At 64.6% G+C, this 57070-nt stretch carries 55 protein-coding genes (2 of these 55 only partly in view); 24 read left to right on the forward strand and 31 right to left on the reverse strand.

Annotated elements, in window-relative coordinates:
- Positions 1-129 carry the 3' end of an SRPBCC family protein gene (locus ACJEIK_RS28895; RefSeq protein ID WP_061004746.1) on the forward strand. The gene continues 336 nt to the left of window position 1, outside the view, so only the last 129 of its 465 coding nucleotides appear in the window; its start codon lies off the left edge, out of view; it ends in the stop codon at positions 127-129.
- 44 nt (positions 130-173) lie between these two features.
- Here the strand turns inward: ACJEIK_RS28895 and ACJEIK_RS28900 are convergent, their stop codons facing one another.
- Both ACJEIK_RS28900 and ACJEIK_RS28905 read right to left on the reverse strand, forming a co-directional pair.
- Positions 174-800 (reverse strand): TetR/AcrR family transcriptional regulator, encoded by a 627-nt coding sequence (locus ACJEIK_RS28900; protein ID WP_082762174.1) that lies wholly within the window; start codon positions 798-800, stop codon positions 174-176.
- Positions 801-945: 145 nt separating this feature from the next.
- Positions 946-1482, reverse strand: coding sequence for a DinB family protein (locus ACJEIK_RS28905; RefSeq protein ID WP_244602360.1), 537 nt, complete (start codon positions 1480-1482; stop codon positions 946-948).
- Between ACJEIK_RS28905 and ACJEIK_RS28910 the strand changes: the two genes are divergently transcribed.
- The 10 genes from ACJEIK_RS28910 to ACJEIK_RS28955 all read left to right on the forward strand — a co-directional run bounded on the left by ACJEIK_RS28910 (position 1451) and on the right by ACJEIK_RS28955 (position 9415).
- On the forward strand, positions 1451-2053 hold the full coding sequence (locus ACJEIK_RS28910) for an SMP-30/gluconolactonase/LRE family protein (RefSeq protein WP_256370155.1): 603 nt from the start codon (positions 1451-1453) through the stop codon (positions 2051-2053). The two genes, ACJEIK_RS28905 and ACJEIK_RS28910, sit on opposite strands and share 32 nt — an antisense overlap.
- Entirely contained in the window at positions 1938-2414 is a 477-nt protein-coding gene (locus tag ACJEIK_RS28915) for an SMP-30/gluconolactonase/LRE family protein (RefSeq protein ID WP_256370156.1), read from the forward strand. Before ACJEIK_RS28910 ends, ACJEIK_RS28915 begins: the two co-directional genes overlap by 116 nt.
- A 48-nt stretch (positions 2415-2462) precedes the next feature.
- Positions 2463-3176 carry an amino acid permease gene (locus ACJEIK_RS28920; protein ID WP_267886863.1) on the forward strand — a complete coding sequence of 238 codons (714 nt, stop codon included), beginning with the start codon at positions 2463-2465 and terminating at the stop codon, positions 3174-3176.
- Complete coding sequence (locus ACJEIK_RS28925) at positions 3149-3784, forward strand: amino acid permease (RefSeq protein WP_409431775.1); 636 nt, start codon at positions 3149-3151, stop codon at positions 3782-3784. The genes ACJEIK_RS28920 and ACJEIK_RS28925 overlap by 28 nt, the downstream gene beginning before the upstream one ends.
- Before the next feature lie 10 nt (positions 3785-3794).
- The gene (locus tag ACJEIK_RS28930; protein WP_409430786.1) at positions 3795-5294 is read left to right on the forward strand and encodes a serine hydrolase domain-containing protein; all 1500 of its coding nucleotides are present in this window, start codon (positions 3795-3797) and stop codon (positions 5292-5294) included.
- Positions 5295-5303: 9 nt separating this feature from the next.
- Complete coding sequence (locus tag ACJEIK_RS28935; protein WP_061004743.1) at positions 5304-5942, forward strand: DUF1345 domain-containing protein; 639 nt, start codon at positions 5304-5306, stop codon at positions 5940-5942.
- 141 nt (positions 5943-6083) lie between these two features.
- Complete coding sequence (locus tag ACJEIK_RS28940) at positions 6084-6578, forward strand: DinB family protein (RefSeq protein ID WP_409430787.1); 495 nt, start codon at positions 6084-6086, stop codon at positions 6576-6578.
- Positions 6579-6632: 54 nt separating this feature from the next.
- Positions 6633-7724 carry a type III PLP-dependent enzyme gene (locus tag ACJEIK_RS28945; protein ID WP_409430788.1) on the forward strand — a complete coding sequence of 364 codons (1092 nt, stop codon included), beginning with the start codon at positions 6633-6635 and terminating at the stop codon, positions 7722-7724.
- Positions 7705-8907: an adenosylmethionine decarboxylase gene (gene speD, locus ACJEIK_RS28950; RefSeq protein WP_061004737.1), complete on the forward strand. Its 1203-nt coding sequence runs from the start codon at positions 7705-7707 to the stop codon at positions 8905-8907. Before ACJEIK_RS28945 ends, speD begins: the two co-directional genes overlap by 20 nt.
- A 25-nt stretch (positions 8908-8932) precedes the next feature.
- Positions 8933-9415 (forward strand): M15 family metallopeptidase, encoded by a 483-nt coding sequence (locus tag ACJEIK_RS28955; RefSeq protein ID WP_082762169.1) that lies wholly within the window; start codon positions 8933-8935, stop codon positions 9413-9415.
- On the opposite strand, the gene ACJEIK_RS28960 is transcribed toward ACJEIK_RS28955, so the two are convergent.
- Positions 9416-10162 (reverse strand): isocitrate lyase/phosphoenolpyruvate mutase family protein, encoded by a 747-nt coding sequence (locus ACJEIK_RS28960; RefSeq protein WP_409430789.1) that lies wholly within the window; start codon positions 10160-10162, stop codon positions 9416-9418. It abuts the gene before it with no gap.
- Between the two features lie 65 nt (positions 10163-10227).
- On the opposite strand from ACJEIK_RS28960, the gene ACJEIK_RS28965 reads away from it, so the two are divergent.
- From ACJEIK_RS28965 to ACJEIK_RS28975, 3 genes are all read left to right on the forward strand, one after another.
- Positions 10228-10926 (forward strand): ArsR/SmtB family transcription factor, encoded by a 699-nt coding sequence (locus ACJEIK_RS28965; RefSeq protein ID WP_135357418.1) that lies wholly within the window; start codon positions 10228-10230, stop codon positions 10924-10926.
- Positions 10927-11004: 78 nt separating this feature from the next.
- Positions 11005-11802, forward strand: coding sequence for a DUF1906 domain-containing protein (locus ACJEIK_RS28970; protein WP_135357419.1), 798 nt, complete (start codon positions 11005-11007; stop codon positions 11800-11802).
- Between the two features lie 10 nt (positions 11803-11812).
- Entirely contained in the window at positions 11813-12403 is a 591-nt protein-coding gene (locus tag ACJEIK_RS28975; RefSeq protein ID WP_061004729.1) for a hypothetical protein, read from the forward strand.
- 5 nt (positions 12404-12408) lie between these two features.
- Here ACJEIK_RS28975 and abc-f read toward each other — a convergent pair whose 3' ends face one another.
- Positions 12409-14055 carry a ribosomal protection-like ABC-F family protein gene (gene abc-f, locus ACJEIK_RS28980; RefSeq protein ID WP_133428036.1) on the reverse strand — a complete coding sequence of 549 codons (1647 nt, stop codon included), beginning with the start codon at positions 14053-14055 and terminating at the stop codon, positions 12409-12411.
- 48 nt (positions 14056-14103) lie between these two features.
- Positions 14104-14541: a hypothetical protein gene (locus ACJEIK_RS28985; RefSeq protein ID WP_133428035.1), complete on the reverse strand. Its 438-nt coding sequence runs from the start codon at positions 14539-14541 to the stop codon at positions 14104-14106.
- A gap of 183 nt (positions 14542-14724) precedes the next feature.
- Between ACJEIK_RS28985 and ACJEIK_RS28990 the strand changes: the two genes are divergently transcribed.
- Entirely contained in the window at positions 14725-15231 is a 507-nt protein-coding gene (locus tag ACJEIK_RS28990; RefSeq protein ID WP_133428065.1) for a hypothetical protein, read from the forward strand.
- A gap of 16 nt (positions 15232-15247) precedes the next feature.
- Here the strand turns inward: ACJEIK_RS28990 and ACJEIK_RS28995 are convergent, their stop codons facing one another.
- The 3 genes from ACJEIK_RS28995 to ACJEIK_RS29005 form a co-directional block, all read right to left on the reverse strand.
- Complete coding sequence (locus ACJEIK_RS28995; RefSeq protein ID WP_133428034.1) at positions 15248-16084, reverse strand: class I SAM-dependent methyltransferase; 837 nt, start codon at positions 16082-16084, stop codon at positions 15248-15250.
- A gap of 77 nt (positions 16085-16161) precedes the next feature.
- Entirely contained in the window at positions 16162-16635 is a 474-nt protein-coding gene (locus ACJEIK_RS29000) for an SRPBCC family protein (RefSeq protein ID WP_409430790.1), read from the reverse strand.
- Positions 16632-16988: a helix-turn-helix transcriptional regulator gene (locus ACJEIK_RS29005; RefSeq protein ID WP_133428033.1), complete on the reverse strand. Its 357-nt coding sequence runs from the start codon at positions 16986-16988 to the stop codon at positions 16632-16634. The genes ACJEIK_RS29000 and ACJEIK_RS29005 overlap by 4 nt, the downstream gene beginning before the upstream one ends.
- 271 nt (positions 16989-17259) lie before the next feature.
- Here ACJEIK_RS29005 and ACJEIK_RS29010 point away from each other — a divergent pair, with 271 nt between their 5' ends.
- Both ACJEIK_RS29010 and ACJEIK_RS29015 read left to right on the forward strand, forming a co-directional pair.
- Positions 17260-18579, forward strand: coding sequence for a hypothetical protein (locus tag ACJEIK_RS29010; RefSeq protein ID WP_409430791.1), 1320 nt, complete (start codon positions 17260-17262; stop codon positions 18577-18579).
- The gene (locus ACJEIK_RS29015) at positions 18576-19547 is read left to right on the forward strand and encodes an Abi-alpha family protein (RefSeq protein ID WP_082762167.1); all 972 of its coding nucleotides are present in this window, start codon (positions 18576-18578) and stop codon (positions 19545-19547) included. The genes ACJEIK_RS29010 and ACJEIK_RS29015 overlap by 4 nt, the downstream gene beginning before the upstream one ends.
- 15 nt (positions 19548-19562) lie before the next feature.
- Here ACJEIK_RS29015 and ACJEIK_RS29020 read toward each other — a convergent pair whose 3' ends face one another.
- Together ACJEIK_RS29020 and ACJEIK_RS29025 are read right to left on the reverse strand one after the other, a co-directional pair.
- Positions 19563-20528, reverse strand: coding sequence for an MBL fold metallo-hydrolase (locus tag ACJEIK_RS29020; protein WP_133428031.1), 966 nt, complete (start codon positions 20526-20528; stop codon positions 19563-19565).
- A complete protein-coding gene (locus tag ACJEIK_RS29025) occupies positions 20525-21091 on the reverse strand; it encodes a carboxymuconolactone decarboxylase family protein (RefSeq protein WP_133428030.1) in 567 nt (188 codons plus the stop codon). Before ACJEIK_RS29025 ends, ACJEIK_RS29020 begins: the two co-directional genes overlap by 4 nt.
- A 164-nt stretch (positions 21092-21255) precedes the next feature.
- Between ACJEIK_RS29025 and ACJEIK_RS29030 the strand changes: the two genes are divergently transcribed.
- Positions 21256-21807 carry a TetR/AcrR family transcriptional regulator gene (locus ACJEIK_RS29030; protein WP_061004753.1) on the forward strand — a complete coding sequence of 184 codons (552 nt, stop codon included), beginning with the start codon at positions 21256-21258 and terminating at the stop codon, positions 21805-21807.
- Positions 21808-21843: 36 nt separating this feature from the next.
- Complete coding sequence (locus ACJEIK_RS29035; protein ID WP_409430792.1) at positions 21844-22710, forward strand: arylamine N-acetyltransferase family protein; 867 nt, start codon at positions 21844-21846, stop codon at positions 22708-22710.
- Between the two features lie 176 nt (positions 22711-22886).
- Here ACJEIK_RS29035 and ACJEIK_RS29040 read toward each other — a convergent pair whose 3' ends face one another.
- Positions 22887-23402 (reverse strand): helix-turn-helix domain-containing protein, encoded by a 516-nt coding sequence (locus ACJEIK_RS29040; RefSeq protein ID WP_133428029.1) that lies wholly within the window; start codon positions 23400-23402, stop codon positions 22887-22889.
- A gap of 56 nt (positions 23403-23458) precedes the next feature.
- On the opposite strand from ACJEIK_RS29040, the gene ACJEIK_RS29045 reads away from it, so the two are divergent.
- On the forward strand, positions 23459-24685 hold the full coding sequence (locus tag ACJEIK_RS29045; RefSeq protein WP_409430793.1) for a benzoate/H(+) symporter BenE family transporter: 1227 nt from the start codon (positions 23459-23461) through the stop codon (positions 24683-24685).
- On the opposite strand, the gene ACJEIK_RS29050 is transcribed toward ACJEIK_RS29045, so the two are convergent.
- The 13 genes from ACJEIK_RS29050 to ACJEIK_RS29110 form a co-directional block, all read right to left on the reverse strand.
- The gene (locus tag ACJEIK_RS29050; protein ID WP_133428028.1) at positions 24660-25133 is read right to left on the reverse strand and encodes a hypothetical protein; all 474 of its coding nucleotides are present in this window, start codon (positions 25131-25133) and stop codon (positions 24660-24662) included. The two genes, ACJEIK_RS29045 and ACJEIK_RS29050, sit on opposite strands and share 26 nt — an antisense overlap.
- 192 nt (positions 25134-25325) lie before the next feature.
- Positions 25326-26282 carry a glycoside hydrolase gene (locus ACJEIK_RS29055; protein WP_409430794.1) on the reverse strand — a complete coding sequence of 319 codons (957 nt, stop codon included), beginning with the start codon at positions 26280-26282 and terminating at the stop codon, positions 25326-25328.
- Between the two features lie 324 nt (positions 26283-26606).
- On the reverse strand, positions 26607-28961 hold the full coding sequence (locus ACJEIK_RS29060; RefSeq protein WP_244602363.1) for a S8 family peptidase: 2355 nt from the start codon (positions 28959-28961) through the stop codon (positions 26607-26609).
- 155 nt (positions 28962-29116) lie between these two features.
- Positions 29117-30094, reverse strand: coding sequence for an AAA family ATPase (locus ACJEIK_RS29065; RefSeq protein ID WP_135357431.1), 978 nt, complete (start codon positions 30092-30094; stop codon positions 29117-29119).
- 344 nt (positions 30095-30438) lie between these two features.
- Positions 30439-32727, reverse strand: coding sequence for an AAA family ATPase (locus ACJEIK_RS29070; protein ID WP_167838078.1), 2289 nt, complete (start codon positions 32725-32727; stop codon positions 30439-30441).
- A 150-nt stretch (positions 32728-32877) separates the two neighbouring features.
- Entirely contained in the window at positions 32878-35997 is a 3120-nt protein-coding gene (locus ACJEIK_RS29075) for a type I restriction endonuclease subunit R (RefSeq protein ID WP_409430795.1), read from the reverse strand.
- Between the two features lie 2 nt (positions 35998-35999).
- Entirely contained in the window at positions 36000-37244 is a 1245-nt protein-coding gene (locus tag ACJEIK_RS29080) for a restriction endonuclease subunit S (protein WP_135357434.1), read from the reverse strand.
- Positions 37241-38977: an N-6 DNA methylase gene (locus ACJEIK_RS29085; RefSeq protein WP_409430796.1), complete on the reverse strand. Its 1737-nt coding sequence runs from the start codon at positions 38975-38977 to the stop codon at positions 37241-37243. The genes ACJEIK_RS29080 and ACJEIK_RS29085 overlap by 4 nt, the downstream gene beginning before the upstream one ends.
- A 76-nt stretch (positions 38978-39053) precedes the next feature.
- Positions 39054-41141 (reverse strand): N-6 DNA methylase, encoded by a 2088-nt coding sequence (locus ACJEIK_RS29090; RefSeq protein WP_135357884.1) that lies wholly within the window; start codon positions 41139-41141, stop codon positions 39054-39056.
- Positions 41141-41656: an NYN domain-containing protein gene (locus tag ACJEIK_RS29095; protein ID WP_135357883.1), complete on the reverse strand. Its 516-nt coding sequence runs from the start codon at positions 41654-41656 to the stop codon at positions 41141-41143. Before ACJEIK_RS29095 ends, ACJEIK_RS29090 begins: the two co-directional genes overlap by 1 nt.
- A 396-nt stretch (positions 41657-42052) precedes the next feature.
- Positions 42053-42334 (reverse strand): hypothetical protein, encoded by a 282-nt coding sequence (locus ACJEIK_RS29100; RefSeq protein WP_135357882.1) that lies wholly within the window; start codon positions 42332-42334, stop codon positions 42053-42055.
- The gene (locus tag ACJEIK_RS29105) at positions 42334-43326 is read right to left on the reverse strand and encodes a caspase domain-containing protein (protein WP_135357881.1); all 993 of its coding nucleotides are present in this window, start codon (positions 43324-43326) and stop codon (positions 42334-42336) included. Before ACJEIK_RS29105 ends, ACJEIK_RS29100 begins: the two co-directional genes overlap by 1 nt.
- Positions 43326-43532 (reverse strand): hypothetical protein, encoded by a 207-nt coding sequence (locus ACJEIK_RS29110; RefSeq protein WP_409430797.1) that lies wholly within the window; start codon positions 43530-43532, stop codon positions 43326-43328. Before ACJEIK_RS29110 ends, ACJEIK_RS29105 begins: the two co-directional genes overlap by 1 nt.
- A 151-nt stretch (positions 43533-43683) precedes the next feature.
- Here ACJEIK_RS29110 and ACJEIK_RS29115 point away from each other — a divergent pair, with 151 nt between their 5' ends.
- The 3 genes from ACJEIK_RS29115 to ACJEIK_RS29125 all read left to right on the forward strand — a co-directional run bounded on the left by ACJEIK_RS29115 (position 43684) and on the right by ACJEIK_RS29125 (position 46668).
- The gene (locus tag ACJEIK_RS29115; protein WP_061000565.1) at positions 43684-44274 is read left to right on the forward strand and encodes a hypothetical protein; all 591 of its coding nucleotides are present in this window, start codon (positions 43684-43686) and stop codon (positions 44272-44274) included.
- A gap of 118 nt (positions 44275-44392) precedes the next feature.
- On the forward strand, positions 44393-45856 hold the full coding sequence (locus ACJEIK_RS29120) for a DDE-type integrase/transposase/recombinase (protein WP_071289796.1): 1464 nt from the start codon (positions 44393-44395) through the stop codon (positions 45854-45856).
- A 38-nt stretch (positions 45857-45894) separates the two neighbouring features.
- Complete coding sequence (locus tag ACJEIK_RS29125) at positions 45895-46668, forward strand: ExeA family protein (RefSeq protein ID WP_226522213.1); 774 nt, start codon at positions 45895-45897, stop codon at positions 46666-46668.
- 800 nt (positions 46669-47468) lie between these two features.
- Here the strand turns inward: ACJEIK_RS29125 and ACJEIK_RS29130 are convergent.
- On the reverse strand, positions 47469-48176 hold the full coding sequence (locus ACJEIK_RS29130; protein WP_131808659.1) for a hypothetical protein: 708 nt from the start codon (positions 48174-48176) through the stop codon (positions 47469-47471).
- A gap of 66 nt (positions 48177-48242) precedes the next feature.
- Between ACJEIK_RS29130 and ACJEIK_RS29135 the strand changes: the two genes are divergently transcribed.
- Entirely contained in the window at positions 48243-48710 is a 468-nt protein-coding gene (locus ACJEIK_RS29135; protein ID WP_409430798.1) for a hypothetical protein, read from the forward strand.
- 56 nt (positions 48711-48766) lie between these two features.
- Here the strand turns inward: ACJEIK_RS29135 and ACJEIK_RS29140 are convergent, their stop codons facing one another.
- The 6 genes from ACJEIK_RS29140 to ACJEIK_RS29165 all read right to left on the reverse strand — a co-directional run.
- Positions 48767-49822, reverse strand: coding sequence for a hypothetical protein (locus tag ACJEIK_RS29140; protein ID WP_064857764.1), 1056 nt, complete (start codon positions 49820-49822; stop codon positions 48767-48769).
- 45 nt (positions 49823-49867) lie between these two features.
- Positions 49868-51166, reverse strand: coding sequence for a hypothetical protein (locus tag ACJEIK_RS29145; protein ID WP_064857765.1), 1299 nt, complete (start codon positions 51164-51166; stop codon positions 49868-49870).
- Positions 51163-51441: a hypothetical protein gene (locus tag ACJEIK_RS29150; RefSeq protein WP_064857766.1), complete on the reverse strand. Its 279-nt coding sequence runs from the start codon at positions 51439-51441 to the stop codon at positions 51163-51165. Before ACJEIK_RS29150 ends, ACJEIK_RS29145 begins: the two co-directional genes overlap by 4 nt.
- Before the next feature lie 560 nt (positions 51442-52001).
- Complete coding sequence (locus ACJEIK_RS29155; RefSeq protein WP_409430799.1) at positions 52002-54596, reverse strand: TniQ family protein; 2595 nt, start codon at positions 54594-54596, stop codon at positions 52002-52004.
- 4 nt (positions 54597-54600) lie between these two features.
- The gene (locus ACJEIK_RS29160) at positions 54601-55725 is read right to left on the reverse strand and encodes an AAA family ATPase (protein ID WP_133428372.1); all 1125 of its coding nucleotides are present in this window, start codon (positions 55723-55725) and stop codon (positions 54601-54603) included.
- On the reverse strand, positions 55725-57070 hold the 3' portion of the coding sequence (locus tag ACJEIK_RS29165; protein ID WP_133428373.1) for a Mu transposase C-terminal domain-containing protein. It continues 802 nt past the right edge of the window; the window shows 1346 of its 2148 coding nt (coding positions 803-2148); its start codon lies off the right edge, out of view; the stop codon is at positions 55725-55727. The genes ACJEIK_RS29160 and ACJEIK_RS29165 overlap by 1 nt, the downstream gene beginning before the upstream one ends.

A 57070-nucleotide genomic window follows, 5' to 3' on the forward strand; every position in this document is an offset into this window, starting at 1 on the left:
CCCGAGGGCAGCCCGGCGGCGACGGCCCAGGTCATCGATGCCTACCTGGGTGGGCAGGACGTCTTCACCGCATCCATGCGCGATGGGATGCGGCAAACCCTGCAGGCGATCAAGGCCGCGGCAGAGTAGTCGGCGTACGCCAATTACGTTGGGCGGCGGTATGGTTGCACCGGTCAGCACAGAGTCATGCGCGAGTACAGCGTGACCAGAAAGTCAGCCATCGCCGCTGGCGTGACATCGAGAGTTCCGTCCGCCCAAGAGATCAGCAATTCCGAAGCGGCTCCCGACATGGCGAATGCCTCCATCCGAGCCGACACCGCGCTGCTTTCAAACGAAGGGGCTTCCGGCGCAGACCATTTCAAGAAGTTACCGGCGGCACGGGCGAGGACCTCGTTGCGGTGAACGCTCGCACGGCCACCCGAGCCCAGGCCCTCGATGAAGAGGATGCGGATCATCCGGGGATCGCCGGACAACACATCAACGGTGGTGCGCAGCGCGATCGATACCCTCGCGAAGCAGTCGACCGGCGCATCGACCATCGCAGCGCTCACGCGGGCTTCGATCGCATCGGCAGCCGCCTCGAACACAGCTCTGAACAACGCGTTCAGGTCGGTGAAGCTCTCGTAGAAGTACCGCTCTGTCAGGCCGGCCGCCGCGGCCACATCCTTGACCCGCACCGAGCCTGATGCTGGAGAGCCGAACAAGTTCGTACCGGCGTCGATCAACTTACGGCGCCGCTGGGCGACCCGCTCCTCGCCGGTGACGCCTCCGTACACGCGCCGCGTCCCGGAAACCGGCACCCTGGGCCCCCTTCAGTTCAGTTGCATCGTGCGGTGCCTCCAACGTAACGCGTGTGATCCGTCTCGACCGACGTGGAGGCGTTCCGGCGTTGCATCTTCGGTGACATCACGGCACGGTGACCATCAGCGCCCAGCAACCTCGCCATCACCCTCGAGGAGTGACGTCGTACGCGTGGTGGACGATGTCGTGCAGGTGATAGACCGAAATGGTCGCGACGGTGAATTCGCTTCCGTTACTGCGAAATCCGCGCCGGCCCCACGCGTCCGCCGGCACATCGGCATAGGTGGCGGCAACGACGTTCGCGGCGTCGAACAGCTCGGTGGCCACGACGGCGGGGTCTTGCGACACGTAGTCGTCGGCGATCGCGGTCTCGTCCTGGTCCCAGTTGGGGAACTGCGGATCGTCCTCGGTCAGCATCAGCTGGACGCGGTGCGCGAAGATGCGGTGCACGTCGCGGATGTGGCACCCGTACTCGAGGGTCGACCACACGCCCGGGCGCGGCCGGGTTCGGACGTCGGAGCCCGCGAGTCGGTGTACCCAGTCGGCGGCATCGTCGCGGATCCGGTCGGCGACGTCGGTGGGCTGGACGGATGCCGCATCGAAGCCGCATTCCGGGCAGGCGCTGGACAACACCCACGTCCAGTCCTTGGTGTCAGGCTCGATCGGTTCCGGAGTCGTCACGGCACCAGTCTGGCACTGCCCGCGGTGTCGTGATTCGGAGCGGTCCCCCACTCCACTCGGGATAGCCTCTACGCACTCATCGAGCGAAGGGGATGGTCCGACGACGACGTCAACAGCTGCTGAACCGCTCATCGACGGGTTCGTCTACGGCGAAGGCCCCCGATGGCACGACGGCCGCCTGTGGTTCAGCGACGGGCCGGCCGGGCGGGTCTACTCGGTCGGCGAGACCGGTGACCTCGTCGTGGCGGCCGAGGTCCCCCGCGCCTCCGGACTGGGCTGGCTGCCCGACGGCACACTCGTGGTGTCGGCGCTCTTCGAGGCCAAGATCCACCACGTCGACCCGCAGGGCACCACCGTGGCGACTTTCGATGTCGGCGACCTGGCCTGGTCGACCAACGACCTAGTCGTCAACACGGACGGCCGCGGATACGTCGACCTCTACAAGCAGACCGGCAATGCGTTGGTGGGCGAGATCGGCCTCGTCGACCCCACGGGGACCGTCCGCGTCCGGGCTTGCCGTCCCCAATGGCCTCGGCTTCCTGCCCGACCGCTCGACCCTCATCGTCAGTGAGACGAACGGCTCACGTCTGCTTGCTTTTTCGACCGAACCGGACGGGAGTCTCGGCTCCCCCGCGGTGTTCGCCGATCTCGGCGCCGGTCGCCATCCCGACGGGCTGTGTATCGACGCCGAGGGCGGCGTATGGGTCGGTTGTTACGACAGCGGCGAGTTCCTGCGCGTCATCGCGGGCGGCACAGTGACGCATCGCATCACCGTCGACCACGGCTGGGCCGTCGCACCGGCATTGGGGGGAGCCGACGGGCGCACGCTGTACCTGATCGTCGACGACACCACGCACGAGGGTCTGATGCGTGGCGAGTCGGCCGGGCGGGTGTTGCAGGCCCGCGTCGACGTGCCCGCGGCACCGCCGTAGCCGCGGCCCCACACCGGCACGCGATCACACCGAATGGAAGGCAACCCGATGGCTCCGAGCACCCGTCCCGCCGAGGGACCGCTGGGCGCCGTGTCCACGACCGACGCTCCGATGCACCGCGAGCTGAAGAATCGGCACCTGCAGATGATCTCGCTCGGTTCGGCGATCGGCACCGGGCTGTTCCTGATCTCCGGTACGTCGGTGCAAACTGCCGGACCGATCGTCCTCGTCGGCTACGCGATCGCCGGCGTCGTCCTCTACGGCGTGATGCGGATGCTCGGCGAGATGGCCGTGGCCCACCCCGTCGCCGGATCCTGGTCGGCGTACGCGCGCGAATACCTCGGCAAACCAGCGGGATTCATCGCCGGCTGGAACTGGTGGTACGTCTGTGTCGTCGTCTGCATGGTGGAGTTGACGGCAGCCTCGGAGTTCATGGCCTTCTGGTTCCCGAACCTGCCGCGCTGGATCACCACCGCGGTGTGCCTGGTGCTCATCACCGCCGCGAACACCTTCAACGTCAAGGCATTCGGCGAGTTCGAGTTCTACTTCACGCTGATCAAGGTGACTGCCGTCATCGCCATGATCGTCATCGGTATCGCGATCATCTTCGGCGCCGGCGACTACAACGTGCACGGCCTGCAAAACCTCTGGGCGCATGGCGGTTTCGCCCCCAAGGGGCCCTGGGCACCGCCGCCGGCGAAGTCGAGGAGCCCGCCCGCAACATTCCCCGCGCCATCAATCAGGTTCTGCTGCGAATCCTGATCTTCTACGTGGGTGCCATCGGCGTCATGCTGATCATCTGGCCGTGGGACCAGGTGGGCACGGAGGGCAGCCCGTTCGTGCTGATGCTCGTCGGCCTCGGGATCGGCGGCGCCGCAACGCTGCTCAACATCGTCGTGCTGACTGCGGCATTGTCCGTCGCGAACGTCATGACCTACAGCAATGCGCGCGTCCTGTACGACCTCGCCGCCAGCGGTCAAGCCCCCAGGTTCCTCGCCCACACCAACGCCCGCGGCGTGCCGGTGCGCGCGCTGCTGCTCAACTCCGGGTTCGTCGCCGTGGCAGTGCTTCTCAACGTCCTGCTTCCCGGCAAGGCACTGGTGATCCTGATTCCCGTCGTGGTCGGGGCCGAGCTGATCACCTGGAGCATCATCGCGTTGAGCCACCTGCGCTTCCGGGCCCGCGAGGGCGCCGGCGTCTTCAAGACACCACTGTCGCCGATCACGAACTATCTGTGCCTCGGGTACTTCGCACTGATCTACTTCCTGATGACCCAGGACCCGGCATCGCACGCCGGTGCGATCGCGCTGCCGCTGTGGTTCTGCGGACTGCTCATCGTCGGGTCCGTGCTGAGCAGAGTCAGGCGCTAACGTCGAAACGGTGAAAGTGTCGGGGTCGCGCGTCGCACGGGTGTCCGCGGTGGTGCTCGCCGTCGCGGCGTGCGGGCGGCCCACACCGCCACCGGTGGCCCCTTCGCCGAGCGCTCAGCCCCCGGCCGCGACGTCCACCGCAGCCACTCCCGTGCCGAGCGTCATTCCGGCCGGTCCCTTCGCCGCGGTATCCCGCCTGGTGAATGACGCCATCGCGGCACATCGGTTGCCCGGCGCGGTGATCGAGGTGGGACATGCCGGCAAGGTCGTCTTCCGGCAGGCCTACGGCGCCCGCAGACTCGGCGACGAACCCGCACTGGACGGGTCCGCGGCGCCGGCCGAACCGATGACCGAAGACACCATCTTCGACCTCGCGTCGTTGTCGAAGAGCATCGCGACGACCGTGGCGCTCCTGCAGTTGTACGAGAAAGGCCTGGTGCAGGTCGACGAACCCATCCAGACCTACTTTCCGGAATTCAATACTGCCAACGACCCACGGCGCGCCCAGGTGACCGTGCGCATGATGCTGACGCACACATCCGGCACCGGTGGCGATCTCAGCCACCAGGGTCCATGGGGTTTGACGAGTGCCGACAAGGCGGAGGGCATCCGTCGCGCGCTCACAGCACCTTTGGAGTTCGGTCCCGGCGAGGGGTTCCACTACTCCGACCTCAACTTCATCGTTCTCGGCGCGCTGGTCGAGAAGATCACCGGCGAGTCGTTGGACGACTACGTGCAGGACAACGTCTTTGCGCCCTTGGGACTTTCGGACACCCGGTACCTTCCTGCCACCAAAGCCTGCGGCCCGCACCAAGTCCGCGGCACGGCAATCGTTTTCGAGGGCGTACCGTCAGGTCCGTGCCCGCCGGGGACCTGGAGCACCGGCCTGCTGGCGCGCGTCGCACCCACTGCCCACGATGACGACACTCCCGGCATCAACCCCGACTTCGACCATCTGATCCGCGGCACCGTGCACGACCCGACGGCCCGGCGGATGGGCGGCACCGGAGGGAGCGCGGGCGTGTTCTCGACGGTCGCGGACATCGGTCGCTACGCGCAGGCGCTTCTCGATCGGCTCGCCGCGCGTCCGAGCCCGTTTCCGTTGGCACAGCCCACGGCGGAATTGATGGCGACGCCGCAACAGCCGGGTCACAACGCCGGGCAGCTGCCCGCGGCCGATGCCGCCAGCCGAGCAGCCATCGAAAATCATCCAAATCCAACGGATCCGCTACTGGCACCGAACTATCCGGCCATCCCGGGCCAGGAACTACGCAGCTTCGGCTGGGACATCGACACCGAGCACTCGCGCCCCCGCGGCATGGTTTTTCCCGTCGGTAGCTTCGGCCACACCGGCTTCACCGGGGTGACGCTGTGGATCGACCCGGGGTCGGACACCTACGTGGCGGTGCTGGCCAACGTGATCCATCAACGCGGCGGCCCGCCCATCGCGCGGCTCAGCGGCGAGATCGCCACGGAAGTCGCGAGGGCACTGCGGCTCTACGGGAGCTGAGGCAGGAGAATGCGTGGGGTGACCTCACTCTCGGGCGCGAACAGGTTCTGGATCAGCTTGACCGCGGGCGTCGGCGTCGGCCTCGCGACCGGAGTCCTGTCGCAGCGTTGGCCCGTCGGGCTGCTGGCAGTCGTCATCGTCACTGCCGCGAGCTACGTCCTGTGGGCGGTCGCAGTGCTGTGGCGGATGGACCCCGAGCGGACGAAGGAGCACGCGGGGGAAGCCGACGTCGACGACGAGATCGGCGATCTGGTCCTGCTCCTCATCTTGACCGCCAGCCTGACGTCCATCGGAATCCTCCTGTTGTCCGCCAACGACGCGGACAAAGCGTCGTACGCGGGCATGTCGCTGGCCGCGATCCTCGCGACGTGGGCGCTGCTGCACACCATGTACACGGCGCGCTACGCCCGCATCTACTACGACGACGGTCCGGGTGGCATCGACTTCAACGACCCCGATGTCGATCCGCAATACAGCGATTTCTTCTATTTCTCGTTCAACCTCGGCATGACCTACCAGGTGTCCGATACCGACGTCACCAGCTCGCGGATGCGAGCAGAGGTCCTGAAACACTGCCTTTTCAGCTACATCTATGGCACCGTGATCATCGCGTGCACGATCAATCTCGTGATCAACCTCGTCGGCTGATACTTCGCTCGCCGACCAGCGCGCAACGGGCTGCACGACGCGGCCGAACCCACATCCGGCGTCCGGTAGGCGTCAGCACCCGTCACGAAACACCGCCGACGGCGACTTCTGAACCGCAACGACAGATCAGGTCGAACAACCATGAACACCAACCGAATTACCCGCGGCACCGAACGGGTGCTCATCGAGAACATGCTCGACCGCAACCGCGAGGCGCTCATCGCAACCGCACGCGGCCTGACGGAAGCCGAGGCACGTCAGCGACTCGTGGCGTCGCTGACGACGCCGATTTCGTTGATCAAGCATGCCGCTGCCGCGGAGCGCATCTGGTTCCAGCGCTTCTGGGCAGGGCTCGACGAGGCCGAATGCGACGGCTATTCCAACCGCGACGAAGGCACCTTCGCAGTCGCCGATGACGAGTCGCTGTCCGATGTGATCGCCGAATTCGAGCGCGCCAGCCAACGGTCCCGGGCGATCGCCGCACGCTTCGCTCTCGACGACACCAAGGACAATCCCCGCGAAGACACGGTGAGCATGCGCTGGACCCTGCTCGCCATGATCGACGAATTCGCCCGACACGCAGGTCACGGAGACATTCTGCGCGAGCAGATCGAACATTCGGCGGGACGATGTTGAGGGGTCGCCGTCATCGCGGCGCGCAGATGCGAACTCTTCAGTACTCTGCCGCGTGTGCCCGGTAGGCCCTACCTGACGATCGACCTCGCGACGGTCCGCGGGAACGTTGCTGAGTTGCGCCGTGCGCTGCCCGACGCCGAGATCCGGTACGCCGTCAAGGCCAACCCGGCCGAGCCCGTGCTCCGGCTACTGGCCGGCCTCCATTGCACGTTCGACGTCGCGTCCGTCGGCGAGGTCGACCTGTGCACCGCGGCCGGCATCGACGGTGCCCTGATGACGTTCGGCAATCCCCTCAAGAAGCCCGCCGAGATCGCGTACGCCTTCGCGCAGGGCGTGCGGCGGTTCACCTTCGACACCGCGGCCGGCCTTGCGGCGATCGCCGAGAACGCGCCGGGGTCGAGCGTCGAATGCCGCATCGCGCCGACGTTCCCGTCATCGGTCACGCCGTTCGGGCACAAGTTCGGGTGCGCGCCGGGCGATGCCGTCGCGTTGCTGACGGAGGCCTCCCGATCGGGGCTGCGGGCGGACGGCGTGGCGTTCCACGTCGGCTCGCAGCAGCTCGATCCCGACGCGTGGGAGGTCGGTATCCGCTGCGCGCGTGACATTTTCGAGGCCGTGCCCGGTCTGACGACACTCAACCTGGGCGGCGGTATCCCGATCTCGTACGACGCGCGCGTACCCGGCCTCGGGGTCGTGGGCGACGCCATCGCCGGCGCCCTCGGACGGCACTTCCCGGCGCTCCCCCGCATCGTCATCGAACCGGGACGCGCCGTCGTGGGGTCGGCGGGCACGCTCTCGTGCGAGGTCGTGGCAGTGCGGACCGGTACCGACGGCCGCCGCTGGGTATACCTGGACATCGGGCGCTACGGCGGGCTGGCCGAAACCGAGAACGAATACATCCGCTACCGGCTGCGCACCGGCCGCGACGGTGATCCCGTCGACGACGCCGTGGTCGCCGGCCCGACGTGCGACGGCGACGACGTGCTGTACCGGCGCTATCCCCTGCCGGTGACGCTGCGCCCGGGCGATCCGGTCGAGATCGAGTCGGCCGGCGCGTACACGACGAGTTACTCGTCGACGTTCAATGGATTTTCCTGTCTGGCAACGGAGTTCGTGGAGGTCACTGATGCAGTCACAACCGGGTAGCAGCTTCGCGGGCTGTCACGTCCTGGCCGAGTTCACCGGTGTCGACCGGGACCTGGCCAACGATCGTGTGCGGCTGCGTCACCTCCTGCGCAACGCGGTCGAGCGCGCCGGAGCCACGGTGTGCGACATGGTGGACAAGCGCTTCGAGCCGCACGGCGTGACGGTGCTGGCGCTGCTGGCCGAGTCGCACGCGTCGATCCACAGCTATCCCGAGCGCGGCGCGATGTTTGTCGACGTCTTCACCTGCGGGGAGTCGGCCGATGCCGAGGAGGCCGTCCGTCTGCTGCGGCAGGCCGTGGGCGCGGCAGATGCCCACGTCCACACCGTGTTTCGTGGCGCCGGAAAGCAGATCGTCGAGCCGATGGCGCCCGGCCTCACCCGCACCTGGGAACTCACCGATGTGCTGTGCGACGTCCACACCGAGTTTCAGCATCTGGTGATCGGCCGCACCGAGCAGGGCATCTCGCTGTTCAGCGACTCGGACCGGCAGAGCACCGAATTCAGCCAACTCGTCTACCACGAGGCCTTGATGGTGCCGGCGATGCTGCTTGCCGAGACGATCGATCGGGTGCTCATAATCGGCTCCGGCGAGGGCGTGGCCAGCCAGATGGCCGTCGCCGCCGGCGCCACGCGCGTCGACCACGTCGACATCGACCGGGAGGCCGTCCGGCTCTGCGCCGAACACCTGCCCTACGGCTACACGCCGGATGAATTGGCAAGGGCGGAAGCCGGACTCGGCCCCGTCACGGTGCACTACACCGACGGCTACGAGTTCGTGGCCGGCTACTCCGGCCCCAGGTACGACGTCGTCGTCATCGACCTTCCCGACGAACGTTCCGATGCCGCCCAGCACAACCGCCTCTATGGTGCCGATTTCATGAAGCTGTGCGGTGACATCGGCGTCATCGTCGCCGGCCAGGCGGGTTGTCCCACGCTCTGGCGCAACGAGACACTGATCCGGTCGTGGGAGCGGTTCGGCGAAACCTTCGGCACCGTGGTCTATTTCGGCAGCGATGAGCACGAGTGGGCGTTCCTCTCCGGGGCCACGGGCGTGCTCGAGAATCCGCTCGCCACGATGACCGCCCGAATGGAGACGCTGCCGTACCGATGTCAGACGATCGACGCCGCGGCACTGGCAGCAGCCACGACGCCGCCGATGTCGTTGCGAGAGAACACTCGATAGCCGACGCCGAGTAGGGTCGGTGCCCATGCGAATCGTCGGTATCGCCCTGGCCCTGGCAGGTGCAGTCACGTTCCTCGGACCTGTGGCAGCGGCATCGGCCGATGCCGCGAGCCCTTTCGACGTCTCCGATCCCACGGTCGGCCGGCTTGATCCAGCGTTGCTGGCAGCCGTCCAGCAGGCGGCCACCGCCTCAGCCGCCGAAGGGATCCCCATGACGATCACCTCCGGCTGGCGCACTCCCGAGTTCCAGCAGCAACTGCTCGATGACGCGATCCAGACCTACGGCAGTTACAGCGCTGCGCGGCAATATGTTCAGACACCACAGCAGTCCAAACACGTCAGCGGTCAGGCCGTCGATATCGGCGGCAACAGCGCCGACACCTGGCTGATCGCCAACGGCGCCCGGTTCGGTCTGTGCCGGATCTACGCCAACGAACTGTGGCACTTCGAACTGGCCACCGACGCCCATGGGAACTGCCCACCGCTGCTGCCCAACGCCGCCACCTGATCAGTTGATCGTCAGCGTCTGCGCTTCGTCGTAGGAGATGGCAGCGGGCGTCGGCGCCCCCGTCGCGTAGGCCGTCACCGCCGCCGCGGCCTGCGTAATGGCGACGCGGAACGGCAGCGAGCCGGTGCTCACGCGGCGGACGCCGAGTTCGCCGAGCCGGTGGAACGGGAGCTGGGCGAGCAGATTGAGCGGAGTTTGGCCGAGCGCGGCGACGAGCCGCTCGATCTCGTGTTCGTCGCCAAGGCCGGGCACGAAGACACCGTCCGCACCGGCGTCGACGTACGCCAACGCGCGCCGGGTGGTCTCGTCCGTGGGCAGGTGCAGCCAGTACGTATCGACGCGGGCATTGACGAAAATTTCCGGCGCCGCGGCCTTGAACGCCGCGATCAGTGCGCACTGCGCGTCGAGCGCGGCGAGATGGTCGCCGCGGCCGTCCTCGATGTTGACCCCTGCGATACCGATGGCGGTCAACTCGGCGGCCAATTCGGCCGGATCCATGCCGAACCCGGCCTCGATGTCGACCGTCACCGGAACCGGGAGGCGAACCAATGTGCTTGCCAGAGCCAGGGTTTCCGCTCCGGTGACGCCGGCTGCGTCAGGGAGTCCGTGGGCAGCGGCGACGCCGAGACTCGTCGTCCCGACGGCGCGGAAGCCGGCACGGACAAACGCCGCGGCCGAGGCGAAGTCCCAGGCGTTCGGCAGCAAGAGCGGTTCGCCGGCGTGGTGCAGGCGTGCGAACGTGTCCATGGGTGCATCGTGACCGCGCGATGGTTCGGTGGCCACCGAACCATCGCCGTCGCACACTGGATTGCATGACAGCCGAAAGCCTCGCCGCCGTCGCGTCCGCCATGGCCGACACCACGCGCGCCCGCATGCTGATCGCGCTGATGGACGGACGGGCCTGGACGGCAAAGGAATTGGCGACGCATGCCGGTGTCGCCGCCTCGACCGCCACCGAGCACATCAACCGGTTGGTGTCGGTCGGTCTGCTCAACGAACGCCGGCAAGGACGCCATCGCTACGTCGAGCTGGTGGACGCCGACGTCGCCGAGGTGCTCGAATCGCTCGCGGTGCTGGGTGAGCAACCGTCCACACCGCCCCGCGGTATGCGCGAAGCGGTGATCAACAGTGCACTGGCACGCGGGCGTACCTGCTACGACCACTTCGCCGGACGGCTCGGTGTCACCATCACCGAGGCACTGCTCCGACGGGGGCTGCTGGACGAGTCGTTGACGCTCACCAGCGATGGACGGCGCTGGCTGACGGATGCGCTGGGCGCTCCCTTCGAACCGGGGCGCCGTGCCACGACACGCTCTTGCCTGGACTGGACGGAGCGGCGCCGTCATCTGGCGGGCGCGGCGGGCGCGCACATCGCGACCGCGATGTTCGCCAGCGGCTGGGTGCGACGCATCGGCAGCAGCCGAGCGGTGGTCGTGACGCCGGCCGGTGGCGAGGGCCTCGAGCGATTACTCGGAATCGAAGGGGCGGCGCACTTCTCAGCGGCGGGCTAGAAAACAGTCCGGTCACGATCTGGAATCAGCACGTCACGGCCACAACTTTCACATCTGTCGCATTGTTAACATCTCGAAATGCAGGACTTCCCGGAGACCACCGGCCTTCGGCGCCCGTTCTCGCGTCGTGACGCGCTGCGCTATGCCGGCGCAGCGGCGGGCCTGGCCGGGCTGAGTGCGGCAGGTCTCGGCCTGCCGACGGCTGCGGCCGCCGCGCCTACGCTGATCGACTTCGCCATGAAGCAGATTCCGGCGCAAGACATTCGGGCCGCCGGGCACGCCGGCGTCGTCAACTACGTCTCGACGTCGCGCCCCGGCTCGACGATGGGCGCCAAGCCGATCACGCTGCCCTATGCCCGGTCACTGGCCGCGGCCGGACTCGCGATCGTGAGCAACTACCAGTACGGCAAGCCCGGCGGGACCGCGCCGTCCGATTTCACGCGCGGCTATGCGGGCGGCGTCGCCGATGCGCGCACCGCCTGGCAGCTGCACACCGCGGCGGGCGGCGGCCAGAGCGCACCGATCTTCTTCTCCGTCGACGACGACATCAACCGCGAAACGTGGAACAACGTTGCGCTGCCCTGGTTTCGCGGCATCAACTCGGTACTCGGCCCGCAGCGCACCGGCGTCTACGGCGGCATCAACACCTGCCAGTGGGCCACAGCCGACGGCGTGATCGGGCGCTCGACCACGCCCGGGAAGGTGTGGGCCTGGCAGACCCGGTCCTGGTCGGGCGGCAAGATCTATCCGGCTGCCGTGATGTACCAACGGATCGTGAGTACCGCGTCGAACCCGGGCCCGGTGGTCGGTGGTCTCGAGGTCGACGTCAGCGACGCCCTGGCCTCCGACGTCGGGCAGTGGAACATGCACCCGTGAAAACGCGGGCGTGAACACGGTTCTGGCCATCCATGGCTGGCGCGACCTCGGCGTGATCGTCGGCCTCGCGCTGGTGATCATGATCGGCTCGCTGGTGATCACGCCCCTGCTGGTGCGCCGCGGACTCAAGACACCGGCGGGGCTTCGGCTGATCAACCGGATCAGCGTTCGGGCCGTCCAGCTGGTGAAGCGGCCGATCACCATCATGGTGCTCGACGAGGTCATCGACGTCATCAAGACGGGCCACTACACCCGCAACATCTCCAACGCCATAGAAGAGAACTACGACGAGCTGAAAGCCCTTGCGGCCGACAAGATTCGCACCGACTCGGGCATACCCATCGTCAGCCGAATCCCCGGGTACGACAAGGTCGTCGGACAGGCCAGCGAATCCGTCATGCACGTCCTCATCGCGATGCTCGCCGATCCCCGGATGGACGAGTTCGTCTCGGACCTGCTCCGCAACAATCTGGAACAGATTCAGAGCGCGGTCCGCCGCCGCGAGCACGAGCGCACCGGTTCGTTCCGGCAGGCCGACGCGCCCGCCGCGGCAGCGGTCGCCGACGCCGCCGCGTCCAGACCTCCGTCCGATGACGTTTGACCGGACTACAACTCGGCGACTCGTCCGCCCTCGACAAGCCACGAGCGGTCCAACCGGACGTTCTGCAGCATCCGGCGATCATGGGTCACCAATAGCAGTGCACCGTCGTAGGTTTCGAGCGCCTGCTCGAGCTGCTCGATGGCCGGCAGGTCGAGATGGTTGGTGGGCTCATCGAGAACCAACACGTTCGTCCCCCGCGCCTGCAGGAGCGCCAGGCCGGCGCGGGTTCGCTCGCCGGGCGACAGCTCGTCAACCGTGCGTTCCACGTGGTCGGCACGCAGTCCGAACTTTGCGAGCAGTGTGCGCACGTCCGCGGTCGTCCACGACGGCACGTACTGCTCGAAGCGATCGACGAGCCGGCTGTCGCCGGTGAAATCGGCACGTGCCTGGTCGATTTCGCCGATGGCGACATTTGCGCCGAGACTGGCGCGGCCCTCGTCGGGCTGTTGCCGACCGAGCAGGAGCCGCAGCAGCGTCGACTTCCCCGCCCCGTTGGGGCCCGTGATCCCGATCCGCTCGCCCGCATCGACCTGCAACGACACCGGACCCAGGACGAAGTCACCTTGTCGCACAACGGCATTGTCGAGTGTCGCGACAACTGAACTCGACCGCGGTGCCGCACCGATGGTGAATTGCAGCGTCCATTCCTTACGCGGCTCCTCGACCTCCTCGAGGCGCGCGATCCGGCTCTCCATCTGCCGCACCTTCTGCGCCTGCTTCTCGCTGGACTCGGTTTGTGCCGTGCGCCGGTTCTTGTCGTTGTCGGGTGCCTTGCGCATCGCATTGCGTACACCCTGACTCGACCACTCCCGCTGCGTGCGTGCGCGGGCCACGAGATCGGCCTTCTTCTCGGCGAACTCGTCGTACTGTTCGCGACGGTGCCGCCGCGCGACCTCACGTTCTTCCAGATAACTCTCGTAGCCACCGCCGTAGACGGTGGTCCGGTTCTGCGCCAGGTCGAGTTCGACAACGCGGGTCACGGTGCGGGCCAGGAATTCTCGATCATGGCTGACGAGAACCACGCCGCCACGGAGGTTGCCGACGATCTCCTCCAAGCGGGCAAGTCCGTCCAGGTCGAGATCGTTGGTGGGTTCATCGAGCAGCACGATGTCGAAGCGCGACAGCATCAGCGCCGCCAGGCCGACCCGCGCTGCCTGCCCACCCGACAGCGCGGTCATCAGCGTCGATTCCGGCCGCACCGCGTCGGAATCGAGTCCCAGGTCGGCCAACACCGCCGGCAGCCGTTCGTCGAGATCCGCCGCGCCGGTCACGAGCCAGTGATCCAGTGCGGCGGAGTAGGCGTCGGCGTCCGCCGTCTCATCGGCCAGCGCCTCGGCCGCGGCGTCCATGGCCCGCGTCGCGGCGGCACATCCCGTGCGACGCGCGACGTACGCGGCCACCGTCTCCCCCGGTACCCGCTCGTGCTCCTGCGGCAACCAACCGACGAACGCGTCGGCCGGCGCAAGACTCACGGTCCCGTCAAGCGGTGCGAGTTCGCCCGCCAGGATCCGCAGCAGCGTGCTCTTGCCCGCGCCATTGGAGCCGACCACACCGATCACATCGCCGGGTGCCACCGTCACATCGAGCCGCTCGAAGAGCGTGCGGTGGGCGAATCCGCCGGCGAGGTTGGTCGTGACGAGCGTGGCGGTCATGGCCCAATCGTCGCATCACCGCCGCAGCCCGAGCCTGCGTGGCGGCGCCTACGCCGTGATGCGCATTTCCTCGCCCGGGTGCGAACTCAGGGTGACGACGACGGTGCCACTGCCCGTCGCGAAGTTTCTGTTCGCGTAGCCGATGAACCCGTAGTGCCCGTCGATCGTCGAGACCGCGGAGATGTCGCCCTGCCCGGAGGCGCCGGTGTCGAGATTGCGCCACTTGGCCGTCACCGTCAGGGCGCAGGAACCGTCGTAGATGCCGGCGTCGTAGCGGATCGACACCCCGACACCGTGCCCGACGTCCGCGCCGATCTGCACCGGCGTCGCCTGCGCGTCGGCGCTGACGGTGCCGCCGCATGTCGGCGACGCGACCACGGGAACCGCGCCGAGTTGCCCGAACGCATCGGCATGCGCCACGGGCGCCGGCAACCACGGCGCACAGAGTGCGACGACGAGCGCTCCAGCAGCGCGCGATGAGGTCATGCCAGTGCTATCGGTGATGGCCGGGACAGCGTTAGCGCGGCGGAGGGCATATTTTCCGCCGCCTCGGCGTTATCAATGTTTGTCTCAATTGTCACATGGGTACCGTTGATAACAGCATCCCCACTGTGGGTGCTTCGGTCGACAGAGAGTCCATACCTAGAAAGAGCCGAATGGGTTATCGCTATGAATACCGTTTTGTACTTCAGCACCAACGGCCCGGTTTATGAAACCCGCGCCTACACGCCGGCGGACATCACTGATCTGATTCACGGTCAACGGCTTCAATGCCTGACCAGTACAGACCGCCAGTTCGACTTCTGGTTCAGCCCGACATCACGCCGGTGCCAGCGCCGCATCAATCGCAAGGCAACCGAACTGTTGCTGGCGACAACGACTTTCACGGCGAAGACGGTCCCCCTGCTGCGTGGGTCCATTGTCCTGGCCAGCCATGACGCCGACGGCGATCTCGACGGGCTGAGCTGGCTGCAGCTGGACCAGCTGTCCGGGTTGAATCGCACGCTCACCGCCCGCGACGAGCGAATCCTGAACCGCCGCATCATGCGCGAAGAGCGCCGCCTGCGGGGCGAGACGGCGGCCGCCAAAGCGCGTCGCGCAGCCGCCGCCACGCCGGCAACCGCGAAGGCAGGAACAGGCTTGCGCTGGTCCGGTTTGGCAGCGCCGGCTCAGTAACAGCCGGGCGGATGCCTCAGCGCTTTCGCGCGGTGATGAGCAGGTACTCCCAATCCATCACCGCAGTGGTGTCGCCGCGGTTGAATTTTCGGGTCAGGGCAACGAGTTCGCCGTCGAGCGCAGCCGTGCGCTCGGGATCGTCGGCCACATTGCGGTAGACCGCGATCGTCGGCCCGTACCGGACCTTGAAGTAGTCGAGAAAGTCTTCGGGCCTGGCGAATTGGTCGATGGTGACGATCCGCCGACGGACGTCGAGGTCCGTCACCCGGTCGCCGAACAACGCGCACACATGGTCTTCGTTGCCCCACAACGGTGGCGGCTGCGCGCCGGGAGGTGGCGGTGGCGCGTAGGGCTTCATGGTGGCGAACAGTTGGCCGATGAAGCCTTCCGGCGTCCAGTTGAGCAGGCCGATGGTGCCGCCGGGGCGACACACGCGGACCAGTTCATCTGCGCCGGCCTGATGGTGCGGAGCGAACATCACGCCGAGACAGGACATGACGACGTCAAACTCGTTGTCGCTGAACGGAAGAGCCTCGGCATCGGCCTGCTGCCAGGACAACGCCAGACCGTCGCGCTCGGCGGATTCCCGTCCGGCGTCCAGCAATTCGGGCGTCAGGTCGGAGGCGACGACGTCGGCACCCGCGCGGGCGGCGGGAATGGCGGCGTTGCCGGATCCCGCGGCGACGTCCAGCACGCGGTCACCCTGCCCGATGTCACAGGCGGCGACGAGCGCCGGGCCGAGGCTGGAAACGACATTGGTCGCCAGGGCCGGGTAGTCCCCCAATGCCCACATGGCACGGTGCCGTTCCTTGAGCGCACGGTCCTCATCGGTCGACGACACTGCATCGGTCATGTCGGCTCCCCTCTCGGTGGCGTGCCGATGACGCTACGAGCATCGCGGCGCCGCCACCGGAGAACGAGCAACGCCGCTCAGAGCTCGCGGACCAGTGCGTCGAGTTTGGCGTAGCCCTGGTCGACGCCCGTCTCCATCCCGGAAGCCAGCCAGGCGTCGCGCCCCTCGAAGCTGTCCACCAACGATTGGCCGTGCAGCCGGGTACGGCCATCACCGAGATCCTCGAACCACAACGTCTCGAGGGACACCGCGTCGGGCATGCCCTCGAAAGTGAAAGTCTGGACGATCTTGTCCTCGGCGACGGTGTGGAAGCACCCACGGAACCCGAACTCCTGGCCATCGCGGGCGGCGATATAGCGCCAGCTGCCGCCGTCGCGCGCGTCCCATTCCACGATCCGGGTGTCCATCCCGTCGGGCCCCACCCAGCGGGCGAACAACTCCGGATCGGTATGCGCCTTCAGCAATTGCGCTGGGGTGGCGTGGAAATCACGGGTGATGCGGATGAGTGGCACGTCCTTGTCGGCTTCGATGACGGCCTGCGCTGTGTTCATGATGCTCTGCCCTTTCGTCGCGGTTTTGATTCGGTGTCGTTCATCTCTGCCAGCACCGCATCCAGGCGCTGGTAACGCTGTTCGGCCTGCCGCTGGTAGCGCTCGATCCACTTGGTCATGAGGTCGAACACCTGCGCTTCCAAGTGCACCGGCCGGGTCTGCGCGGCACGGCCCCGGGTGACCAACCCCGCGTCCTCGAGCACCTTGAGGTGCTTCGAGACCGCCTGCAAGCTGACGTCGTACGGTTCGGCGAGCTCGCTCACCGTCGCATCGGCCGTCGTCAGCCGCGCCACGATGTCTCGGCGGAGCGGATCACTCAGTGCCGCAAATACTTTCGACAGCTGATCGGTCATCTTGCTCCTAAACCATTTGGTTGAATACGAGTGTGCGCGCCGGCGCCGTCGTTGTCAACCCGTTGGTTTAATACGCTGCCGAAGCGGTCCGCCGCGGGTGTGGCCGCACCGACCGATACCGGGCTGAGGCGAAAGCGTGGCCTCAGTAGGGCAACTTGGCGCGACGGCAACGGCTAATGTGCACACGCACAGGTGGCAAACCACCCGTGGTGCGGACCGGCGTGCTCGACGAAAGGCGGTGAGGTCGACGTTCAACGATTTTTGGGCTTGGTTGGTCGATCGCGACTGGACGTTGAGCCAGATCCACACCCCGATGGAGTGGTTCGCATTCCTCAGCATTCCGTTGTTCACCGCGGTGATCGGCTGGCTCATCAACTGGACCGGCCTGATCATGCTGTTCTATCCGGTCAACTTCCACGGGTTCAGAATCCCGGGGATGGCCGAGCTGGCCCGGCTGTTGCCGCACAAGCTGCAGGAGATCCCCGGCATCCTGCAGGGCGGCGTCGGCTGGCAGGGCATCGTGCCGGCCCGCGCGGCCAAGATGGGCTCGATCGCATCCGACAAGGCCATCGCCAAGCTCGGTACGCCCGCGGAGTTCTACCAGCAGCTCGAGCCGGACATGATCGCCGAGCACATCGTCAAGCTCTTCGAAGCCGAGATCCCGCAGCTCGTCGACGAGGTGATGATTGCCAACGACCCCCAGTTCTGGCGCGACCTGCCGACCGTCGGCAAACGCGCGATCGTCGCGCGGGTCCAGTCGCAACTACCGGACGTGGTGCGGTCGATCACCACCGAGATCGGCATCCACATCGACCAGCTGCTCGACCCCAAGATCATGGTCATCGAGCACTTCAGGAAAAACCCCGACCTCGTCATCCGGGTCTTCAAGGACATCGGCCAGCGCGAGCTGAACCTGATGGTCAACTTCGGCTTCATCTTCGGGTTCCTGCTGGGCATTCCCGTCGCGTTCATCGACCACTGGTTCCACACCTGGTGGATGCTGCCGATGCTCGGCGTCATCGTCGGCTGGATCACCAACGCGCTCGGCATGTGGCTCATCTTCGAACCGACCGAGCCGACCCGCTATTTCGGCATCAAGTTCCAGGGCCTGTTCCTGCGGCGGCAAGAGCAGGCCGCCGAGGTGTACGCCGGGATCATCGCCGACGACGTCATCACCCTGGAACGCATCGGCGACTTCCTGATCGACGGTCCGAGTGGCGACCGCACCCGCCAGATGATGGCGGCCGCTCTGGGCCCGGCCATCGACCGGGCAGCCGGCCCCATCCGGGGCGCCGCGCGGGTGGCACTCGGCGCCCAGGCCTACGACTCGATCAAGGCCGGCTTCGCCGCAGAGGCCGTCGGCCGGACGCTGACGCCCTTCAAGGACGAAGAGTTCTCGAAGGCGCAATCAGGGAAAATCCGCACGCTGATCGCACAGCGCACCAAAGAACTTCCGCCGACCGACTTCGTGGAGATGCTGCGTTCGGCAATCAGGGAAGATGAGTGGATGCTCTACGCTCACGGCGCGATCATGGGCGCCGCAGGTGGCTTCCTCCACTACGGGATCTTCTTGGGACTTGGTGTGGCATGAGTGACGACCGACGCCAGGCGCCCAGACGACGCCACGCCCAGTGGGGACCACTCAGCGCCACGTTCTCTCCCTCATCGGAGCCGTCCTCGTCGCTCCTTCCCGCGACCGAGATCGGCGAAGCGCTACCCGGCCTCGTCCGCCTGGCCGCGACGGCCTGGGTGCGCACGGCGGAATGGACCCTGGTTGCCGGGCTCAAGACGGGCCGTCGCGCACTCGAGATAGTCGCTGACCCGGCATCGGCCGCCGACACCGCACGCGAGCTGATCTCCGGCGTTGCCCAGGCCGGCACCGTTTTCGGCGAGGTGGCCAAGGCCGTCTCGAACGGTGTCTCGGTGTCGCAGGCCGTCGTCCAGGTCAGCGCCTCGCTCACCGACACCGCGACGACGACGCACACGGTGTCACACCAGCAGGAAGACGAAGAGCGCCAACGCAAAATGGAGCAGTCATTGCGTGCTCAGGGCCAGGCGCTGCTGACCCGCTCGCGCGACGTGTGGAACACCGAGCGCGGCCACCCCGCGTACGCCCGCATCCTCGAGGAGATGGCACCCGACGAGGCCCGCATCCTGCTGTTGCTCCTGCGCGGCGGCCCGCAGCCGGCGGTCGACGTCCGCACGGGCGGCCCCATCGGCATGGTGTCCTCGCGGCTGGTGGCGCCGGGGCTCAACATGATCGGCCCGCGGGCGGGCCTGCGCTACATGGACAACGTGCCCGCCTACCTCAACAACCTGTTCCGCCTGGGGCTGATCTGGTTCTCGCAGGAGCAACTACGCGACCCGCTCGAATACCAGGTTGTCGAGGCACAACCGGACGTGCTGGCCGCGATGCACTCGGTGCGCGCGCACAAGGTCGTCCGCCGGTCGATCCACCTCACCCCGTTCGGCGTCGACTTCTGCCGCGCCTGCCTGGTGTCCGAGGACGAAGACGTCGCCGCCCTGCCCGAGCATCAGGCGCCGCACGACATCGAGTGAAGGCTCCGGGCGCTCCTAGCCGTGCGCGTGCGCGAGCTGCGCGGCGATGGACTCGATGGCCTGCGTCAGGTCCAGGTACGGGATGTCCGGATCGCGCTCGTGATAGATCGCGGTGACGATGATCGGAAGTGTCGCAGCGGCTTCCGGATAGTTCTGGATATTCATCCGGGCGACCGCCTCCGCCACCGGCACACCTTGGTCGTAGAGACACGTCGCGTCGGTGTGCAGGTTGGACCAGAATCGGATTCCACGGTCGATGGCCGCGTTGATCTCGGGGCCGATCAGGACGGGACCGTGGCCCGCGACGACTTTCCGCGCTCCGAAGGCACGGATGCGCTCGAGCGCCCTGAGCCAATTCGGGATCGAACCCGACCAGGTGACCGCAACGGGGTTGTGCGTCAACAGATCTCCGGCGTACAGCACGCCGAGCTCGGGCAGGTACGCGACGGCGTCGCCCACGGTGTGCGCCGGGCCCAGTTCGTGGAGCTCGACGTCGAGTTTGCCTACACGCAAGGCCTTTTCGCCGTTGAAGGTGGTATCGGCCGCCCGAACCCGCACCTCGGAGAAGTCGAAGGGCCGCCCAAGTGGGGCGAGGGCCTGCAGCGGGCCGCCCGGCTTGGTATCGGTGTTCAGCAACTTCGTCGTGAGGTCGGCATGTTCCTGAGTCATCAGCGCACTGGCGGCTTCGGTGGTGACAATCTCCGTATCTCCGGAGAACAACTGATTGCCGAAGAAATGGTCGCCGTCGGTGTGGGTGTTGAAGACGTACCGCACCGGCGCAGCCTTCGTGAGTTCGTCCATGTACGCGCACATGGCCCGCGCATGTTGCACGTCGTAGAGCGTGTCGATGACCAGCGCTTCGCCGGCACTCACCACCAGGCCGGCATTGGCCAAGCCGAGAGCCTCATTGCCGGAGAGGAAGACATGGGCTCCCCCGCCGAGATCGAATAGGCCTTCCTCGAAAGGGATTTCGTCGGTCATCGTCCGTCCTTCGCTCGTTCGTCGTGCAGCTTGGCCGTGGCGTCAGCCAGAATGTTCGCGGCGTCAGCGCCGTCCACCTCGGGGACGATGCCGAGGGTCTTGATGAACATCGCGGTCATCACGTAGTGCCCGACCAGCAGCGTCATCTCGGCAATCTCGTTGTCGGAGAAGAACTCCCGCATGGGCTCTGGGTTCGCCCCGCCGCCCTTGATCTGCGCCAGCAGGTCGTCGACGAACGCGAGGAGCACATCGACGCAGCGGTCTCCGAACTCTGTGGCTCCTGACACGACGCTGTCGATCATCGGCTCCGAAACCCCGGCAGCCCGCGCCTCGGGCACGTGGTGATGAATCTCGTACGGGGCGTTCGTCACCGCGCCCACTCGCAAGATCACCAGCTCTCGCGTGTCAGCCGACAGTGCGCCCGTGCGGAACGAAAGCCCCAGGGCCAGATACGGCTTCGCGCTGGCCCTGGTCATGACCAAACCCCGCGACAGGTTGGCCGGAAAGAGGTCATAGACCTCGCGTTGTGCGGGATCGAGGTCCTCCACGTTCGGCAGTTTCACGAATCCTCACCTTTGCTTCGACGGGGTGTTTCTTGGCGACGTGCATAAGATACGGAGCGTTTCCTATTCTCAGCCTAGTGGGGCCGGTTAAGATACGCAACGTGCCTAATCGAGAAGCGGTGGCTCCATCCGAGCCGGCGGCACGGCGCCGGGACGACGCGCTGATGTCCGCCATCCGCGACGCCACCTGGGCCGAGCTGACCGACAACGGGTATGCCGGTGTCACGTTCGAAGGCGTCGCCCGCCGCGCGAAGACGGGTAAGCCCGTTCTGTACCGCCGCTATCGTTCTCGTGCACAGATGGTCACCGACGCGCTGCCAACGCTGCGCACCTCGCCGTTCGACGTGACGTCGTCGAAGAACCTTCGTGACGACATCCTCACCTTGGTCAAGGCCCTGGTCGAGCAGTGGCAAGAGATCGGCCTCGACACCTACCGCAACCTCATCGCCGAGGCCGACGAAGCCACCCTCGAGACATTCCAGACCAAGGTGGCCGCACAAACGGATCAAACGATTCGTCGCGCGTTGGATGCCGCCCGCGATCGAGGCGAGATAGGGCCGGCCCGGATTCCCGACCGCGTGGCCATGAGCGTCCTGGCACTGATGCGCAACGAAATGTTATTCGCGCACAACACTATTGAAACCAGCGCCCTCGCCGAGCTGATCGACCTCATCTACCTGCCCGCGGTCGCGGCCGCATCCCGTAACCCCTCGTAAGGGCGGGTCGGCCGGGCCGCTGACTATCGTGGGTCTGTGACCACTTGGCAGGGCGACGGACTCGACCTTGATGCTTACCTCGCGCGCATCGGTTTCGCCGGCGAGCGACTCCCGACGGCACAGACCTTGGCTGCTCTGCATCGAGCCCACACCACCTCCATCCCGTTCGAGAATCTCGAGATCATGCTGGGCCGGCCGATCGTCCTCGATCTGGAAACGTTGCAGAACAAGATGATTCGGGCCCGTCGTGGTGGCTACTGCTACGAGCATGCGACGCTGTTCGCGGCGGCGCTGGAGCGGCTCGGTTTCCGGTTCACCGCGCTCGCGGGCCGCGTCACTTTGGGCGCGGAGGGGACCGCGCGCCCGCGGACGCACGCGCTGATCGTTGTCGAGTTCGACGACGAGCGGCACTGGCTGTGCGACGTCGGATTCGGCCGCGGACCACTCGAACCCGTCGAGCTGATCGCGGGTACCGAGGTCGATCAAGACGGCTGGCAGTTGCGACTGTCCTCGGCACCACTCGGTGCCGACACCGAGGTGTTTCATCCGGACGAGTGGAAGCTGTGGCAGCGGTCGAGTGTGGACGGCACGGTCGGCTGGCTCGACCGGCACGTCTTCACGCTCGACCCGCAGTATCCGATCGACTACGCCGTCGCCAACCACTTCGTGTCGACCTCGCCGCGATCACCGTTCACCACCCGGCCGTTCGTCCAGCGATTCGCCGCCGACGTCCAGCACGTCCTCGACGGAGCCACTTGGACCACAACGAATCCCGACGGATCATGCTCGACCCGTGACGTCGAGATCGGCGACGTACCAACCTTGTTGGCCGACACCTTCGGCGTCGAGCTGTCCGGCGACGACGCTGCGGGTCTCGTCGACTGGATGCGGAGGCGTCTCTGAGCCGGCCGAGTTGCCATCATGCTGACGGGTGGGGTGGTGCTGAAGAACCCTGAGCGTTCCGCACGAATGCTTACGCCGGCTTCGCCAACGAGCCTGTCGCTGAAGCGATTTCGGCGTACCACGACATACTGGAGCACTCTCTCGCAGTGCGGATTTCCCCGCCTAGTCAGCTGATGTCACCGAGGGGTGGTGATCACCACTACCGCTTCAGCGGCACCATCGACGGCGGCGAACCGGTGCCGGCGATCGCTCAGCCAACTCAGCGTCGCCCCCTCCTCGACCAGACTCTCCTCACCGACCGGCCCGGCCAGCACCTTGCCGTCGACGACCGTGAGGTGCTCGCGAACGCCGGTCCCGTGCGACGGCGAGATGTGCTCGGCGCCGTCGGGGAACTCCAGGCGGAACACCTCAACGGTCACCCGGGGTAGGTGCCGCACCGAGAGCAGCACCGTGCGCATCCCGCCGTCGGCGGCAGGGTGCACGCCCGGGGACTCGCCGACCAGCGCGGTCAGCGGCACATCGAGGGGTTCACACAGGGCGTAGAGGGTCTCGACGGTGGGATTGCGACCGCCTGACTCGATCTCGGACAACGACCCCTTGCCCACCCCCGCTCGGCGGGCGAGCTCGGACAGGCTCAGACCCCGCTCGACCCGTAGCTCTCGCAACCGGCGACCGACCTCTCCTGCATACATCTCCTCATGGTACGTTCCGTTTACAGAACGTTCCGTATTCAGAACGGGGAGTGTGGGTGGAACAGGACGTCTCGAAGGCCGTCCCGATCAGTGCCGGCGTGGTGTGCGCGCTGGTCGGCTTCACGTCGTCGTTCGCGGTGGTTCTCGCGGGATTGCGGGCAGCCGGCGCAAATCCGCAACAGGCGGCCTCGGGTTTGGTTGCGGTGAGTTTGGCGATGGGCGCGTCATCGATGCTGTTGTCGTGGCGGTTCCGGATGCCGATCACCAGTGCGTGGTCGACGCCCGGCGCGGCGCTGCTGGTCACGACCGGTGCTGTGGCCGGCGGGTGGCCCGCGGCCGTCTGTGCGTTCGCGCTCACGGCGGTGCTGCTGCTGGCGACGGGCCTCTGGCCGGCGCTCGCGCGCCTGGTCACCCGCATCCCCAATCCTGTCGCTCAGGCGATGCTCGCGGGGGTCCTCCTGCCGCTCTGCGTTGCTCCGGTCACCGCCTTGGCCCACGATCCGGGTGCGATCGCGCCGGTGCTGGTGGTGTGGCTGATCATGGTCGCGGTCCGACCCCGCTGGGCCGTACCGGCCGCGTTCGGCGCCGCCCTGGTGGTGATCGCGGTGACGCTGGTCCGAAACCACGCCCTGCCCGCAGCCACTGCATGGATCCCCCACCTGCAGGTCACGGCTCCCAGCTTCACGTTGCAAGCTCTCACCGGTATCGCTGTGCCGCTGTACATCGTGACCATGGCAGCGCAGAACATCCCCGGCGTCGCAGTCATGTCGGGTTTCGGTTACCGCGTTCCCTGGCGTCCGGCGCTGAGGGTGACCGGGATCGGTTCCTTGCTGGCGACTCCATTCGGCGGACACGCCGTCAACTTGGCCGCGATCAGTGCCGCGTTGGCAGCCGCGCCGGACGCCGATCCGAACCCCCGGCGCCGCTGGATCGCCGGATTCACGACGGGGGCGGTGTACTGCGGGCTCGGCCTGGTCTCCACCGGACTGACAGCGGCTGTTCTCGCCGCCCCGGCGGGTGTCGTGCAGGCCGTTGCCGGTGTGGCGCTGCTCGGTGCTTTTGCCGGCGCCTGCGCGGGAGCGATGGCCGACGAATCGGCGCGACTCCCTGCAGCGGTGACACTGATCGTTGCCGCCTCGGGGACGACGGTGGCCGGTGTCGGTGCGGCGTTCTGGGCGCTGATGATCGGCGTGATCGCACACCGACTGCTCAGGGCCGCCCCCGCTCCAGAACCGTCGCGCCCAATTGCGCCACCTGCTACGACAACGCAGCCTCGCGGGTGAACGGCGGCGTCAGCACGGGCGCCACGGCAGGCTCCTGGCCCACCTGCGGACGGCGGTGACTCCACAGGACCACGGCCGCGATGAGCACCACCACCCCACCGGCGCCAACCGGTAGCGTCGTCGCCTGACGGTCAGCCAGTATCGACTGGCACTGCTCGACATAGTTGCTCGCCACGAACATCGGCCCGCCGTTGGTCTGCAGGTCCAAATTGATCTGGTCTTGTGCTCGGGCGACTTCGAAGTCCGGGTGAAAGCCGTTCCCGCAGGGAATCGGCATGCCAAACCGGTCCACAGCTCCCAACTGCACCGGGATTGCTGTAGATAGCAAGGCGCCGAGAACCGCAGCGGCACCGGCGAGCGTTAGTACACGGCTGAACATGTTGCTCCAATTCCCCTTTCGAGATTGGTGAACGACTGCGCCGGCGGCAATCTTCGGTTTGGCGTTCATCTCGTGAGCGGTTGCGGTCAGCAACCGTCGTATATGGGTTAGTCGTGATCAGTGGCCCGAGCCGAACGTGCGAATTTAGTGATCCCGAGCACATCGGACCAGCACGCAACTCAATCAAGCTGCCGAAGGCCTCTCGCGCGCTTCCATAGCGGGCGGGCCGTTACGGTCGACGCTGTCGATAGAGCTGGAGCTTCAGGAGACGGTCACGTGGACGTGGTCGAAGTGGGCAGCCACCCGCCACATCGTGTAGGAGATGCCGAAGCGTCCCGCCTGACTCTCGAGGTCGGCCCTTATCTCGTCCCCGAGAGACATGTCCGAGCCGATCATGATGTCCACCGCATGCCCGCTCGGGTGGTCGGGAAGCCGATCCGCGCGGACGCCACCAATCGACTTCACGCCGGGGTAGGTGGCCATGATGTAGTCCACGATCACCCTTGCATTGGGTACCAGACCGCTCATCCCGACCGTGGGGATCGGCGCGATCGGACCCAACGCCGCCGTGACGGCGGCTGTCGGGAGAACCAGCCCCGCCTGCTGGTCCGGGGACAACGCGGCGTAGGTCGCGGTGACAGCGGCCATCTGCTTCCGCAGCCGGGCCCGCATGTTCTGCAGGTCCGCTCGCACCGCAGCGGCCGCGTCGACGGCGGCCTTCGCGTCAGCCGCGGACTTTGCCGAGGCCTCCTCGACGGCCTGCGCCTCCTGGTATGCCTGGCGGAAGCCCCGCATCTGCTCGGAGATCTCGGTACCCACCACCCGCTGGACTGCCAGGGTGTCGATCAGGTTCGAGGGCGACGACGCGGTCAAGATGGCACTGACGCCGTCGGTTCGCCCGCCCATGTAGGCCGCGGCGGCATACTGGTCAACGTCCTGCTGGTAGGTGTTCAGCTGGGCGTTGGTCGCCTCGACACCGGCGAGATCGTCGGCGTGCTTCTTGTCCGCCTGGCTCAGCGACTTGAGCTTCGCGTCGAGATCGGGCTGCGCGTTGCGGATGGTCTCCGACAGCTGTTCGGCCTGACGGGACAGCTCATTGAGCTGCGCTAAGCCGTCCTGGGGCGGGTCGGCGTGCGCGACGCCACCCCACACCACGCTCAGGGCCACCAGTCCGGCGAGGGCGCCCACCACCGGCTTGTGAGCGGCGTTATTCGCCACAAGCGGTGAGTGAACCTTCAAGACTGCGCATCCTTTGACGCTGGCGACGTCTGCTCCGTCGAACCGACTGTCCATGTGCCTTAGTTGTCGAGGAGGCTACAAAAATGGCGTCGGCCCTGTCCAACCACGTGTCAGAGATTGCCGGCAAGGCCCGTCACGAACCGCCGCATCGATGTAGGTTCTCACTTTTCGCTGCATATGCACGCGCGGCTGACCTGGGGGTATCCGAGTTGTCTCATGATCGCTGCACTACGTTTTGTCTCACGGAGCGCTTCATTTCCTAGGAGAGTGGGGGGATGCGAATTTCCACCCGGTAGGCACGCTTCATTGAGGTCGTACCGCTACGCGCGCAGCGACCTGGTCCCGGACTTGGCTGTAGACATCAACGTTGATAGTCGGCGCTACCCACAAGGAGACTGCCACGGCGAAGTCCACAGCGCGTCCACCAAGTCCGCCAGCTTGTTCATAGCACTTCACCCGAATGTTCATATCGCTTCCTTGCCCCGAAGCGAAAGTCTTTTCCAGCTCCCATCGTTGGTGCTGTACGGTTGCTGCGCCGCGAGTGGTTACGGCCGATGGATGGCCAGCTGGCGTACCAAGCGTTGGGATGGCACCGCTCGGTGTGACGAAAGATAAACTTGCACAACGGTACTGGCGGCTGCGCCAGTTGACTGGCGTAAGCCAGGCAAGGGTTGCATCGATCCGTTTTGCCTCGCGGACATTGAGTCCGTCAGGCAACGGAAACAACAGCTCCTGCTCTTCCGCTGCCCCAATTGAGCCGAGGTAGAGGATCACTGCCTCGTTGCTGGCACATCCGTCCGCATAGTCCCGTGATATGACTCCATTCCCGATGGCAATCTCCGGGGACAAGGGATCGTAGGCTAGATCAGGCGGCCACGCAGTGCCATGCACCAGCAATGCCTTTATCGCCGCCGCTCGCTGGCGGCGAGTTAAGGAGGTTCCCGTCGCGATTTCCTCGACGAGATCATGGAGGCGTGCAGCCTGTCGCGATACTAGTGCTGCGGCGAAACTGGTTCCAATTACATGAGTTTCATTGAGTCCCGGCGGAGTCGCCACCTTGAGCCCGGGGCCGAGGGGCGAGAGGCCACGCAGCGTGATCGCTTCTTGGGCTGTTGCACCGTCAACGTAGAACGCGCGACCACCATGGGCCAGTACGTCCGGCTTGATGCTGCGGCGATATCCACTTCCCGTCGCGGTCACGGGGCTAATGCTTGGACACCCGTCCGTCGGGTCGACGAGGTAACCTTGCGCGACTGCGGTCGAACCGTCGTCGTGAGTGGCTCCCACGGTGATTGCGTTGACAGATTCCGCCGGAGCGAGCAGTCTCCGCTCATTCTGTCGACGATCGATCGCATCCAGCAGTACCTGACGCCGGTCAGTTCCGGCCGCTCCCGTGAGATCGGTTGACACCAAAGGACTTAGTGTCAGCTTGCCATGATTTCCTGCGGAAATTACGACGAGAACACCGTATTCGTAGCTCAGCCAGTCGAGCATCCGCGCCCAGGAAGACAAGACGGTCTCGAAGGGCACCGCGGGGTCACCTACTGAGATGTTGACGATAGCGACGGTGGGTGCCGCGGCGGGCCCGCTCGGGCCGTCCTCGAACAACTCCCGGAATATCCGCCACATCAGATCTGGTACCAGCTCGTTGGATGGCAATTCCTCTGTCCGATCGGCTGTCTCGTCCGATGGAACCAGCACGGGGCGAACTAACACAGGCCGAGCCGCCGGAACCTGTTGCGAGCCGCGGTCACCCCACACAGCGATAGACGCTGTCCAAGTTCCGTGTCGGCGTTCGCCGACCGTCGCAAGCTGGGTGAGATCGTCTGGGTCATAGACAGCTACTCGATCACGTAGCAGGACGTGATTCGCCATGGGCACACCGTCAAGAAGGCAAAGAACGGGGTCGCCACCAGGCAGCGGATCGTCGATATCCTCGGAGATCTCGATGGAGGGTCCGACTATCGGCAGCGCCTGCCCCGTGATTCGCAGGTACATCACGTTGGCGGAACGAACTAAGCGGACACCATCAAAGTTGCCCGCTGCCAGTTCGCGCAAGAGCGCGGTCGGGACCTCGCACTTGAGCCCATGAAATCCAATCTGATCGATGACTGCGACTGTGGCGACTCGCCCACCCGCCTGCTCGACCAGAGTCGCGACCTCCCGCTGGCTCTTGTCGCGTGCAGTGGGGCCGCGGCGGTACCAAAGCTCGATCTCGATTGAGTGGAGGCGGTCGTCGATTCGGCCGTCGAAATATTCATCCCAATCTATCGTCTGCAACCGGTCTTGCGGACCCCACGGCCGAACATCCTTGAGGTGGGCGAACAAGTCTCGTAGTGGTGAGTACCCTCGCGGCAGCTCTCGACTGTCCCTCCATGTACGCCACAATGACAAGAGGTTGTCGAACGCCGACTGATTCATGCAGACCGCGTGAAGACACGATGCGATGAACGGATTGCGGGGCTTGTCGCTCGTGAGCCGAACTTCGTCGGTCGGCAGTACAGCATTTTCGGCTTCAATCAACACTTCGATGCCGAGCTTCTCGGCAACGTTTGTCAGGTCGATCTGTTCGTCAAGCGCCTCGAAAACGAGGACCAGCTGCGGATCAGCGGCCTGGATAGAATCCGAGATACGCACCTGGTCGCCGATTGCAGCCATCGCAGCGCCAAATTGTGCATCGATGCGCCGCGCGCGGGCATCCGGATCGGTGAATTGGGCTCGTCCCCCGCCTCCACGACGTGGCGGTATCGCGCGGGGTGGGGCAATGCGCCCCAAGATCACCGGTCGGGTCGAGGCGCGCTCTTCAGGCGGCATTACCCGTCTTCACCGCCGGCTCGCGCGGACCATTGTTTAAGAACCTGCTGGGTAACCGCCGTGTCGTCCGGCTCAGGACCCGACAGGATCGAACGTCGCTGAACGTCGAGTGCGAACTCTTCCAACTCAGCGAAGCTGACCCGACCAAGCCGGTCCGCGATGGTTCGCGGCGTCAGACCCAAGCGGATTCCGGACTTGGCAGACCAAGCTTGTAGCCATTCAACCTTCCCCGCCCGAGTTGGGTGCGGAAGGTTAAGCCTCAGTTGCATCCGGCGCCAAACCGCTCGGTCCAACAACTCGGCGTGATTGGTTGCCGCTATCACCACCACATGGCTAGGTAGACGATCAACCTGCAACAGCAAAGAGCTCACTACGCGCTTGATCTCGCCCGTTTCGTGTGTGTCTCCGCGTTCCTTGGCGACCACGTCGAATTCATCGAAGAATAAGACGCAGGGACGAACACGCACTGCGTCGAAGAGTGCTTCCATCCGCGACGCAGTTTCGCCGAGAAAGCTCCCGATCAGACCCTCGTAGCGAACGCTGAGCAGCGGCACTGCGAGTTCGGTGGCGACCGCTTCCGCCAAGGACGTCTTGCCACCACCGGGAGGGCCCACGAGCAAGACGCGGTGCCGAGGTTCAACCCCATGGCTGCGTAACAGATCGCGTCGATAGTGTTCCTCGGTTAGCTGCCCGACGGCGTGGCGTACCTCGGATGGTAGGACCAAATCCGATACACGGCGCTCCGGCTCTTGCTCGAAGAACAAGCCTCTAGTCGCCTCGTTGCGGCTCAGCGCCGTCACACTCGATGAAGACTGGGGCCGCTTTCGGCGCAGCGCCTCGGTGAGCTGCGAAGCGAGAACATTGTGCCGCTTGTTTTCCTCTTCGGCGATCAATGCCTCCGCAGCACGCCTGAACGCGAGGTCGTCACCACCCGCACCCGATTGGACGAGTGCTAGAAGCAGGTCTGCACGTGCCATGGCCCTTGTTCTCCTCAACCTGCGCGGCAGTCACCGTGCGAGACATCTTACCGAGAGCTCGCGCGCATGCCGGCAAACTTGGCCGACCAGCGCCCAGGCAAACCTACTGGACTCAGCGGGGTTGCTGGCCGCGCTCACCCGTTCGCCCCCGCCTCACGTTCGGCCCAGCGCTTATCGTTTTCAGCCGAGCCCTCGTAAACAGAGCGGAACACCGCATCAGACAGCCCAAGCAAGCCGGGTCTGATGCACAACCACGCCACAGTTTGTCCTGCCCCCATCGGTTAGAAACCAGACTGACAGGTTCGGGGGCGAAGATCAGCAGGTGTCCACCAGCCGACGCCCTGTCAGGGTTCCTGCTGCACCGCATTCGTCGCTCCGTAGCTGAGAGTGAAAAGCCGATCCCTGAATAGGTCCGGTTCATCAAGCATCGAGCGAGGATCGTCGGCCAGTTTGAAGTCGCGGTGGATGGAGCGCATTCCTTGCAGCACCGCATCGGCCTCGGCTGCTTCGAGGGGAAGCTGGGCCTGCAACGACTCCAGCAACGACACCGCATCGGTCTTGCGGATCCTCCCCGGATGGTCCTTAATGAAGTTCTTCCGAAGCCGGTTGATGACGGTCGAGATCCTTGCCTGTGCATGGTCGCGCATGGCCTCGCGTTGCCTCATCTCGATGTGCGCGAGTACCGGTTGAAAGTTCTTGTACAACTCCTGTTGCCGCTCGGGGTCGGCGTCCTTGGCCAGCGCAAGATCCATCACACTTCGAGCGAAGGGCACCTTCTCGAGCTCAAGCGGCCGACCCAGTTCGCCCGTGGTGCAGGCAGCGATCGTGGCGTCTTTCAGCAACTTGAAGAGCCGCTGTCCACGTCTCGGTTTCACGTCGACCCATGCGGACCTGAAAGCCCCTGCCTGGTCGGCGGGCAGCACCGCGTCCGCGATCCGCTTAACGGCTTCGTTGGCGAACGCGACGGGAACGAGGTCCTCAAGTTCGACAATTCCGGGGCGCCGCTCGCCGTCTACTGTGTCAGCAACGGTGAACACCAGCGACGTTGGCAATAGTCCCTTCATCGCCTTCACGTCCTCGATCGCCGCCCGGCCCTCATCGTCGTCGTCAACCATGACGAGCACTGCCGGCTTATCCTCGTCACGTCCACGAGCCAGGTGAACCATGTAGGCGATGTTGCGAGCACCTCCACACGGGACAAGGGTCAGAGTGTTCAGATCGAGCGCGTTTCCGCTAGGCGCGACCCTCCTCGCCACAGCGCTAGCCCCGGCGAGGAGAATGGGATCGGCCTGGCCTTCCAACATCAGGTTGCACGAGCTGATGAACGTCGTCTCAGCGACGAAGGCGCCCAGAGCGGATCGCAGCGGCTCGTAGTGGTTGCGCCCCGCGTTCTTGACGACGCGTGTTCCCTCCTCATTCTCGCCCTTCTCCAGAACGCGAATTCGTTCGGCGTGATTCTTGTCGATCAGGAACGGGGAGTGGGTGACGTAGACGACCTGGACCGGGACCGCCGTGTCGGTGTCCGGGTGAGCGAATGCTTCGAAGATCCGCAACAGGTCCTGTTGCCCCGAGTTCGATAGGAAGGCGTCGGGCTCGTCCATCAGCAGGATCTCGCCCTTATTTCGGTCGTGCGACATGTACTGGACGAAGTAGCTTAAGAAGTACTGGAGACCCTGACTCCTCTCCGCAAACGTGTAGTCGGTGCCCGTTCGGTCGCGGATCGTGAACACCAGGTCGAAATCACGCAGCCGCAGTTGCAGGGAGAAGTCGCTGTCCTGGGTCCACCATCGTCGAAAGTTGAGACTATCGGCCAGTTTACGGTTGAATTTCTTCACGAGGGCCTCGGCGTAACCCTCTGAGATCGAGATCGCGGCTCCGAGCTCCTGGAACTCGTCCTCGGTAACTTCGGCGACGTCGAGGAGCAGCCGCCGGGCAAGATTCCACTGCTCGAGCAGCCGATCGCTGGGCGGGTCGTCGGCCCCGTCGTACACCGCCCTGACCTCGCCTGAGGGTGGAGTATCCAGCGACTCGGGGTTGCGGCGTAGGAAGGACATCCGGCCCAGCCAGCCCTCGCGGGTCCGCCCAGTCCGCGATGTGTCGCCGGCCAGGTAGGCGATCTCGACACTGTCCGGAAGCGGCACTCGTGCGTCGATTCGAAACGAACGTGGCAGCGTGAGGCCAGAGAGCGTCTCGTCGACCTCGACAGACTCTTCACCGACGTACACGACCGTTCTGTCATGGAATCGGAAGAAATGGAAGGAGTCGATCGTCTCCACATTCCACTTCGCCAACGCAAGGACAGCGGTGTGCTCGTCCTCGGTGAGATCGGTGAACTCGCCACCGAATTCGGGCAGAGTCGGTGCCGCTTCCTCAGCGAATTCCGTTGAATACCTACAAAAGTCGCGCCTGACGTATCCCTCTCCGGTCAGCAGCGCCTCGATCGCGTACAGCAGCTGGCTCTTGCCCGCCTCGTTCGCGCCGACCACCGTGGTGACGTCTGGCTCCAGCGGGATGCGCACGAAGGGAAAGAACAGATCGTTATCACCCACCAGATCCCACAGGTTCGGCGTCGAGGTAGTGTCCTCCCTGCTCTTGCGCAAGTAGTCGAAATTGAACGAGCGGTAGAACCGCACGTACATAGTCGAGAGTTTCACTCGCTCCCCCAAATTTTGTAGTCCTGCTCGACTCCCCGATGGTATTCCGAGGGACCGACACGACCGCCGCCGTTTGAGACAACTCGATCCTCAGCGACCACGACGCCGGCCAGCGCCGACTCTGATTACTTACTGCAACGAGATGTGCTCGGTCTCTGACGTGACGACCTGGTAGAACCACTTCGCGATGTCGGACATCAGGTGGGTGCGGCCCGGCGCGTTGGTGAAGAAGTAATCGCTCATCTTTTCGTGAGCACCTTGGTTGTCAGCGACTGCACCGGTAACCGCATCGTCGAAGTCGGGCGACTCGACGAACTGGTTAGCGGAGTTGACCTTTGCCTGCTGGACGAGCGCATGGTCGTCGAGCAGTGTTCGCAGTAACGCTTCGAGGAACGACACCTTTTGGGATTGGGTGAAATCCTCCGACCCGAAGAGGTCGTTGAGACGATCGAGAACCTGTTGGAATGCCAACATTTTCGGGTCCCGCTTCTCACCCGAGCCAGCAGCAGTAACCCCGGACAACCCGACACGCACACCGAGGCCGATGTCGATTCGGCCTCGGTCAATCTGCTTGACCTGCTTGAGCACTACGTCGGACAGGTCGATGGGCGCAGTGTAGTTCTCCGACTGGATGAACCGGTCGAGGAGTCGAAGGTAGATCTGCTTCTTCTCCAACTCAGGATCGCCGTAGTCGATGATCTGCGACATGAAATCATAGAGGCGGACGAACGACCCGACGTCCTTGCGGAACATGTCCAGCTCGGCGAGCGCTGCCTTGTCTCCCTCGCCGCCGTTGTGGATCAGAGCCGCGGTGTACCGGTCAGCGAAGCGCTTTTGGCCCGGGCCGACGGCCCCCGCAAGAGCGCTGTTGCCCTTGTTCTTCACGAAAGCTTCAGCGCACTGGTCGATCTCGGCTTGGGTGTAGATCGCGGCGGTGTCGAGCTTTGCGGCGAGGTCATGCACCAAGTTCGGATCGGTCGCAGTTTCCAAGAAAGCATCGGTGAAGTACGGCTCGAACGCCTCTTTGATTGCAGCGGGTTCGTTGACGAAGTCCACGACCTGGGTCATGGCCGCCGTCTTCACGATGCCCGATGGGGTGCGGTAGGTGCGGTTGAGCCGAGACAGCGTCTGCACGGCCGTCACCCCGGACAAGATCCGGTCTACGTACATCGCGCAGAGCAGCGGCTGATCGAACCCGGTCTGGAACTTATTGGCGACGATCATGATTCTGTAGTCGTCACCGCGGAACGCGGTGCGCAGATCGTGCACGCCGGGGTTCATGGTCGCTTCGGTGAAGTCATTCGGCCCGGATTCGGGATCCTGCACCGCACCTGAGAACGCGACCAGGGTGCCGTAGCCGTAGCCCTTCTTGGCGATGTAGTCGTCAATCGCGAGCTTGTAGCGGACGGCGGCCTTGCGGGAGTCGGTGACGACCATGGCCTTGGCGTGCCCGTCGAGTAGTGCGGCGACGTTCTCGCGGAAGTGCTCGACGGATATCGCGGCCTTCTGTGAGATCGTCTGTGGGTTGAGCTTGACCCAACGCATAACTGCTTTGGTGGCCTCGTTCTGGTCCACCTCATCGCCGCCACCCGCGTTCTGCCCAATCTGGAAGGCAAGCTTGAACGAGTGGTAGCCGGTCAGTACGTCGAGGATGTAACCCTCTTCGATGGCCTGTTTCATCGTGTAGACGTGGAACGGCACCGGGTTCTCGCCCGGTGCCGGCTCGCGGCCAAACAGTTCGAGCGTCTTGGCTTTTGGGGTGGCGGTGAACGCAAAGTATGAGATGTTCTCCGATGCAGCTCGCTCAGTGGCTTCGGCGGCCAAGACGGCCTCGACGTCGATCTCTTTGCCTTCCTCGACCTCCTTGAGTTCCTCGGCAGTCAACACCGCTTTCAGCTTTCCGGCGACCTGCCCAGACTGTGACGAGTGCGCTTCGTCGGCGACGACTGCGAACTTCTTCCCCTTGAGCCCCTTGTTTTCTCGAATCGCCTGCATCGCGAACGGAAAGGTCTGGATGGTGACGACGATGATCAGTTTCCCGTCGGTGAGCGCCTTTGCCAGCAACCCTGACTTCGAGGCGCCGGCCTTCGCTGCCTCGTCGCGGTCGATCGCCACGACGATGCCCTGGTCGTTGTCGATCTGCTTGATTGCGTCTTGCAGTTGAGCGTCGAGGACGTTGCGGTCAGTGACCACGATGACGGAGTCGAAAACCTTCTGATTGTCGACCTGCAACCGGGCCATCCGGTGCGCTGTCCATGCGATCGAGTCGGTTTTGCCGGAACCTGCGGAGTGCTGGATCAGATAGCGCTTGCCAACGCCCTCAGTGGTGACCGCCGCGGTGAGTTCGGTGACCGCTTCCCACTGATGGAAGCGGGGAAACCGCAGCGTTGCCGACTTGCTGGTCTTCCCGCTGATCGGGTCGGTCGAGGACTCGTGCTTGATGTACATGAGCCGCCCCAAGATATTGAGCCACGCGTCGCGCTGGAGCACCCGCTCCCAGAGGTATGACGTGCGTGACCCGTTGGAATTCAGGGGATTCCCGGCGCCGCCCGTTTCGGATCCGCGGTTGAAGGGCAAGAAGTGCGTTTTCTCACCGGCCAACCGAGTGGTCATCCACACCTCGTCGTTAGATACCGCGAAATGCACCAAAGCCCTTGCGCCAGAGGTGAACAACGGCTGTACTATCCCAGATACGGGGTCCTTTGGCAGCCGCGATGTTCGGTACTGGGTGATGGCGTCGGCGACGGTCTGGGTGAAGTCCGTCTTGAGTTCGGCTGTAGCCACCGGTAGTCCGTTGACGAAGAACGCAAGATCTACCGATTGATTGCCAGCGGTTGAGAAGTGCACCTGGCGCATCACCCGCACCCTCACAGCTGCGTAGTCGACGTTGCGCTTGGCGTTCAGCGTGGACTCGGGTTTGAAAACGCACATCTGGAACTTCGCAGCCAGATGCGAGAAGCCCTTACGCAAAAGGTTGAGGGTACCGCCGCCGTTCTCCAACGGCAGGTCGAGAACCTTCACAATCCGGTCGAGAACCTGAGCCTGCTGCTTCGCAACGTCCTTCGAACCCGGCTTGACGACCTTCTCCAACTGGTCGGGCTGGGTGTCCTCCAACCAGCCAAGGACGTCCTCGGGGAAGAGCGCCCGCTCCTTGTCGTAGCCGGTGTCGTCTGGGGAGTACAACCAGCCGTGGGAGGCGAGGTGCTGGGCGATCTCTTTTTCAAACTCAATCTCGTTGTGCTGCGCCATGTTTAGGCCACCTCCGCCCGCAAGACAGTTTGACCGGTCACCGCTGAATCGATTAGAGCGGACCGACGCTCCAGCGCCAGGTCGATGAACCGTTCAGTCTCGGCGATCAGGACATCGATCTTCGCAGTCTGCTCGTCGAGGTAAGCCACGATGCCGTGCTGCTCAGCGACCGGCGGAACAGGAATTCGGAACGAACGGATCTTGTCCTGGTTGATGTTGGGCTGTCCGCCGCCGGCAGCTTCGAGTAACAAGTGGGGCTTGGCGGCGACCAAGCTGTATTGCACGAACTCGGCGATCACCCCCGTGGGGCCCACAAGTGCGCAACAGGCCTGATTCGACGCGGCGTCGACACCCAAGATCGCCATCCGTCCAATGGTCGCTCCGTACATCGCGATTAGTAATGAACCGGCCGGGTGCAGCTTTAATGCCGAGTACCGATCCAGTACCTGCGACGTGACGCCGCGCTCGGTATCGACAATTACTGACTCACGCAATTCGCCAGTAGTGACCCACGGAATCTCGGCGCCCGCTGAGTAAACGATGTCTTCGTTGCTCGGTGTGGTGCCGCTCGCAGTACTGCGGAAGATCCAGGAAAGACGCTGACTGCTCCATCCCTCCCGAACCAACCCATCCCATCCCGTGCCTATCTCGATTACTGACTTCCGTCGCTCCCGCAGTAAGTCGATGAGCCGTTGCTGCTCGTCGATCAGCGTGTCGATGCGGGCCGTCTCCCGGTTCAGGAAGTCCACGATTGCGCGCTGCTCGGGAACTGGCGGCACCACTACCTCTATAGCTGCGGCGTCAGCCTTATAGATAGTTTGATGAGTGGATCCCATGTTAAGGCCCCGCAACTGAGGCGCCATCGATCGAAGCTGGAAGTTCAAGTATTCCGGCAGCAATTCGTCGCCGCATACCCAGTTCCAAAAATCTTGGCTGGTCGCCATCGGGCGCGGCATGATTCCTGTGAAACCTACCGATGCAGTGCGTGAGAGGACTACAGTGCCTGCGGGCAGCAACTCCGCTGCTGAGTTCGCGAGCCCAAGTTCGGAGATTTGGCTCGCCGTTTCGCCGAGATAGGTGCGGCGACCGTCACGTAGCTGCCAGACATCCGCCAGTGTGAACCAGGGAATCGAAGTCTTGTCCCAGTACGCCGACACTGATCGGCTCGGGGTGTGCCCCGTCTTCATCGCAGCGAAGTGCCGGATGTTGCCTCGGCGCCAACCGGCGGGGAGGGCGGTCGCACTCATCCTTCCACCTCGCGCAGCAGGTCAATGATCCTGGCGACCTGTTTCTCAAGCTCTGCGTCGATCTCCGCGAGCGGTCGAGGCGGCACGTACTTGTAGAAATGTCGGGTGAACGGAATCTCGTAGCCCACCTTCGTCTTCGCGACGTCAACCCAGGCGTCGGGAACGTGCGGCAGAACCTCCGCCTCGAAGTAAGCCTTTATAGTCTCCGCGCGAGCCGCATCGCCCGCGGTGTTACCGCCGTAGGTGAACGGAATGTTCTCCGTGTCTCTCAGTTTCGGGTCCGGCTTCGGGTAACCCTTCCGATCCATCGACACCTTGCCCGTCTCGGTCAGCAGCGGCCGCTCCACCGTCACCGCCCAGTACCCGAAATCGTTGGCAGTGAATACCTTCGAATAGTCGGGGTCGGCCTCGTCGAACGCGTCGTAGAGCGCCAGGATCCGGTCTCGCGCGTCACCATTAAGCTCGCGGTTCTTCGAGCCCAGACTCTTGCGCATCTTGGTCCAGAATGATGTCGCGTCGATCAACTGGATCTTGCCAGCGCGCTCAGGACGCTTGGCGTTGTCGAGAATCCAGATGTACGTGGCGATGCCGGTGTTGAAGAACATGTTCGTCGGTAGCGCAACGATCGCCTCGACCAGGTCGGATTCGAGCAGCCACTGTCTGATCAGGGAGGGACCCGACTCTGCTGCTCCGTTGAATAAGGGCGATCCGTTGAGAACGATGCCGGCGCGGCCACCTCCGTCGTGCGCTGGCCGCATCTTCGATGCCAGATGCGACAGGAACAGCATCTGTCCGTCCCCGATTGACGGTAAGCCGTGGGAGAAGCGCGAATTCTGAGCTAGCGCCTCCTTCTTCACAGACTCCTGCGACGACTTCCAATCCACCCCGTACGGCGGATTGGACATGCAGAAGTCGAAGGTGCGATCGAAGAAGAAATCGTCGGCCAGTGTGTCGCCGAGCTTGATGTTCCCGACGTCCTGGCCTTTGGCGATCATGTCGGACTTGCAGATCGCGTAGGACTGGTCGTTAATTTCCTGCCCGTACAGCCGCAGCCGCGCACCGGGGTTACGTTCGAGAAGTCGCTCCTCGGCGACGGAGAGCATGCCGCCGGTGCCCGCGGTGGGATCGTAGATAGTCCGCACGGTTCCAGGTTCGAGTAGAGCAACGTTGTCCTCAGCAAACAACAGATCGACCATCAACCGGATCGCGTCACGCGGGGTGTAGTGCTCGCCGGCCTCTTCGTTAGAAGCTTCCGCGAACTTGTAGATGAGGTGCTCGAACAGATCGCCCATTTCAGCGTTGGACACAGAGTTGGGGTGCAGGTCCACCTCGGCGAACTGCGACGTCACGAGGTACAGCCGATTCTTTTCGTCGAGTGTGGCAAGTTCGTTTTCGAACTTGAACCGCTCGAAGACGTCGATGTTGGCCGAGAACTCGGTGATGTAGTCCATCAGGTTGGCGCGCAGACCCTCCGGATCCTTCAGGAGGAGCTTGAAGTCGAAGGGGCTCGTGTTATAGAAGGCGAGGCCAGTTTTGCGCTTCACCTGCACATCCAACGCGCCTCCGGAGTACTTCTCGGCCAACTCACGCACCTCATCACGGGTGGGTTCGAGGATGCAGTCCAGACGCCTCAGGATCGTGAAAGGCAGGATCACCCCGCCGTATTGGTGTGGCTTGTACACACCACGGAGTTGGTCGGCGATACCCCACACGAAGTTGCCCAGCTTGCTCAATTGACTCTCCTTCTGAAACTGCGCTTAACGTGGGTGTCGCACGAGTGTGGCACCCCAGTTCTGACAGAACGCGGGATCACTTGTTGTCGCCCATCGGCGCGTCGTATCGCACGGCGTCGAGGATCGCGGTGGCGGAAGCTGCAGCGGCCTCGGCCACCTCCGCGGCATGTCGAGCAAGTTGCTCGATCTCACGCAAGGCTTCGACTAGGCGTTCCTGATCCGGTAGCGGGACTAGCGGAATTTCGAGGTCCCGCAGGTCAACGCGTTGAATGGACGAACCCTTCTTGAATCGTTCGTTCCAACTGCCGCACAGGCACTGTGCTACGTAGTGCGGTTCGCATTGCTTGTCATCGACCCGCAGCCGATGTACTCCGCTGCCGATGATTCGGCCGCCCTGCTCATCGACCACCGCCCGGACGGCATTCCAGGTCGTCACTAGCACGTCGCCGGCTCGGGTTCGTTCGTCTCGTCCGCCTGCCAGGCTTGGCTGTCCATCGGTCGGCAACTCGTCGAGCAGCGGTAGCCCGTCGCGCACCTCGCTCGGCGTAATCAGCACAGCGGCATCTGCCTCGTCGAGGTCATCCCGCTTGATGCGTCCGTTCTGAATCGAGGCCACACCTAGTTGAACTAGTTCCTTCACGCTCAGGAGCCGCGGTGCTGCCGACGGTCCCTGCGGTACCGGCACTACCGCGCGATCCAACAACGAGGCGAGTGCGTTCTGGAGAACACGCTGCGAGTCGGAGAGACGAGCCGCCACGTCCTTCGGATCTGAGCCAGGAGTTTGTACCCAGCGCCGAGGATCGAGCTGTGCGTCCTCAGCGAGTAAGTCCAACGTTGTGACCACTGCGTACGGCGGCGCGTCGACCGCCGATCCGTTTAGGCAGTCGTCTAGCCACGCAAGGACGTGTGTCTCAGGCCTCTCCGCCGCCGAAGCGTCGATCAGTAAGACGTCAACCGTGTTGGACGGATGATCCGCCTGCCTCAATACCCACAGTGCTACCGGAATAGTAGTGTGCGGCAGCATCTTTGGCGGTAGCAGAATGACGGCTTCGATCCAGCCTGATCGGAGCAGTTCGGCGCGGATCGCGGCGCTGCTGCCACGCGCCGTCAACGGTGCCGTGGATGTGACGACGTATGCACTCCCGTCCGGGTTCAAGTGAGCAATCGCGTGCTGAAGCCAGGCCAACTCAGAGTTGTTCGCGGGCGGTATGCCGAAGGCCCAACGCGGATCCGCGATGTTCTGGGAGCGCGACCAGTCCATACCAAACGGAGGTTCAGCGACAACGGTGTCGGCTCGAAGATCTGGGGCAGGGTCTTCGAGCAGCACGTCGGCACACTCGAACTCAGCATCCAGCTCATGCAGGAAGCTGCGCATGCGAGCAATCCGAATGGCGCGCACATTGATGTCGTGGCCGACCAAGCGGCCACCCCCCGCGCGTTTCGTCCGAGTCCGAACGAGCGCCTCAGCAATCCCGCATGCGGGGTCATAGACGAGGCCCTTGGTCGACGACGCGAGGTTCGAAAGGAGTTCTGATACGCGCGAGTTCACAATCCCGTGTTCGCCGACTCCGTACCCGGCGGCGCGCCCGCGTTCACCGCTTCCGCGTCGGAGCACCTCGTCTGCCGCAATCGCCAAGCGGTCAGGCTCGATCCCGTCAACGGCGCTCACCACGGCCGCGATCGGGAGCGTGTCGAGCCGCCCGTTTGTCTCCCGCTCAACATCATCGAGGGTTGAAAGGATGTCGTCCCACTGCGCGTCGGTCGCAGTGCGCCGCAGTACATCCGCCGTTTGAGACGGACTGGCTGCCGCTATCAGCCTCCAATTCGCGTCGACGGCTTCTAGCGACAGCTTCTTTGCACAACACAGGGCTAGAGCGAGCTCACCCGCTACCGAACCCGATACACGTCCACGCAGGGCGTTCAACGAATGCGAAAGCGCCGCCAGACCGCTGTCGCGTTGTATCTGAATCTCCGGCTTCGTTTCCGCAAGCCAAGCGATGACTTTATCCAGGTCGTACAGCGGCTTGGTCGCTGACTCCGGCGCCGGATCTGGAAATGGCGGATCGCTCGGCCGCTTCCTCCAATTGGTGACTGCTCCTCGCGTGACGCCCGCCAGGTCTGCGATCTCGCTCGGAGTGAGCAGCACCCCTGCCGATTCACCCATCAGGCCACATCCATATTCGACACCGTGGCGACAGAGCGCGGCGAGGGCTGCTCGGGAAGCAGCCGGACCTCTCCGGCAGCGAACTCCAGCCGTCGAGACAAACCGCTGGCGTGCGCAACCACAGTTGTCTTCACTCCCCGCGAAGCGAGTGCAGCAATGGCGTGAGTGAAAGTTCCGTCTCCCGACACCAGTACGACTTCGGTGAAGCGGTCGGCGATGTTTTCGCCGAGCACTTCAAGCAAGGCCAAATCTGCGCCGTTCTGGCCTGGACGCATGACGTACCTGACGCTCTTCCATGCGCAGGCGAGGTCCAGCAATCCAGTTGGACCAACGCCGATGACAACCTGGTCACCAGGCTGCGCCGGAACGCACTCGCCTATGACCGCCTTGGCCCATGAGACGTGATCGCGGACAGCGGATAGGCCACCGACAACATTTTCGATATCGACCAGGACGATTCGGCGCTTACCGGCCTTGCGGCCCTCGGCGTCCTTAAGCGTTTCCGTGAATGGCATGCCATGAGGGTGGCACGCAGTTGCCACATATGTCAAGATTCTATGCGATTCACGGTCTATGTGAACTTTCGAATAGGTGTCGAGGTCTCGGTCGCCCTACCGTTCTTTCTGGTGGTTGTCGCAGCGTGCGTGCTTCTCCGATGCGTTGAGTTGAGGGTCTTTCAACGGGCGACGGCTCCCCCCGGTGTGGCCGCGGCGAAAGCCGCCACGACCCGGTGGCAGCGTCGTTCCAGGCGGCCAGGACCGTCGACTGCTTGTCTGCAGCGACAGGCATGCCGACCCCATTCATCAGGCCGTGGCCTGGGCAACCCTGTCCACCCAGACAAATTGCAAAGGTGACACGCGCACGCACGAGCGGCGTAGCCTCCCGGGACCCTCAACCGCCGTTAGATGTCGTCATCGCGTAAGAGCGTCGGAAATCACGGGGAGGTACCGACGAACCTGCTCCCGGTCGCTGTCTTTCTCCCGTTCAGACAGCCCGACGTATGGTGTCTCGATCTGAGCCTCCCAGCGCGCAGCCAGCTCGGCCGGAATCACTAAGGATCCATCTCGCTGGCGCTCGCAGTGGTCATGGACGTACCGCTGCCAGTGCGCCCAACGCTCGTGCTCGACCGCGGCGAGCTCGTCGACCAGCTGCTCACTCTCCAGGACCTTCCGAATTGCGTCGGTCGACGGCATCAGATCAGGTCCTGCTTCACGAGCTTCCAGTAGTGCTGGCCAAGGACGGTGAGCTCGCACGCCTTGTCCTGCATCGCTGCGTGCCACATGTGCGGCGCACCAACCGGGCGGACCAGGTTGACCTTGACCAACTCCTGCAGCACAGCGAAATCGGCGTTCTTGGCCGGGTCCGGCAGCGGAACCGAGTCGTCCTCGTTGCCCGTGCGCTCAGGCTCGTAGCTCGGATCGAGCTGAAGCTCCGTGGTCGGTTGGTTGAACAGGACAGTGAGCTGCTGCAGCTTGACGAGCTCGATCGGTGCGTCCGCCTCCCGCAGCGAAACAAACTTCTTGATGTTCGTCTTGAATACCGGTCTCTGCGCCCACGGACCGAGCGACTGGTCGATATGCGCGTAGACGCTGCCGGGGGTTACATCGCCGACGAGATTGGCCGCAGCCCCGTTCAGTGCGTCGACAAGCAGGCTTGTGAATACGCCCGAGCCACCGGACTCCATCGCGTACTGCTCCGCGGTCGACGCGGTCAGGATCGTGACTCCCTCCTTGATCTCGGCAACCTGCTCCGCGACCGGGTTGGTGCCGGCCACCCCGCTGTGGCAGCTATCCAGGATGATCACCTTGTTCTTCGCCGGCGAGCTGTTGGCGAAGGTCAGCACTTCGTTGAGCGAGAGACCGTCGTGCCCGGAGGCGCAGTCGCTAGCACATAGGTACCCGCCGGCCCCGTCGATGTAGCCGTGCCCGGAAAAGTACAACAGCGGGATCTCGGCATCGTCCTTGAACAGCTCTTGGACCGCCTCACGCAACTCCGTGCGGGACACCGCTGCTCCCGGACCGGTAGCCGTCATCAGCCGCGGTTGGGCGAAGTTGAGCGTGCCGTCGGCATGCCGTTCCAACGCGGCCTTAACGCTGTGAGCGTCGTTCACCGCGCCGCTGAGCGACTGGATCTGGTCATAGTGATCAATCCCGATGATGAGCGCCTTGCGCGTGTCCCTCGGCATCAGAGCGAGTCGATGAAGCCGGCGATGTTCGCGTCGGTCCAGGGCACCGTCCGGACGCCGGCGAGATTCGTACGGTCGGAGGCGTAAGCCCAGACTCCGAGCAGTGGCTTGCCCTCCTCCTTGGCGCACTGGATCTCCCACTTCTGTCCGGATGACGTCTGTTGACCGTCTCTCTGGATGGCTATCACGGGGTGGCCATTCGTCATTGATCTTGCCGATGTGATCGGTGGCGTGGCCCGCCGGCTTGAGCTTGGTGGTGTGCACCATCAGTGTGATGAGGAACTGATGGGTGCGCGGCACCCCGCCGAAGTCTTGGCGGGCTCGCAGGGTGCCGCGCTGTAGTGCACGGAGGCACTGATGGTGACGGTAGAGGCTGATCTGGTCTGCGTCGAGTCCCGGTTGGCAGCTGGCCAGATCAGCTGCCCGGCGTGCTCGCAGGGTGTTCTTGGCGGCTGGGGATTCGCCCGCACTCGCCGTGTCGTCGGTCTGGCCGGTGCGGTTCGGCCGCGGCGGGCGCGGTGCCGGTCGTGTCTGGTGACCCATGTGTTGTTGCCGGTCACGGTGTTGCTGCGTAGGGCTTATGCGGCACAGGTGATTTGGGAGTCTTTGTCGCTGCGCGGCCACGGGCAGGGGTATCGGCAGATCGCTGAGCAGTTGCGGGTTCCGGCGGCCACGGTCCGCGGCTGGCTACGTCGGGCCGGCGGGCGACTTGAGGCGGTTCGGGCGCGGTTCCTCATGGTGGCGGTTCGAGTCGGGATCGATGTGACGATTCCCGACGAGCGGAGCAGTCCCTGGGGTGACGTGGTGGCGGCGGTCAACGCCGCGGCGGCGGCGATCCGGCAGCGGTTCGGACCGGCCGGATTGGTGGGCGCGGTGACGCCGGCACAGGTGCTGGTCGCGGTCAGCGGCGGCCGGCTGCTCTCACCGGGCTGGTCCTGGATGCGGTAGGTCCGGTACGCAACACCAGTTGCCTCTGACGCGGCGCGGCGTGATCGGTGATCCTCGCGAAGGCACCTGCCCGGCATTGGTTTCGGGCAGGGCCTTCGACTGCGAGGAGGGCACTGCGGTGTCATTGGAGGAGCACAAGCGTCGGGAGCGGGCCCAAGCGATCGGACTGTTCCGGTATCAGCTGATCTGCCCGGCGCTGGACGAGGGGTTATCGACCCGCCAACGGGGTCGGCTGGTCCGCGAGATCGCCGAACGTCGCCATATCGACCCGTTCGGCACCCAGGTCCAGATCGCGCGAGCCACCCTGGACCGTTGGATCCGTCGCTACCGGGCCGGCGGGTTCGAAGCGTTGGTGCCCGAGCCGCGCCGGCTGGCCACCCGCACCGATGTCGGGGTGCTGGAGCTGGCCGCCTCGTTGAAGCGGGAGAATCCGTCACGCACCACCGCCCAGGTGGCCCGCATCCTGCGCACCGCGACCGGATGGGCACCCTCGGAATCGACCCTGCTGCGCCATTTCCATCGCTGCGAGCTGATGGGCCCGGCCGCCGGTGGCGCCAGGGAGGTGTTCGGCCGGTTCGAAGCCGCCGACCCCAACGAACTGTGGGTCGGCGACGCTCTGCACGGTCCGCGGGTCGGTGACCGCAAGACCTACCTGTTCGCCTTCCTCGACGACCATTCTCGGTTGGTGGTCGGTCACCGGTTCGGGTTCGCCGAGGACACCGTGCGTCTGGCGGCCGCGCTCAAACCCGCGCTGGCCGCCCGCGGCGTGCCAGCCTCGATTTATGTCGACAATGGTTCGGCGTTCGTCGATGCCTGGCTGCTGCGGGCGTGCGCGAAACTCGGTATCCGACTGGTACATTCGGCGCCCGGGCGCCCGCAGGGACGGGGCAAGATTGAACGGTTCTTCCGCACCGTGCGTGGGCAGTTCCTCGTTGAGGTCACCGACACCACCACCGAGGACCTCGCCGCCGCCGGGGTCGACCACACCGGTGCGCTGTTGGAGCTCAACCGGCTGTTCATGGCCTGGGTCGAGACCGAATACCACCGCCGCACCCATACCGAGACCGGGCAATCCCCACTGGAGCGCTGGGACACCGGCTGGGACCGCCTTGGTCACACTCCGGAGTTGCCGACGGCGGCGGATCTGACCGAGGCGTTCTTGTGGTCGGAATTTCGGGTGGTGACCAAGACCGCCACCGTCTCCCTGCATTCCAACACCTACCAGGTCGACCCCGCCCTGGCCGGGCGCCGCGTGGAGCTGGTGTTCTCCCCGTTCGACCTGCAGACCGTCGAGGTCCGCCACCGCGACCAGAGTTTCGGTGCCGCGACACCGCACACCATCAGCCGCCATGCCCACCCGAAAGCCCGACCCGAGACCGTCGAGACCCCGCCGGCAACGACGGGGATCGATTACCTGGCGTTGACCGCTGCCGCCCATCACGAGCAGCTGCGTGAGGATGAACGTATCGGCTATCACGCCCTCTACGGAACCGACTCCGACGGCGACCAGGTCGCCGCTCAGCTCTCGATCACCGACCTCGCTCCCACCGAGGACGAGTTCGAGGACGGGGTGTCGGCGTGAGTATTCAACGGTTGCAATCACATTGGGGCTTCACACGGATGCCGTTCGGGCGGGATCTGGCGCCGTCGATGCTGCACCGCCACCCCGGCCACAGCGAAGCGATCGCCCGCATCGGCTGGTGTGTGGACCAATGCGCCATCGGCGTCATCACCGGCGAAGTCGGCGCTGGCAAAACCGTCGCGATCCGCGCGGCAGCCACCTCCTTGGATCCGGCGCGGCACGTAATCATCTACCTCGCCAACCCCACCATCGGGGTGCGCGGCATGCTCACCCACATCGTGGCCACCCTCGGGCACACCCCGGCGTTTCACACCGCCCGGCTGGCTCCCCAAGCCGCAGACGCCTTGGCCGCCGAGCACGCTGAACGTGGCCGCAACCCCGTGTTAGTCGTCGATGAAGCCCACCTGCTCGACAACCATCAACTCGAAGCGATCCGGCTGCTGACCAACCACGACATGGACAGTGGTTCACCGTTCGCCGTGGTCCTGGTCGGGCAACCCACCCTGCGGCACCGACTGCGTCTGGGTGTTCTGGCCGCGTTGGATCAGCGCATCGCCGTGCGCTACACCCTGCCCGGCATGACAGCGGCCGACACCGCCGACTACATCGGGCATCACACCAAGATCGCCGGCCGCTCCGATGCGCTGTTCGCCGACGACGCGATGACCCTGATCCACAACGCCTCCCGTGGACATCCGCGTGCGGTCAACAATCTCGCCCTGCACGCGCTCACGGCCGCGTTCGCCGCCGGGCACTCCATCGTCGGGGAGAAAGCCGCCCGCATCGCCATCAGCGAAACAGCAACCGACTGAACCCGATCCGCTTCACCACGGCGACGACCACGTCACCGCGACGAGGATCCCGTCACCGAGATCACAAACGCCCCGCTCGCCACAGTCGAGCGGGGCGTTCTCATCAGTGCATCGTCATCAACACCGATGACGCCGACATCGTCATCTTCAACGACGGCCAACAGCAACGGCCGCTGGCACGCGTCGTGAACTGGTTACCTTGGTTCCGACCGGCGCGGACATGCTCGAAGCGCCCCATCTGGATACTTTTCTTTCACACCTCAGGGACACCCCGCCCCGCCAATTCGCCTTCATATTCACCGATTCCAATCGGCCATTCGCAACCCACGCCAAGAACCGGATCAAGGGGATGCGGCGTGTACTCCAACAGCATCCGGGAGCCTGGATCATCGGCGTCGACCCTCTGATCGCGAGCGACGCAATCGCGTGCGGCGCAGGGCTGGCTGTGGTCGGTGTCAGCGGTGCTGCACGCAACCCGGCGGGACCTAACGACAAGGGGTTCTGCCCAGACTCCGATGGGTTCCTCCCCGGGCTTTTCCTGCCGTCGCTACTGGAGCACCGTAGCCCGCGCACGTACGCGAAATGGTTCGCCAACAGCGCAGTTGATACCTGCGATGACTGTGGGCGTCGGCTCGATAGCTTCCAGTGCACCGATGCGGACAAACTCGCGATCTTGCGCCATAACCTTCATGCCACTCACGCGCTGGTCGATGCTCTCACTGCACGCGGGCCTGCGACTCAACGGGCATGGCTCGATCGGCGACGTTGTAACGCACTTGCCGCTCACCTGCAAATGAACCCTATAGCAGCGACAGTTGACGCGGATCGGACGCTGCGCGCGTTGTGCGAACTCGACGACCCGCAGGGCCGCCTGACAACACCGCAGGGCGCGTGGCTTTGAGATGCTCGCGGTAGGCAATTTCCTGGAATTCCCAGCCTGCGGCTTTCCAGAACCGCCGCACGTACGGGCGCGCACACAGAGCCTCTGTGATGTCCTCGCCGCCTCGTATCCACACGCCTATGCCGGCGAATGAAGCCTCCCACGCTACCGAGCTGAATCCTCTTGGTGCGCAGGGAAATAGCGCGATCTGTTGACAGAACGGCAGGAATCGCGCGGCACGACGTGTGATGTTGCGCCACCCCGTGCCCTCGACAATGGCTGCCGCAACCGTTAGCGGGGCCGCCAACCGTCGAGTCACCCAGCCCGCTTCATCGACGTCAATCACCCCGGGTGGTGCCTCACCCAAGATAACCATGTCATGCACGCTCAGTGTGCGCATGCGCACAGGTGTGTCCAATGGCAAATTCAGCAGCGCGCCGAGCAACGCATAGTTCGTCACCGCGCCCAGTCCGTGTTCGGCCCGTCGGGCGATCTCGTCGTGATTGAACAGCACCAGCGCATCGCCACGCCCACCTGCGGTGACCGCACCGTTGTCAATGAGCGCCCACCCGGGGCCGGTGAGATCAGCGGGCCGCACCGGCTCAGTGACCGCTACCGGATGGAACATGACCTCACCTTGCCATATGTACACACTTGCGCGACTCTGGACACACGGAAAGTGCACACATGGACGGTGATGATGTCGTGGCCGGATGACTCGGCGATGCTCAGCGCGCGGCAGCTAGCGCTCGAAGCGGGAATCAGTGCGACAACGGTCAAAAACTGGTCCGGGCGTCCTCATCACGCACTGCCGGGGCACGATGTCGGCGGCAAACAGATGTTCCGCTGGGGAGATCTGGTCTCGTTCGTCGAGTCTCACCCAGAGCTGCCCACCGCCGCGAAACTGGCCGCCAAATTGCGCACACCTGTGCACAGCTCCGCCGATGCCGCCGCTCCCGCTGATCCGGAGACCCTCAAAGCAATCGCCCGCGATGCGAAGGCCGCCGCCTCAGCTGCCAGCGACGCCGCGCTCCGAGCCGCCCAGAATGCGCGCGACGCTGCCGACGGGCACCTGCAGATGGTGCAGGACCTTCGGACGGCCATCGCCGCGCTCGACAGCGCGCTCACGGTGGCGCTAGCGCCGGGCACCCTCAACGATTAGCGCAGCCTCAGACTCTTTCAGTGACCCACGCCGCCAAGCGGCCGCAATTCAATCTGTCAGCGGTTGTCGGTGTCTGCGCGTGGAAACACCAACGTGGGGTTCACGATGCGGATCAGTGCGCGCTGAATGGATCGCAGCAGGGCGAGCGATTCGGAGTCGGTGAAAGGGCTAACCAGCTCGAACTCCACCCCGGCGCCGAACATGTCACTGGCCCAACTGATTTCGGCGAGGAACTGGATGCGCGACCAATCCACCGGCAACAGGTCGGGGTGATCACGGCCCAGCTGATCACGGAGCCGGGCGACATCTGCGGCGAAGTCCGACTTGTCGGTGTAGCCGAGCGCTTCGATCGGCGGCGATTGATTGGAGGCGATCCCGCCCCACACCGACAGCGCGGCATCAAGGAACCGCCTCTGCTCCCCAGACAGCACCGGTCCGGCGGCGACGTCACGTCGCATCTGTTCGGCGTGGTCGGCAACTGCTGCCGCAACATCGTCTTCCGTCGCCCCGATACGCCCGATGAACGCGTCCTCCACGGCGGCGGCGAGCGCACCGATCCCACGGCCAAGGCGCATCCGCTGTCCTGCGGCGGCGGCGAAAATCTGCTCGACCGCCAGCCCCTGATCAGGCTCGGTCGAACCTCGCACATATGTGCAGTACTCGACCCAAAGCAACTCGTTACCGGCCGCGACGAAGCCGCTGGCGCGCACACCGCACACGCCGGGCAGGTTCGGCAGGACCACCAGATCGGCTCTAATCCCGTCGGCATCCCACTCTCGAAGGCCCTTGTCTGCGTTCGTCACCAGCAGATCAGGGTTGGGTGCGCCGGTGAACCGAAACGCGCTCAGTGTCTGGAGACCGGCCAATCCGGGGTGCCCTTCCACGGTTGTTCCGACGATACGCAGCGGAGTCGCGGCGTCGGCGTCGACCGCCAGCATCTGCCACCCGTCCGGCACCGGGCTTTCGGTCAGCCACGATGCCTCCGCAGCCGGCAGCGGAGTCCACCCGTTGACGTGGGACGCGATCAGGTCGAGCAGCGACGACTCGGCCAGGACGCGACCCCACGGGGACTCGCCTCCGTGTGGGTGCCCGAACGCCGCAGTGTCACTCATCGCCCCATCAACCCCGTTCATTCGCAGTATTTTTCATGATCACCCTCAGCCCGGCGACAGCAGCAACAGGCCCAGTATCGCGGCGAGGCTCAGGCCGCCAGCGGCTGCAGCAGGTGCGCTGACCTGACCCGGGTTCAGGCCCCCACCCAGGTTTGGCGCCAGCGGGGTGCTCGGAAGGACGAACGGCCCCACCGGCGACACCGGTGTGGCAGGAGGTGAAGGGTTCGCCAACCACGGTGGGAGCCCAATCGGATCGGCAGGCAGCGGCGGAAGCGTGACCGGTGCGTGCGGAACAGCTGTCGGCAGGGGGTGCTCCAGGGGGTGAGGCACCGTCGGCGGCAGGTTCGGGGGTGCGCTGATGACGGGAGCGGCAGCGCCGGCGCCACCAACCCACTTGAGGAACTCGTTGAACCCGTCCGTCGGCCGGTAGACCGTGCCTCCATCGCCGGTCATCGGGTCATGGATCACGAGGATGCCGTCCTTGTAGATCGCCGTCGACGATCGGCCCGGTATCGCACCCACATGCAGCGAGGGATCTGTGCGGGGATCACCGGTGAGCATGTCGTGCACGCGCTCCGCGAGCTGTTCCTGCGTCATCCCCTTCCAGTCGCTGAGGTGTTTCTCCCAGGCATGGCCGTAGGCGATGCGCTGGGCGTCCTCCATCGCGGGATCGCGACTCCAGCCACCGGGTGGTTGTGGTTGACCCGGACTAGGAGGCGGTGGGTCCATCTTGAACGTGTGGTCGACGAGCTGTACGTGGGAACTGGCGCTATCGGATCCCGCGTCCGTGCCCTCGCCCTGGAACTTGATCGCTTGCAGTTCAACGGCTTTGGCCTTCAGCTGCTTCCCGACCAGCTTGTCAGTTGCCACCAGTTGCGCAGCCCGGAACCGGATGAACTCGGCGTGGTCTTTGGCGGCCTGGTTACGCTCCCGAATGGTGGTGATGTCGTAGCGGCGGACGTCGGTCACCGACAGGTCATCAGCGACGGCGAACCCGTCATCCTCGGCCTCGGTGATGGCATCGATCACCAGCTTCCTGGTTGCACGGACATCTTCAGCGCCGGTGCGGGCTAGTTTCGTCGCCTCGCGTTTCACGTCGGCGTGGTGGCGGACCACTCCCAGGTCAGTGGTCACCCGGTTGACGGCCGCCTCGTTACCGGAGCCCGTCCATGCGGTGCCGCCCGGGGAGACGACATTGCGGTGGTGCTGCTCGAACGCCGCCACCGACGTGGTGGCCTTCGCGTCCCATCTGTCCGCGGCGTCGTCGAGGTGCTGCGTCGGCCACGTCTCGATCTGCTGACGGGTCGGCAGCCGCTCGCCCCCGTCGGCGGGTACGGCGCTCACACTGACACCGCCGTGACGGCCCGGCCACCACCTTCGTCGGTCTCCTGGTAGCCAGTGGCGCCGGAGGTGAGGGCGTCGGCCTGGCCAGTGATGCGGTCGGAGTAAAGGGTCGCCGTCGCGGCGATCGCGGCGTCCATGGCGGCCACCCCGGCGACGCTGGCATGGGTCGCGCCTGGAGTACCCGCGTCAGCGCCGGCGGTCAGCCCCGCGGCGAGCGCACCGCTGCTGGCCGCTCCGCTACGCAGACCGTCCACGTCGACGTGCAGCTCTCCCATGCGAAATCCCCCAACGAACACGGTTTGAATTGACGCTACAGGACAGATTCAGTGGTCATCGACGCCGATTTCGACGTATTTCGCAGTTGAAACTGGGCCGAACTGATCGAGCGTCGGGTGCATCCACCAGGCCATGGACACGGCTCCTTCAAGGGACGTCGTGACCAAAAGTCGAGCAACCGACTCCATGCAACCCAGGGCACATCAGCGAGTCAACTGAACCCGGCGCAGTCCCCACCGTCGCCCGGTGCACCTCTGAGCAGTTGTCGGCTGGTTGGTCGCGGCCGCGCGTGGTGTGTGCGGCCATTCAATGTCAGTACGACTTAGATTGAAACAATGACCGCAAGTCGCGATGAGCTGCTCCGCCTGATCGACAGCATGCCCGACGACCAAGTGGATACCCTACTCGCGGACGCACGTCGGCTGTCCCGCGCAGCTCAAGCCACGCCGCGAGGGACCTGGCCCCCGAGGTTTGTAGGCATGATCAAGGATGGCCCTGACGTCGGATCGTCGCCGGAGTACACCGACTCGGTGTTAAGTCGGGGATTCGGCCGCGAACGTTAGTCGGACGTCTGCCTGAGGGATCTCAGCATCTGGATTCCATCGTCTGTGAGCTGCATTGCGCATCCATTCTCTGGACGAACGAGCAGTTGCATACCGAGTTCGCTTTCTAGGTACTTGATTCGGTTGATGAGGCTGATCGGGCGGACGCCAAGTTCTTGCGCGGCAACGGTAAGTGTCCGGTAACGAGCAGCACACGCGAATAGCTGCAGACGCTGCCATGTGCGGGTTCCGACGAGCGTGGAGTCGTGTTCCAGGGCGCTAGGGACATCGCGCTGGGCGGCGAGGCTTGCGCTGTGGCTCTGTCCACCTCGCCCGCGCAAGGGGATAGCGTGCGTCTTTGCCCAGCGGGCCATGCTGCTGGTGCTCATCCCGGCCTCACGTGCGAGGTCTGGGAGGGCCCGTCGTCCAGTGACGTACTGCTCGTAGAGCCAGTCGCGGTCTACCGGGTTTCTGGTGTGCCGACAGGGTTGCCGCACAGAGACCTCATAGTCGTGTGCGAGGCGGGCAATCGTCTGACGGCTGACTCCGACGTCGACGGCTATGTCCCGCAATGACATTCGCTGATCGTGATAGAGCTCGACGAAGCGTGAGCGGGGGAGCGCGCCCCGAGCGGCACAATACGCGGATGCGCTAGTCGGCGCAGCCTGGTCGGCGTCGACTGCGGACGAACTGGCAACGGCTGCTACCTGTAGGACGTGTCGCGCTGTGTCGAGGCTGGTGCCAATGAGCTTGGCGGCATTGCCGAGCGTCATCTGTTCGGCATTCACCAGATTGCGTAGTTCAGCGACATTCAGGTCGTCGGGATTAGGTCCAGGTAGCAGAAGGCCATCGAGGACGTTGGATGGTGGAGACCACACAGGCGGTTCGCCGAAAATGTCCATGTCGGACAGAAATTCCTGTGCGTGCCCATTGAGCGCAGCTGACAGTGCTGGGCTGAGGTGCTGCGGAAAGTTGGCGACTCTGCTTCGGAATGCGCTGTCATCGGCACCCCACGGTGCGGCCGCTGAGGGCAGTCCGCTGAGTTGTTCGAAAAGGTAACTGCGGGCGATCTTGGCCCGAGCAGTCCCCGCGCCAGGGGTGCCGGTGTCGCGACAGATCTGTGCCCACGTCGTGTCTGGTAGTAGCTGGCTGTAGTTGAGGCGTCGGCGCAGCTGGTAGTCGATGGGTACGTTTTCGGTGGCCAGGCGTTCGGCCATTCGGATGAGTCCGGCTCGAATGTCGGGCCAGCGCTCGTGGTCTTCGAGGAGCTGGAGCACGCGCGATACCGCCTGGCCGCTGATGGGGCAGTCGACTATTCGCGCCGCGTCGTCCAGACTGAGCCGGCTATGGACGAGCAGAAGCGCAACGGCGAGCGCGGGCCGTAGTTGGCGCTGATGGCATTTCGGAATCGAGAATCGCAATGACCAGGCCGGCCACAGCATGGGCGGCAGTCGTTTGGCCAGGATGGTGCTGTGTTCGTCGGAGGGCGCGGGATGCGTCGGCATCGGTGTGCCGATGCGGTAACGCAGTTGGTCGCTGGGGTTGAGTAGAGGTCCCAGCGCGGCGAGTTGGGCTCCGACGAGTGCGGCGGAGATGCCCTTTCCCCAACCAATGTTTGTTGCTGTCACAGACAATCCCTGGTCCCGCGAGGATTGCACTAACCAGCGCAGCGCCTCCCCGGCGCCGGCGACACTCACGTGATCAAGCACGTTCAGCGCGGCGACCACGCCGACCGCCGCACTTGCAGCGGGCGTCGGCACCACCTGTCTCGGGTCTCGGCTGGGTCCACGTCGGGAGGAAGGCCGGCGGATCGGGCCACGGTAGACGGCGAGCAGGTCAGCGGGGATGACGGCTTCGAGATCGCGTGGTGTGGCATAAGCCAACACGCGTCCGGCGACGGCCCGAATGTCGGCGAGGACGCTGGCGCGTGGCTGGGTGTGCGCGTTGTAGAGACCGAATCTTGGTGTCGCCGTGGCGATAATGGCATTGACGGTTTGTTGCGCCTTTATCACGGGGTGTTCGATTCTGAAGATGGAGACCCTCGCGTGTGAGAGGTCGGCCCCGCACCGTTTGGGTGAGCGACCGAGCGCTGACGTTGCCGGGTTGGAGCAACGTCCTAGTTGGGGGATGGTCTCTTTGATATGTGCCCGCCCACGCTGCACACCGCCGCATTCTGGGCAGGCATGCGCGAGCAAGCAATGGTGCTTGATGCAGACGAATGTCCAGCCCAGCCGCCAATCGAGGTTCCATCTCCCACCGGTCTCTTCTAAGCACGCCGGGCAAAAGCCCGATCCGGTCGGTGTGCTCCACGGCAGGTACCGTTCTGCGACATACAACCGTCGATCGAGATGCACGGCATCATCGGCGTAGCGGTGCAGCGTCATGCGATTGAGCGTGGCCGATGAAACGCCCGTCACCGCGCTGACCGTCTCGATCTCGGTGGAACTCAGCCCTACCATCCACCAGGCTGCGGTTGTCTGCGGGTGTGTAGCGAGGCCGACCGCCTGAAGAAGGTCTCCGAATGCCGTGTGCGTGCGATGCGCAAGCGCTTCGAGCCAGGAATCGAGGGCTTCACCATCAATCGGGTTGACGCGGATCGGCAAGGTACGCAAACGGTTACCCTGCCTTACCGATTCGAGTCGTCAACCGCCGCGCCTGAAATGCGATCTCCAGTTCCTGACGGGCTTTCTCCGACGCCGCATCGTTCTTGACGCGATCCATCAATTCGCGGGAAAGGACTTCAGCCCCGGTCCGAACGGCGCGTTGACAGCCCCGATTGATCAACGTCATGAGCGATCCGATATGCCCGGTACTACGCGCAAACAGGTAGTCCGAAAGCTCGTCGACGAGCATGCCGGGATGGTGGTCGGCCAGCACGATCCGCTGCTCCAGGGCGAGCAGGAGTTGGCGCCACTGACGGCGACCTTCGTCCCCTTCGATGGTGAACGGCCTCATATCGAGGTTTGTTGTCCGCCTACCGGTTTGAGCGATTACGGCGTCTTCGTAGAAATGGCCTTCGGAGAACAGGCCGCGAGCTGCCAGACCGACGCCGACGAAGATCAGAGTGACGGGGAACTCGTTGGCGATGTATTTGAAATGGTTGCTGATCTCCACCCCGACTGTGTTGCGCCAGCGGAGAAAGTGCAGATCATCGACGATGAGCAACTTGGTCTCGCAGCTCAGGACGTTGTCCAATGCTCGATAGGCGTAGTCAGCTGCCTTGCCCCGTGTGACCCCTGGATGGGCGTAAAAGCCGAGCATCGCCTTATTGAATTCGACCATCCCAGTATTGCCGGTCAACCCCACTCGGCACACCGGCCAACGCTCGTGGCCCGCATTGGTTTCGGTTCCCTGCTCGTTGATTTCGCGACGATGGAACTTCTTGGCGAAATCCAGCACCGAAGTGGTCTTCCCGAGTCCGGGAAAGGCATCGATCGCCACCGCGCCTTTGGCTTTGTCGCCGTCCTGGGCGTTGCTGTCGACGATGTCCCACAGGTCCTCATGCAGGGCGGCGAGCTGCGGCGTTTTGATCGGGCCAAGATTGGCGTGCCACTCGCGGCGCTGCCGGTTGTAGTCGGCGAAGGCCGCTTCGCCCAGCGCCTCAAGTTGGCTGCGGGTCAGTGGCTCCGGTGGGATACGGGCGGCGGTGTTTACGAATCGCTGCCAGCCCTCCTTGCGTGCCAACGTGAGATTGTCCAGCCGGGCCTCGGTCTGCTGCTGTGCGTGGTTCTTCGTGGCCATCACGCGTCCTCCAGCGCGTCGGCGTAGAAGTCGCTCACGTAGTCGTCGAGTTCGTCCTCGGTGTCGTCATCACCGGTCTCGGGATCGGGTACATCAGGCGTGTCCGCATCCTCATCGGCGGGAGCATCGGCTGTGGCCATCACGCGGGCTACTGACGGCAGGGTGCCAACCTCGTTCAGCGCAGCACTCTGGTCGATCAGTGTGTCTTCGCGGGACAGCCGCAACGCCATCCGCCGTTCCGCCAGCGTGGAGCCCAACCCGAGGTTCCACCGCTCCAACAGATCGGTGACCGCAAGTCGATCATCGGGGTAGGTGTACTTTGAAGCGGCGAGCTTACGTGCGAATTGCAGCGCATCCTGGCTCAGCGGCATCTCCATCGACGGTGCGTGTTCCCACATCAACGTGTGCCACTTGCGGGTCTCCGGATCGCGGAAGTAGGCGCGGGTGACGTCGTCGGGGTCGTAGTGAATAGGCCAGCCCCCCTTGGCTTTTCCCTTATACGGGCTGGCCACATTGCGGTAAGGGCTCAATGACATGCCGTTGTACCGGCGACCACCCAAATCCACCCCGTAGTGCTGCACCTTGCGGAACTCGGCTTTCAGGAACTCGTACGCCAAATCGGGATCACGTGGCGCCTCGATGTAGCCGGCGCGAGCAATGCCGTGTTCAAACATCTGTGCCGGGGACATACGTAGCCCTGGCACATGCGGATCGACGAGACTGTCATGCGGTCGGCGGTGATACTCCACTGCCACCCACTCACGGATGATCGCTTCCAACTCGTCAAGATAGAAGAACGCCTCCGACTCCGGGTCGAGTCCTCGCGAGTGAATATCTGGACCCTTGTATCCGGGGAGGATTTGGAGCAGGTCTTCGCGAATCGTGCGAAAGAATCTCTCCACTGGCCCTTTGTCTCGGCCTGTTCGTAGTCGGGCCGGCTGGATCGAAATCCCGAGCCGCTGACAGACACTCGTCATATGCTCGGACACGTAAATTTTGCCGTGATCGATCACCACGGTCTCGGGCACGATCGCCGGGCCCGCTGCGCCGACGAACGCGCCGTCAACCGCCTGCACGTCAATCAGAACGGACCTCGGCACACCATGTTCGGGCCACACCGCATGCGTCGGCCAGTTCTTGCCGGCTGGCCGTGGCCGATAAGACTGATACAGGACTGCAGCCGCATCCACTGACTTCGTCGACACCGGTGTCAACCGAATCCCGGTGACGCAGCGGGTATACCAGTCCATACCGATCGTCAACTCCGCCTGCACCCACCGCAACGTAATCGGATCCATCGCAAAGACGTCCAGGCGCGTGGTGTCCATCAGCATGTACTCGCCGG

This window comes from Mycobacterium sp. SMC-16, assembly GCF_046250085.1.
GTDB lineage: Bacteria > Actinomycetota > Actinomycetes > Mycobacteriales > Mycobacteriaceae > Mycobacterium > Mycobacterium phocaicum.

Bases quoted from the DNA above. Each gene is read 5' to 3' on its own strand.
- ACJEIK_RS28915 (WP_256370156.1), top strand. From the start codon at position 1,938: ATGCGTTGGTGGGCGAGATCGGCCTCGTCGACCCCACGGGGACCGTCC.
- ACJEIK_RS28920 (WP_267886863.1), top strand. From the start codon at position 2,463: ATGGCTCCGAGCACCCGTCCCGCCGAGGGACCGCTGGGCGCCGTGTCC.
- ACJEIK_RS28935 (WP_061004743.1), top strand. From the start codon at position 5,304: ATGCGTGGGGTGACCTCACTCTCGGGCGCGAACAGGTTCTGGATCAGC.
- ACJEIK_RS28940 (WP_409430787.1), top strand. From the start codon at position 6,084: ATGAACACCAACCGAATTACCCGCGGCACCGAACGGGTGCTCATCGAG.
- speD (WP_061004737.1), top strand. From the start codon at position 7,705: ATGCAGTCACAACCGGGTAGCAGCTTCGCGGGCTGTCACGTCCTGGCC.
- ACJEIK_RS28955 (WP_082762169.1), top strand. From the start codon at position 8,933: ATGCGAATCGTCGGTATCGCCCTGGCCCTGGCAGGTGCAGTCACGTTC.
- ACJEIK_RS28960 (WP_409430789.1), bottom strand. From the start codon at position 10,162: ATGGACACGTTCGCACGCCTGCACCACGCCGGCGAACCGCTCTTGCTG.
- ACJEIK_RS28965 (WP_135357418.1), top strand. From the start codon at position 10,228: ATGACAGCCGAAAGCCTCGCCGCCGTCGCGTCCGCCATGGCCGACACC.
- ACJEIK_RS28970 (WP_135357419.1), top strand. From the start codon at position 11,005: ATGCAGGACTTCCCGGAGACCACCGGCCTTCGGCGCCCGTTCTCGCGT.
- abc-f (WP_133428036.1), bottom strand. From the start codon at position 14,055: ATGACCGCCACGCTCGTCACGACCAACCTCGCCGGCGGATTCGCCCAC.
- ACJEIK_RS28985 (WP_133428035.1), bottom strand. From the start codon at position 14,541: ATGACCTCATCGCGCGCTGCTGGAGCGCTCGTCGTCGCACTCTGTGCG.
- ACJEIK_RS28990 (WP_133428065.1), top strand. From the start codon at position 14,725: ATGAATACCGTTTTGTACTTCAGCACCAACGGCCCGGTTTATGAAACC.
- ACJEIK_RS28995 (WP_133428034.1), bottom strand. From the start codon at position 16,084: ATGACCGATGCAGTGTCGTCGACCGATGAGGACCGTGCGCTCAAGGAA.
- ACJEIK_RS29000 (WP_409430790.1), bottom strand. From the start codon at position 16,635: ATGAACACAGCGCAGGCCGTCATCGAAGCCGACAAGGACGTGCCACTC.
- ACJEIK_RS29005 (WP_133428033.1), bottom strand. From the start codon at position 16,988: ATGACCGATCAGCTGTCGAAAGTATTTGCGGCACTGAGTGATCCGCTC.
- ACJEIK_RS29015 (WP_082762167.1), top strand. From the start codon at position 18,576: ATGAGTGACGACCGACGCCAGGCGCCCAGACGACGCCACGCCCAGTGG.
- ACJEIK_RS29020 (WP_133428031.1), bottom strand. From the start codon at position 20,528: ATGACCGACGAAATCCCTTTCGAGGAAGGCCTATTCGATCTCGGCGGG.
- ACJEIK_RS29030 (WP_061004753.1), top strand. From the start codon at position 21,256: ATGTCCGCCATCCGCGACGCCACCTGGGCCGAGCTGACCGACAACGGG.
- ACJEIK_RS29040 (WP_133428029.1), bottom strand. From the start codon at position 23,402: ATGTATGCAGGAGAGGTCGGTCGCCGGTTGCGAGAGCTACGGGTCGAG.
- ACJEIK_RS29050 (WP_133428028.1), bottom strand. From the start codon at position 25,133: ATGAACGCCAAACCGAAGATTGCCGCCGGCGCAGTCGTTCACCAATCT.
- ACJEIK_RS29060 (WP_244602363.1), bottom strand. From the start codon at position 28,961: ATGGCTGCAATCGGCGACCAGGTGCGTATCTCGGATTCTATCCAGGCC.
- ACJEIK_RS29065 (WP_135357431.1), bottom strand. From the start codon at position 30,094: ATGGCACGTGCAGACCTGCTTCTAGCACTCGTCCAATCGGGTGCGGGT.
- ACJEIK_RS29075 (WP_409430795.1), bottom strand. From the start codon at position 35,997: ATGGCGCAGCACAACGAGATTGAGTTTGAAAAAGAGATCGCCCAGCAC.
- ACJEIK_RS29080 (WP_135357434.1), bottom strand. From the start codon at position 37,244: ATGAGTGCGACCGCCCTCCCCGCCGGTTGGCGCCGAGGCAACATCCGG.
- ACJEIK_RS29090 (WP_135357884.1), bottom strand. From the start codon at position 41,141: ATGGGTGAATCGGCAGGGGTGCTGCTCACTCCGAGCGAGATCGCAGAC.
- ACJEIK_RS29095 (WP_135357883.1), bottom strand. From the start codon at position 41,656: ATGCCATTCACGGAAACGCTTAAGGACGCCGAGGGCCGCAAGGCCGGT.
- ACJEIK_RS29100 (WP_135357882.1), bottom strand. From the start codon at position 42,334: ATGCCGTCGACCGACGCAATTCGGAAGGTCCTGGAGAGTGAGCAGCTG.
- ACJEIK_RS29105 (WP_135357881.1), bottom strand. From the start codon at position 43,326: ATGCCGAGGGACACGCGCAAGGCGCTCATCATCGGGATTGATCACTAT.
- ACJEIK_RS29110 (WP_409430797.1), bottom strand. From the start codon at position 43,532: ATGACGAATGGCCACCCCGTGATAGCCATCCAGAGAGACGGTCAACAG.
- ACJEIK_RS29115 (WP_061000565.1), top strand. From the start codon at position 43,684: ATGGTGACGGTAGAGGCTGATCTGGTCTGCGTCGAGTCCCGGTTGGCA.
- ACJEIK_RS29125 (WP_226522213.1), top strand. From the start codon at position 45,895: ATGCCGTTCGGGCGGGATCTGGCGCCGTCGATGCTGCACCGCCACCCC.
- ACJEIK_RS29130 (WP_131808659.1), bottom strand. From the start codon at position 48,176: ATGTTCCATCCGGTAGCGGTCACTGAGCCGGTGCGGCCCGCTGATCTC.
- ACJEIK_RS29140 (WP_064857764.1), bottom strand. From the start codon at position 49,822: ATGAGTGACACTGCGGCGTTCGGGCACCCACACGGAGGCGAGTCCCCG.
- ACJEIK_RS29150 (WP_064857766.1), bottom strand. From the start codon at position 51,441: ATGGGAGAGCTGCACGTCGACGTGGACGGTCTGCGTAGCGGAGCGGCC.
- ACJEIK_RS29160 (WP_133428372.1), bottom strand. From the start codon at position 55,725: ATGGCCACGAAGAACCACGCACAGCAGCAGACCGAGGCCCGGCTGGAC.